The sequence below is a fragment of the Teichococcus aerofrigidensis genome, from assembly GCF_054073225.1.
In genome coordinates this window covers 1-54,148 of sequence record NZ_JBSXMU010000011.1, presented here as the reverse complement: position 1 = coordinate 54,148, position 54,148 = coordinate 1, and the positions used below count along the sequence as shown (strand labels likewise).

Sequence of the window (54,148 nt, the reverse complement as noted above, 5' to 3'; positions counted from 1 at the left end):
CCTGCTGATCCTGCTGACACTGCTCGCCCGGGGAGGGCGCAAGGCATGAACCGGCGCGTCCTCACCCTTGGCACCGGCGCCGTGGCCCTCGCGGCCTTCGGCTTCGGATACTGGCTGTACCCGCACGGCGAACTCGCTGGCCCGGCGGTAACCGGCCAGGACGACACCTACGTGCGGCCGCACTCGCCCGTCATCGGCAAGTCCGACGCGCGAGTGACCCTCGTCGAGTTCTTCGATCCGTCCTGCGAGGCCTGCCGCGCGTTCCACCCGATCCTCGGGCAGATCCTGGCCCGCCACCCGGAGGACGTCCGGCTGGTGCTGCGCTACGCGCCGTTCCACCAGGGGTCGGACGAGGCCGTCCGCATCCTCGAGGCGGCCCGGCTGCAGGGTCGCTTCGAGCAGGTGCTGGACGCCCTCTTCGCCCGGCAGCCGGAGTGGGCGGCCCACGGCGCGCCGAACCTCGCGGCCGCCTGGCGGATCGCGGGGGTTGCCGGGCTGGACATCGAGCGGGCCAGGAAGGACGGACGGCAGCCGCAGGTCGACCGCGTGCTGCAGGCCGACACGGCGGACCTGCAGTCCCTGCAGGTGCGGCAGACGCCGACCTTCTTCGTGAACACGCGGCCGCTGCTCTCCTTCGGTCCGCGCCAGCTCTACGAACTCATCCTGAGCGAGCTGGACGCCCCGCGCTGAAGGCCGCGCCCGGACGGCGCGACCTCATTCTTGGATGATGAGGTCGAGGATCACCTTGGCGTTCAGGCCGATGATGAGCGCCGCGCTGGCCCAGCCGAGCGCCAGTTGCCAGCGGGGCGCCGTCAGGGTTCCCAATCGCCCCTTGTCCCCGGCGAACAGCATCAGCGGCACCACGGCGAAGGGCAGCTGGAGCGACAGGATCACCTGGCTCAGGATCAGGAGCTGCGCCGTGCCGCTCGTGCCGTAGAACCAGGTGACCAGGACGGCCGGTATGATGGCCACCAGGCGGGTGATCAGGCGCCGCAGCACCGGCGGCAGGCGGAAGCGGAGGAAGCCCTCCATCACGATCTGGCCGGACAAGGTCGCCGTGACGGTGGCGTTGATGCCGCACAGCAGCAGCGCGACCGCGAACAGCGTTGCCGCCGCGCCGGTTCCGACCAGCGGCGAGAGCAACTGGTAGGCTTCCTGGATCTCGGCGACTTCCGTCCTCCCGGCGGTGTTGAACACCGCCGACGCGGTGATCAGGATGGCCGAGTTCACCAGCAGGGCCAGGCTCAGCGCCACGGTGCTGTCGATGCTGGAGAAGCGGATGGCCTCCCGCTTGCCATCCAGGTCCCTGCCGTAGTCCCGCGACTGCACCAGCGCCGTGTGCAGGTACAGGTTGTGCGGCATGACGGTGGCGCCGAGGATGCCCATGGCGATGTAGAGCTGCGTCTCGTTCATGACGATGGAGGCGGCCGGGATGTAGCCGCGCAGCACGGCGCCCCAGTCCGGATCCGCCAAGGCGATCTGGATGGCGAAGCAACCGAAGATCAGGGCGATGAAGCCGAAGATCAGGGCCTCCAGCCAGCGGATGCCCTTGTTCTGGAGCCACAGGATCAGGAAGGCGTCCAGGGCCGTCAGCATCACGCCGAAGAGCAGCGGAATGCCGAACAGCAGCTGCAGGGCGATGGCGGTGCCAATGAGTTCCGCGAGATCCGTCGCGCAGATCGCGAGTTCCGCCAGGAGCCAGAGCGGATAGGCGACGGGAGCCGGAAAACGCTCGCGGCACAGCTGCGCCAGGTCGCGGCCCGTCGCAATCCCGACGCGGGCGCAGAGCGCCTGCAGGAGGATCGCCATCAGGGACGAGAGCAGGGCGATGGAGAGCAGCGTGTACCCGAAGGCCGAGCCGCCAGCCAAGGCCGTCGCCCAGTTACCCGGATCCATGTAGCCGACCGCCACCAGGTAGCCGGGCCCGACGAAGGCCAGCAGCTTGCGGAGGAACCCTCCGGCGTTCGGCACCCGGACGGAGCGATGGACCTCGGGAAGGCTTTCAGGCCTGGAAGGAATCAGGGGAACCGTCATGGACGACGCCTGCCAAGTGGGTGCTCGCCTGCCACCGGCTCCCGCCAGAGGCCCAGAGTGAACCCAAGGCTACAATCATTAGTAGAGGCATCTCAAGCGCAATCCGCGCGGTCCCCGACGGCCGTGAGGGCATCCATCGGCAGGTTCGCACCGGCGCTTGGTCGCCCCGCGCTGAAATCCGGGACTCGCCCACTGGGCAGCCGGTGCTCGGTGCCGGGAGCTTTCTTTCCCTGCCTCAGGGGTCCCCGAGAAGCTGCCGTCCATGGCGGAAACGCCCCGCCAGTTCGAACTCGAGGGTCGCGTGCCCGATCTCGAAGCGGTCGCGTAGCTTCGCCTTGAGGCGCTCCTTGATGTCGGTCACCTCCCCCAAGGGCAGGTCCTCCACGGCGAGGTGCGCTTCCAGTGCCACCTTGCCCTCCTCCGGCTGCCAGACGTGGATGTGGTGAACGTCCCGCACGCCCGGCGCCGCCCTCAACTCGGCCAGAACGGCTTCGTAGTCGAAGTCCCGGGGAGCACTGTTCATCAGCACCGCAACCGCCTCCCGGATCTCGTGCCACGCGTGGATGAAGATGTAGACCGAGATCGCCGCGGTGATGGCCGGGTCGACCCACTGGACGCGCTCTCCCCAAACCATGATGGCCAGGGCGCCCACGATGAGACCCACGGTCGCCAGGGCATCCGCGATCATGTGCAGGTAGGTGCTCTTGACGTTCAGGCTGCCGATGTCCTTCCGCAGCACCCAGGCGGAGGCGGCGTCCTCCACCAGGGCGATGAGGCCCACGATCAGCATCGTCTTCCCGGCGACCTCCGCCGGATTCATGAAGCGGTCTGCCGCCTCGTAGAGCAGGTAAAAGCCGATGACGAAGAGCGTCGTCAGGTTGATGAGCGCGCCGACCGTCTCCGAGCGCCCGTACCCGAAGGTCCGCCTCCGATCCACGTCGCGCCGGGAGATGCGCCATGCGACGTAGGACACGAGCACGGAGCCTGCGTCCGAGAAGTTGTGGGCAGCGTCGGCGAGCATCGCCAGCGATCCGGAGATGACGCCCCCGACCACCTCGGCCGCCGTGATCCCGAGGTTCAAAGCCAGCGCGACGAGAAGACGCCTGCCGCGTCCAGGCGAATCCTTGGCTTCCGTGCCGCCGTGATGATGGTGGTGGGCCATGACCGGCTCCTGGGTTCAGGTTGCTTGCGGCGGAACTCGCCTTCGGGCATCCGGCACCCGGGTTCCACGCATCAGGGCTACACCCCGGGCTTCCAGGCCAGCAGCCGGAGCGCGTTGAGGGTGACCAACACCGTCGCGCCGGTGTCCGCCATGATGGCGGGCCAGAGGCCGGTCACGCCGATGAGCGTCGTCACGAGGAACACGGCCTTGAGGCCGACGGCGATGGCCACGTTGGTCTTCACGTTGGTCATGGTGGAACGCGACAGGCCGACGAGTTCGGCGATGCCGGAGACGCGGTCCTTCAGCACCGCCGCGTCGGCCGTCTCCAGCGCCACGTCGGTGCCGCCGCCCATGGCGACGCCGACCGAGGCGGCCGCCAGCGCCGGGGCGTCGTTGATGCCGTCCCCCACCATGACCACGGAACCGGCTTCGCGGAGCGCGCCGATCTCGCGCAGCTTGTCCTCGGGCAGCAGTTCGGCCTTCACATCCAGGCCAAGGCCACCTGCGATGGCGGCGCCGGTCCGGGCATTGTCGCCGGTCAGCATGACAGAGCGGATGCCCAGCTTCGACAGAGCGGCCACGCCCGCGGCGGCATCCGCACGCGGCTCGTCGCGCAAGGCCAGGACACCCGCCGCGGCGCCGTCCACGACCACCACGACGGCGGTCTTCCCCTCGGTCTCCAGCTTGGAAACCTGTTCGGCGAGAGCACCCATGTTGGCGCCCAGCTCCGCCGCGTGGCGCGGGCTGCCGATGCTGACCTTCCGCCCGCCCACCGTGGCGGTGACCGCCTTGCCGGGCACGGCTCCCTGGTCGGAAGCCTGGGGAGTCGCAATGCCACGCTCACTGGCCTCGGCCAGGACGGCCTTGGCCAGGGGATGCGAGGACCCCTGCTCCACGGCCGCGGCATAGGCCAGGAGATCCCAGGCCGATGTTCCTGCCACCGGAAGCACGTCGGTCACCTTCGGATGGCCCGCTGTCAGCGTGCCGGTCTTGTCGAAGGCCACTATCCGGGCCGCCCCGATCGCCTCCAGCGCCGCGCCGCCCTTGATCAGCAGGCCGCGCCGGGCACCGGCCGACAGGCCGGAGGCGAGGGCGGCGGGGACGGAGATGACGAGGGCGCAGGGGCAGGCGATCAGCAGCACCGCCAGGCCGCGATAAACGCTGGTCCACCAGTCCCAGCCGAGCAGGAAGGGCGGCAGGAGGATGACCAACGCGGACACCACCATCGCGCCCGGGGTCCAGTAGGTCGAGAACCGCTCGATGAAGCGCTGCGTCGGCGCGCGGGAGGCGGTGGCCTCCTCCACCATGCGGATGATGCGGGCGATGGTGTTGTCCGTGGCCGCGCGGCTCACCCGGATGCGGAGCGCGCCGTCGGCGTTGATGGAACCGGCCACAATCGCGTCCCCGGGGCCGCGCGTCACCGGCACGCTCTCGCCGGTGACCGGGCTCTCGTCCAGGGCGGACTGCCCTTCCTCGATGGTGCCGTCGCCGGGCACGCGGTCGCCGGGGCGGACCAGCACGAGATCACCGACCGACAGGCGGTCGGACGGCACCTGTTCGGTCGAACCGTCCGCGCGCAGGCGCAGGGCCGTGCGGGGCATGAGGTTCGCCAGCGCCTTGATGCCCGCCCGGGCGCGCCCGGCCGCCACGTTCTCCAGCAGCTCGCCCAGGGCGAAGAGCAGGACAACGACCGCCGCCTCCTCCGCCGCGCCGATGACGGCGGCGCCCGCGGCGGCGGTGACCATCAGGGTCTCGATGGAAAAGGGCGAACCCGCCCGCGCCAAGTTGAAGGCGCGCCGCCCGAACGGTACCAGGGCGACCAGCGTCGCGATCAGGAAGAGCGGATAGGTCAGGTTGCGGGGCAGCACCAGCGACAGCGCGTAGGCCCCAATGACGAGGGCGCCCAGCAGCCAGACCAGGCGCGCCTTGCCCGTCGCGTACCAGGGCTTGGTCGCGTCGGCGGGGTCCTCGTGGTCGGCATGCGAGTGGCCGAACGCGGCGCCATGGGCATGGCCATGGTCATGGGCGGCGTGTGGCTGGGCACCGGCAGGCTTGGCTTGGGCATGTCCGTGCCCGGCATGGCCGTGATCATGGTCATGATCGTGGCCATGGTCATGATGGCCATGGTCGTGCCCGCGGCAGTGGCCATGGTCGTGGTCAACTGCCGAGGCAGGCGGCGCGCCCGGGGCTTCCTGAGGCGCGAGGGCCTGGGCCTTGTAACCGAGTGCCCCGATCTGCTTCTCCACGGCCACGGCATCCGTCGTGCCCGGCGCGAGGCGCAGGGTCAGCCGCTCGGCCATCAGGTTCACCGAGACGTCGGACACCCCGGGAAGGCGGCCGACGGCCTTCTCCACCTTGGCGACACAGGAGGCGCAGTCCATGCCCTCCACCCGCCAGGACAGCGGCGGCGAGGCGGCCAGGGCCTCAAGGCGGGTGACCTTGTAGCCCAGGGCGCCGATCTGCTTCTCGACGGCCTCGGGCGTCGCGCCACCGGGCGCCAGCGTGGCGCCGAGCCGCTCGGCCATCAGGTTGACCTTGATGTTGGTGACGCCCGGGAGACGGCCGACAGCTTTCTCGACCTTGGCGACACAGGAAGCGCAATCCATGCCTTCCACCCGCCATGTCACCGGCTGTCCCGGGGTACCTCCGCCGCTGCGCGTGCCGTCCATCGAGCAATCTCCTGCTGATGGTCCCCTAGATACGACCTCCAGTCACTGGAGGTTCAAGGGGGTGAATCAGGTTCACGGGAAACTTCCGCTGGCGTGTGGCGGCGACAGCCATGGGAGGAGCTATCCATGCGCATGCCCAGCTTCGGACTTTCCCCACAGGTCTTCGGTCACACCACCATGGGCGCCCGCCAACTCGGTCTGGATGGTCGCGTGGGTGATGCCGAACCGCTCCGCGAGCATGGCTCCCAGCACGTCCTCCAGCCTCTCCTCCCTGGACAGCGCGGCGTCGACAACGATGTGCGCCGAAAGGGCCACCTTGCCGCTGGTGAGTGCCCAGATGTGGAGGTCATGAATGCCGCGGACCCCGGCCGTCTTACTGATGGCCTGCTCGACGGCGTCGATGTCGATGCCGCGCGGGACGCTCTCCAGCAGGACGTCGATGGCTTCCGACAGGAGGGTCCAGGTCCGCGGGAGCACCCAGAAGGCGATGGCGATGCCGAGCACGGGGTCCACCCAGGTCCAGCCGGTGGCCCAGATGACAGCGGCGCCGATGATGACCGCGACGGAGCCAAGGAGGTCGCTCCAGACCTCGAGGTAGGCGCCCTTGACGTTGAGGCTGCTCTCGCTGCCCCCCGCCAGCAGGCGCATGGAGATCCAGTTCACCAGCAGCCCGAAGGCGGCCACCGCGAGCATGCCGAGGCTGCCGATCTCCGCGGGCTCGCGGAAACGCTGGTAGGCCTCGTAGAGGATGTACAGGGCGACGAGGAACAGCAGGGAAGCGTTGAACGCGGCCGCCAGGATCTCGAAGCGATGGTAGCCCCAGGTGCGCCGCCGGTCGGCTGGGCGACGGCCAACCCGGATCGCGACGAGGGCCACTGCAAGGGCCAGCGCGTCGGTCAGCATGTGCGCCGCGTCGGAAAGGAGAGCCAGGCTGTTGAAGATGTAGGCGCCCGCCACCTCGGCGAGCAGGAACGCGCCCGTCAGTCCCAAAGCCTTGGCCAAGGCCGCCGAGTTGGCGTTGCCCGCACCGTGGTCGTGACCCTGTCCCATTCAAGCCTCCAGCAAGGACCCACCGTGGTCCATCCGGGCAGGTCGTTGGCACCTCCAGCCGCTGGAGGTTCAACCCTTAAAAGCCCTTCGGCTCCCTTCCACTCAGGCACGTGTCCGTGAAGTCAGGCAGCCGCCCCACCAAGCGAGCGGGGCGGCATTCAACGCTCAGTAGCGCGCCTGGCCGCTGCGCCCGGCCGGGTTCTTGACCTGCAGGGTCACGGCGGCGCCTCGCGCGGGGGCGCTCGGAGCTGTCCCGGCCAGGGTGTTGTCCGTCCCCGGCGCCAGCTGGACGACCTGGCGGGCCTGGCCGGAGCCGACGAGCGCGGACACCGTGTAGCCCGCCGACGGCACCGGCTTCCCGGCCTCGTCGTAGAGGTGGACCGTCAGGGTCCGGTCCGAGACGATGAGTTCGGCGTGCACGCCGACGACGTCCTGCATGCGGCCGCCATGGGCGCCCTGGTCACTGTGGCCATGCGCCTGTGCCAGCGCGCCGGTGGAGATGGAGGCGGCCGCCAGGGCCGCGAGAAGGATGGTCCGCACGTTTGATGTCCTCGTTGGTTGGTGGACTGTTGTCGCCGGGAGGGGCTGGGACGCCCCTCCCGCCGGATTCACTCGGCCGCGGCGTGCCGCGCCCCGGCGGGGACGGCGTCCTCCGCCACGGGCTTCTGGACACGGCCGAAGCGCACGTAGAGCGCGGGCAGCACCAGCAGGGTCAGCAGGGTCGCGCTGATCAGGCCGCCGATGACCACGGTGGCCAGCGGCTTCTGGACCTCGGCGCCCGCGCCGGTGGCGAGCGCCATGGGAACGAAGCCGAGCGACGCCACCAGCGCCGTCATGGCCACGGGCCGCAGGCGGGTCATGGCGCCCTGGTACACCGCGTCCCGCAGGGACAGGTGCCCCTGCTGCATGAGGCCCTTGATGGAGGTCGCCATCACCAGCCCGTTCAGCACCGCCACGCCGGAGAGGGCGATGAAGCCCACCGCCGCCGGGACGGAGAACGGCATGTCCCGCAGCCAGAGCGCCAGCAGGCCGCCCGACAGCGCCAGGGGCACGCCGCTGAAGACCAGGAGGGCGTCGCGGACCGAACCGAGCGCCGCGAAGAGCAGGATGATGATGAGCAGGAAGCAGGCGGGCACCACGACGCTCAGCCGGTCGCGGGCCTTGGCGAGGTTCTCGAACTGGCCGCCCCAGGTGATGGTGTAGCCGGGCGGCAGCTGGACCTGTTCGTTCACCTTCGCCTGCGCCTCGGCCACGATGGAGCCGATGTCGCGTCCGCGGGCGTTGGCCTGGATGACCACGCGGCGCCGCCCCTGCTCGCGGCTGATCTGGTTCGGCCCCTCGACCACGTTGAGGGTCGCCAGCTGCTGCAGCGGCACCGAGGCGGCGGGCCTGCCCGCCACCGGCGGCAGCGGCACCGGCAGGTTCCGCAGCGCCTCGAGGTTGTTGCGCAGACTTTCCCCCAGGCGGACGACGATGGCGAAGCGCCGGTCGCCTTCGTAGACCATGCCCGACTCCCGGCCGCCGACCGCCGCCGCCAGCACGGCCTGGACGTCGGCGACGCTGAGGCCCCTGCGTGCGACCTCCGCGCGGTTCACCGTGACCTCCAGGAAGGGAAGGCCCGTCGCCTGCTCCACCTTCACGTCCGCGGCGCCCTCGGTGCCGTTGAGGATCTGCGAGATCTGCCCGGCCACCTGCAGCATGGGGCCGTACTCGTCGCCGAAGACCTTCACGGCGAGGTCGCCGCGCACGCCCGCCAGCAGCTCGTTGAAGCGCATCTGGATGGGCTGGGTGAACTCGAGCGCGTTGCCCGGGATGCCCGCGACCGACTGCTCGATGCGGCGCACCAGCTCCGCCTTGGGCAGCGACGGGTCGGGCCACTGGTCGCGCGGCTTGAGGATGATGAAGGTGTCCGAGGCGTTGGGCGGCATCGGGTCGGAGGCCACCTCGGCCGTGCCGGTCTTGGAGTAGATGATCTGGACCTCGGGCAGGCGCGAGATGCGGCGCTCCAGAACGGACTGCATGGCCTGGGACTGCTGCAGCGAGGTGCTCGGGATGCGCAGGGCCTGCATGGCGAGGTTGCCCTCGTCCAGCTGCGGGATGAACTCCTGCCCCAGCCGCGAGAACAGGCTCAGCGACCCCACGAACAGCAGCGCGCCCACGGCGATCACCGGCAGCGGCGCCCGCAGCGCGCGCCCGAGCACGGGAGCATAGACGCGCTTGAGGCCCCGCACGATCGCGACGTCCTTCTCCTGCACCCGCCCGCTGATCCAGATGGCGATGAGGGCCGGGACCAGGGTCAGGGAGAGGACGAAGGCGAAGGCCAGGGCGATGATGACGGTCAGCGCCATCGGGATGAACATCTTGCCCTCGACGCCCGTGAAGGTGAGCAGCGGGGCGTAGACGAGGATGATGATGCCCTGGCCGTAGAGCGACGGCCGGATCATCTCCTTGGCGCTGTCGGCGACCGTCTCGAGGCGCTCGCCCAGGGTGAGCAGGCGTCCCTTCTCGTGCTGGCGCTCGGAGAGGTGGCGCAGGCTGTTCTCGGTGATGATGACGGCGCCGTCCACGATCAGGCCGAAGTCCAGGGCGCCGAGGGACATCAGGTTGGCCGAGATGCCGCCGCGCACCATGCCGAAGGAGGTCAGCAGCATGGTGATGGGGATGACCATCGCCGTGATGATGGCGGCCCGGATGTTTCCCAGCATCAGGAACAGGATGACGACGACGAGGAGCGCGCCCTCGCCGAGGTTCTTGGCGACGGTCTTGATGGTGGCGTCCACCAGGATGCCGCGGTCCAGCACGGCCGTGGCCTCGATGCCGACCGGCAGGGTCCGCTTCAGCTCGTCGACCTTGGCGTGGACGGCGGCGGCCACGGTGCGGCTGTTCTCGCCGATCAGCATCAGCGCGGTGCCGACCACCATCTCCTGGCCGTTGCCGCTGGCGCTGCCCGTCCGCGGGGCCTGGCCGATGGAGACCCGCGCGACGTCGCGGAGGAGGATCGGGGTGCCCTCGCGGGTGGTGACGACCACCTGCTCCAGTTCCGCCACCGTGGCGACACGCCCGCCCGAGCGGACCACCAGGCCCTCGCCGCCGCGCTCCACGTAGCCCGCGCCGGTCGAGACGTTGTTGCGCTCGATCGCGGACGCGAGGTCGCTGAAGCTCAGGCCAAGGGCGATGAGGCGCCCGGGGTCGGGCTGCACCACGTACTGCTTGGTGTAGCCGCCGATGGCGTCCACGCCCGCGATGCCGGGCACGTTGCGGATCTGGGGCCGGATGATCCAGTCCTGCACGGTCCGCAGGTAGGTCGCCCGGTCCGCCTCCGTGGCCAGGCGCTCGCGCTCCGGCGTCAGGTAGCTGCCGTCGGCCTGCCAGCCCGGCGTGCCGTTCGGCTTGACGTCGCCCGGCGTGCGGTCGGCGAAGCGCACCGTCCACATCGTCACCTCGCCGAGGCCGGTGGAGACCGGCCCGAGACGGGGTTCCACGCCCTCAGGCATCGCCTCTCCCGCCTCGATCAGGCGCTCCAGCACCTGCTGGCGGGCGAAGTAGATGTCGGTGCTCTCGGCGAACACCGCCGTGACCTGACTGAAGCCGTTGCGGGAGATGGAGCGCGTGCTCTCCAGCCCCGGGATGCCCGCCAGCGCGGTCTCGATCGGGAAGGTGACCTGCTTCTCGATCTCGTAGGGCGAGAGCGAGGGCGCGACGGTGTTGATCTGCGCCTGGTTGTTGGTGATGTCCGGCGTGGCGTCGATGGGCAGGCGCGCGAGGGACCACGCGCCGATGCAGGCCGCGATGACGGCCAGCAGCACCACCGTCCAGCGGTTGCGGACGGAGAAGTCGAGGATGGGTCCGATCATGTCAGGTGATGCTTCTCAGTGCGCATGACCGGCTTCGGACTTGCTGAGCTCGGCCCGGAGCGAGAAGGCGTTGCCGACCGCGATCTCCGTCCCGGCGTCCAGCCCGAAGACGACCTCGTAGCCGTTCGCGTCCTCGCGCCCGAGCGCCACCTCGCGCAGCTCGAAGCCCTCCTCGTTCCGGACGAAGACGACCTTGTTGCCCTCGACCTCCTGAACGGCCTCCCGGGGCACGAGCACGTCCACCGGCTGCTCGGCCGTCGAGAGGTGCGCCGTGACGAAGCCACCGGCCCGCCAGGCACCTTCGGCGTTGGGGATCTCCGCCACGGCACGGGCCGAGCGTGTCTCGGGGTCCAGGACCGGACTCAGGAAGACGATCTTCCCTTCCGCGCGCGCGTCCCCCTCGCCGGTGACGAGGACGGTCTGGCCCTGCCGGGCCATCGGGACGTCCCGCGGCGGGATGGTCATCTCGACCCAGAGGGTGGACAGGTCAGCGACCGAGAAGACCTCCGCGTCGGCGGCGACGGCGGCGCCGAGGACGGCGTTGCGGGCCGTCACCCGGCCCGCGATGGGCGCGCGGAGCTCCAGGCGCCGCAGGGTGGCGGCGGGCTGGCGGGCCAGTGCCGCGACCTCGGCCTCCGACAGGCCGAAAGCCGCGAGCCGGGCACGGCCAAGGTCGACCTTGATGCGGGCGTCCTCGGCCGCGGTGCGGGCCTGGAGGAACTCCTGCTCAGCGGAGATGCGCTGGCGCCAGAGGCGGGCCTCCCGCGCCAGGGTGGTCTCGGCGAGGGCGGCGACCCGGGTGGCCGCCAGGAACTCGCCCTTGGCGTCGGCCACCTCGCGGCTCTCGAGCACCGCCAGCACGTCGCCCTTGGCGACCTCGTCGCCCAGGGTCTTGCGCACCTCGGAGACGATGCCGCCGAGGCGGGCGGTCACCCGCGCCTGCCGGTCCTGGCTGGCGGACAGGACGCCGGGCACGGCCGCCCGGCTTACCAGCACGCCAGGTTGAACCGCGGCGACGCGGATCCCGGCCGCCTCGACCTGCTCGGCGGTCATCTCGATGTGACCTTCCTCGCCTTCGGCGTGCTCTCCGCCCTCGGCATGGCCGTGCCCGTCACCCTTCGGGGCTTCTGCGGGCGCCGGTGACGCCCCGACGGCGGGCGGCACGGGCAGGCCAACGAGGTTGCGGGTAGCTTCGGGGATGGAGGGGAAGACGGTGGCGACCGCGAGCCCGCCAAGGGCGGCCCCGGCCATCAGGGTCATGCGGAGCATCAACGCGCACTCCTGGTCTGGATGTTCATGGGCTGGGGCGGCGCGGCGGGCGCCTCGCCCCGCAGGCGCTGCACGGCCGCGCGGATGGTGTGGAAGTCGCGGTAGGCCTCGACCAACTGGGCGCGGGTGTCCGAGAGGGCGCGCTGCGCGTCCAGGACTTCCAGGAAGCCGAAGCGGCCCTCGCTGAACCCGCCCGACGCGAAGCGGGCCGCCTGCTCGGCGGACGGCAGGGCGGTGCGGCGGAGGCTCTGCACGGTGCGCCAGGCGAGCGCCAGGCGCTCCTCCGCGGCGACCAGTTGGGCGACGAGCGCGCTGCGCCCCCGCTCGGCCGCCGCCTCGGCCTGGGTCAGTTCGGCGTGGGCCCGGGCGATGCCGCCCTGGTTGCGGTCGAAGAAGGGAAGCGGGATGGAGGCGCCCGCGACGAAGGCGGTCTCGCCCGTGTCGCCGAACCGGCGCACGTCGGCGTTCACGGTGAGGTCGGGCACCGCGTTGGAGCGCTGCAGGTTCAGGTTGGACCGCTGCTGGGCGATGGCGGCGTCCAGCCGGGCCAGCTCGGGGTTCGCCGTCAGCCGGGCCAGGGGACCGGCCTGCGCAGGGCGCGTGGGGGCTGGCCCGATGTCCTCGAACCAGGGTTGGCGCGGCGCCAGTGCGACCCGCGGCACGCCGATGAGGACAGCCAGGTCAGCCAGGGCGATCTCGACCTCGCGCTGAGCCCGCTCGGCGGCGATGTCGGCGGTGACCCGCACGACTTCGGCCCGCTCGGCCTGCAGGAGCGGGTCACGGCCCGCCTCGACCCGGCCACGGGAGGCCCGCAGCGTCTCGGCGGCGAGGCGTGCGCGCCCGCGCTCAACCTCGGCCAGCCTGTTCGCGGCCTCCGCCGCCGCCAGGGCGGTGACGACCTCGCGCGCGACCTCCAGCCGAACCCCGTTGAAGTCGAGCTCGGCCACGGCCGTGTTCCGGGCCGCGTAGTCCATCCGGGCGCCGCGCTTGCCGCCCAGCTCGATGCGCTGGGACAGGCCGATCGTGGTCTCCAGCGTCGTGAAGCCCCGGTTCTCGTTGCGGCCGCCGAAACCGCCGAAGTTCTCGAAGGAACTGTTAAGCTCCGGGTTTGGGCGCAGCCGCGCCTGCAGGGCGTCCGCCTGCACGGCCTGCCGGGCGGCCCCGGCACCCCGGAGCGCGGGGGACACGTTGAGCGCGGCCTCGACCGCCTGCTGGGGCGAGGTGATGGTGAGCGGAGCTGCGGCCGGGTGAGCGTTTTGCGCGCGGGCCATGACCGGGGCGGCGGCGAGGACCGCCGCCAAGCAGAAGACCTTGATTGTCATCGAAGCACCTGAAAAGCGAGCCGTAAGCAGCCCACACAGGTGCTCCCTCAGGAGGCCGTGCGTGGCCGACAGGGACAGGCAGGCTTCAGGCGCGGGGTGGTTTGGTCAGCAGTTCCGACGGTCCGGGCACGAGGGCGTGCGCCGGGGCAAAGGAGCTTCTTGAGGAGGCTTCGTCGGCCGGTGGACACGTGGCGACGGCGGACGAGCGGAGCAGCGCGACATGGCCGCAGAACGGGCCGCTGCCGTGACCCGGCAGCGTGTCCGGCCAAGCCGGGGGCTCCTCGTCCACGCCTTCGGAGAACACGGCCTCGATGGCGGCCATCGGTCCACCCGCCGCGTCGTCTGCCGCGTGTGCGGGCATGACGGCGAGCAGGATTGCCAGCGCGCAGAAGATCGCGATGATCCCCGCGCGAAGCGCCGACACGACCGACGATGTGCCTTTGGTCCACATGCCAGGAGCCGGACTAGTCGATTTCATCGGGCCTGTCACGCAAACGAGCATGTCCGCTCCTGGCCCCGCATTGCCTGAAGCCCAAGCCCACGCTTGGCGGATGGGCTTCGCCCGAAGCGTGGGCCTTGGGCGGGGAGCGGAGACAGGGGGCATGCGGGCCGGAACTTCCTCCTCGGGACGCCCGCCATCTACCACGCGTCGCCGCCCGGGCTACCCGCCATCTGGCGCCGTCACAAAACGATGCGCCTCCGTCAGCGGGGCATGAAAAACCGCCGGTAGCCTTTCGTCAGCGGCACGGGCAGCGCTCCTGCCCGCCACCTGGAAAGGATCCCTATGATGCTGAAGTTCGCACTCGTGGCAGGCGCGTTGATGGTGGCCTCCACCGGCCTGTCGGCCCAGGAAGCCAGCCTTCGCTGCCCAGCGCCGGGCAGCAAGGTCGAACGGACCAACCTACCGACGATCACTTATCGGGGCGCCGACCCCGCGTCCCCCCTTATCTGCCTCGACCAGGCGCGCCAGCCGCGCTTCCTGGGCTACTGGAGCACGCAGTCGGCCTTCTTCAACGCCGGGGGCAAGCAGCTCCTGTCGACCTTCGCGGAATGGAAGGGCGGCCCGAGCCGCGTGGTCAACATCGACTACTTCGGCAGCGATCGCTACGGCAACAGCACCACCGTCAACGAGAAATGGCAGATCCTGGGCCAGGAGCAGGCCGACGTGCGCGCCGGGTCCTTCGACGCCATCAAGGTGCGCCGGGCCTACTCCGTCGTGGGGACAAGCTACACCTTTACGGAAACCCTCTGGATCGACCGGGCCAGCGGAATGCCTGTCAAGTCCGTCGTGGACCACTTGAACGCCACCATGAGTCCCGACGTGACCAGCTGGCAGGCCACCGAGGTGATCACCCGTTCGTCGGGCTCCTGACCACCGCATCTGAGGATGGGACGGGAGCTGCTCGACGCCACTAGGCGCGGGCAGCTCCTTCTTTGTGACCAACGGCAATAGACAGTAACTTGCTTCCGGCGGCAGCGCAGGTGATGGCTCCCGGAAACACCGCGAAGTAAAACCGGACCAAGCGCCAGAAGAATGAAGAACCCGGAGCCAAGTTATATCATAACGAACACCGACGATCCGCCCGTGTTGTCCGGCGAGGGCTTCAGCATCCTCCTCGTCGAGGACAATGGCGACCTCCGCGCCCTGCTGCTCCAGATGCTCCGGCGGAGCGGGTTCCGGGCCAACGGGGCGAGGAACGCCGTCGAGATGCGGGAGATCATGGAAGGCAGCCATGTCGACCTGCTCCTCCTCGACGTCATGCTCCCCGGCATCTCCGGCTTCGAGATCTGCCGGGAGATCAGGGCGAGGAGCGCGGTGCCCATCATCCTGCTGACCGCCCTCGGCGAGGCCCACGACCGGGTCATCGGGCTCGAACTGGGCGCGGACGACTACATCGTGAAGCCGCCGGACTCGCGGGAACTGGTGGCGAGGATCCGCGCCGTGCTCCGCAGGCGCCAGCGGATGAGCCCGGAGGAGCAGGACGCCAGGCGCGACCGGGCGGAGTTCCGGGGTTGGCTGCTGGACACCCGGCAGCGCGAGCTGACGGCCCCGGATGGCAGCAGGATCGAGCTCACCAGCGGCGAGTACGACCTGCTCCTCGCCTTCGTGGAGCGCCCCCAGCGCATCCTCTCGCGCGAGCAGCTGCTCGACATCGCGCGCGGCCGGGCGCTGGGCGGCCTCGAGCGGTCGGTCGACGCGCAGATCAGCAGGCTCCGCTCCAAGCTCGGCGGGCGCGGCGAGGAGATCATCAAGACGCTCCGGGGCGCCGGGTACATGCTCGCCGCCCCGGTGAGCTGGCGGTGACGGCGTCTCGACGCCCGCGGTGGCTGAACTCCTTCGCACTGCTGATCCTCGCGCCCGGCGCGCTGGCGCTCGTCGTGCTCCTCGGGGTCAGCCTCGCCCTGCACGGCTACATCCTCCGCGGGGCCGCCGAGCGCGGCGCGGCGGAGGTGGCGGTGTCCCGCATCTACTCGACGGTCCGGCAGATCGCCTCGCTCCCACCCGGCGAGCGGCCAGGCGCCGCCAGGCGCAACTCCACTCCCGACATGGAGGTGGAGTGGTCCGCCCGCACGGCCGTGCCCGACGGCAGCGACCTCGACGACGACCTCAGGGCCATCGTGTCCGGCCCGCCGGAGTGGCGGGCCGTCCGTGTCAGGCTGGATGCGTCCGGCACCTCCGGGAATGTCCAGGACGTCGCGATCAGCGTCCAACTGGCGGACAGCACGTGGGTGAACGCCCGGCTCCGCGCGGTCTCGCTGCTCAGCGCCGACGACATGGCCTTCCGCATCGCCATCATCCTGACGGCGGTGACGCTCCTGGCGCTTGCGGCCTTCGCCTCCCGTCTGGTTGCCAAGCCAATGGCCCTCCTGGCCACGCGTGCGCGGAACCTGCCTGCCGACGGTGTCCTCAAGCTGGACGGGCTGGCTTCGCCCACCGAGGTGCGGGAGGTCGCCGAGGCCCTGGAGGCCGCGACGTCCCGGACCAGGGAACTGCTGCAGCAGCGGTCGCTCGCCCTGGGCGCCCTCTCGCACGACCTGCTCTCGCCACTCGCCCGCATGCGCCTCAGGGCGGAGGACATCGCCGACGGCCATGCCAGAGGCCGGATGCTCCAGGACGTCCGCGAGATGGCCGAGATGGTGACGGACGTCTTGGCCTATCTGCGTGGCGGGGATGGCGGGGAAGCCGCGACGAGGATTTCGTTGGTCTCGCTGGTTCAGGTGGTGGTCGATGAGTGCGCCGAGGAGGGTGCCCTCCTCGAGGAGCGTGACTACCAGGACTCCGCTGTCCTCGCGCAACCGACGGCCCTGAAGCGTGCGATCCGCAACGTGCTCGGCAACGCCATCAAGTACGGGCGCTCCCCCTGGGTGGAGGTGCTCCGGCGCGGGGACGAGGCCGTCGTGGCCGTCGGCGACAGCGGCCCGGGCGTGGCGCCGGGCGATCTCGAGCGGGTCTTCGAGCCGTTCTTCCGGGCGGACGAGGCGCGGGCGGCGGGTGAAGGAAGCGGCCTTGGGCTGCCCACCGCCAAGGCCATCGCCGAGACCCATGGCGGCCGCCTGGAGATGCAGAGCGTCCAGGGCATCGGGACTGTCGTGAAGCTCACCCTCCCGAGCGTCCGGGGAGGCTGACGGCTAGCCTGGGGCGATCGTCCGCCATTGCTGCCAACCGACGCTGCAGCCGCCTTCCCGTAAGAATTCGATGCAGTCCGGTCAGGCCACCGCACGATTGGATCCGTACATCACCGGGGCCAGCGCACCAGGCGCTGTTTACGCAGGAACCGATGATGCCGAAGTCTCGACTGATGTGGGCGGTGACCCTTCCTTTCCTCATGGCAGGCTGCGCGGGCCTGGATGGGTCGCCCTCGTACCCGCGCGTCGTCGCGAGCGGCGAGAACACGATGATCGATTACGGTCCAGGTCCGAGGAACAACATCGTCGGTGGCGGCGCTGTCGCGTTGTCAGGCGGGGCGGGCGAGAACCTCACCATCACATACTTCGACCGCTCCAAGGCGCAGATGCCGCCAGCTGGCATGACCCCGGTCTTTGCCGGGCAGGGGGAGAACACGGAGATTGTGTGGGTTCCGATGCCGTCTAGCACTCTGGCCGCGCGGTGAGTTCGCGGTCATCCCGGTGCTCTGCCGAGCGCCGGGCATCGACATGGCTCGTGCTGCGGTGTTCTAGATACGGTAATCGGGTCGGCGTGGTAGCGGAGGCGCTACGGCCGGATGTTCTTCCATGTGACCGTCTGTGGTCATGAGCTGAGGGAGGCACCGAGATGACCCACTACGCCGGAATTGACGTCTCACTGGAGACGAGCAGCATTTGCATGGTGGACGCCCAGGGAGTGATCCGGCGCGAGTTCAAGGTGGAGTGATCTTCCCCTGATTTGATGGTTCTCCCGCATTTTGCGTGGATCAGGCAGCGATAAGGACGCGGCGACGGAGCAGCGCGAAGCTGGCGCGGCCATACATGGTGCGTTTTAGCATCTTCAGCCGACTGATCTGCCCTTCTGCTTGCGCGTTGCTCCACGACGTCGTCAGTGCCGCCTGGACCGCCGTCCTGTCCTGCGCCAAGCCGGCCGCGAAGGTTTCCAGCGCCGCAACACCGCAGCTCCGGGCCTCCAGGAGCCATCTGTCGAGTTCGCCGGCAGCATCCGCCGGCCGCTCGCTATTCAAACCGCAGGCGCGGATCAGCATCGTGAACCGCAACGCCATATCGGCGACCTGTGCTGCCTCGGCATCCTGCCGAATGCGGCCGAGGTCGGCCGTGGCGCGGGGCGGCCGCGTCGCGTTCGGCTGCACCAAGATCCAGGCCAGCTGCTTCGGAGAAGGGAGCGGTGCTTTGACGAGCTTGGCACTCGGCGCCCCGGTCAGCGGCAGCCATTTTCGGGCCGTGCGCGGCGCCGGCTTTGCGCGTCGTTCAGCGACGAAGCGGTGCACCTGCCGGTGGGTCCCCGCGAAGCCCTGGCCGCGGATCTCGCGCCAGAGCGCCATGGCATTCTCGCAGCCCTCGGCCATGCGATGCTCCAGATGAGCGAGGTAGGGGTCGAGGCGAGACGGATTGGGTCGGCGAATGGCCCGCTCCGGGAAGCTCTCGGCCTGGGTGTACTTCCGCACGGTTGCGCGCGCCAAACCTGTGGCACGGGCGATCGCCAGCAGGGTCTCGCCTGCGAGATGACGTTGGCGCACATCCTCATAGGACATCAGCCGGCGAGCGCGGCTGTCGAGGCTGGTGGCGATCTCGGCCGCGCTGCGGTGGTAGGCACGCAGGCGCTCTCCAGGCTGTCGTCCGTCACCATCGGGCAGAGCGGGCAGCTGCCTCAGCCGGCCATGAACGCGGCCGAGCCAGCGCTCGAGAGCCTGGCGCATGTTGAGGAGGAGATGCCATCGATCGGCGACCTGGAGCGCGGCCGGCGCACCGACGCTCACCGCTCGAGCGTACTCGGTCGAGCGGTCGCGGGCGACGATCTGGATGCCGGGATGTCGACGCAACCACGCGGCGACGGTTACCCCCGACCGGTCAGGCAACAGGTCGATCGGGCATCGTCGTTCGAGATCGACAAGGAGCGTGCCGTAGGTTCGACCCTTGCGGATGGCCCAGTCATCGATGCCCACGGCTCGCGGCGGATCCGATCTCGGCAGCGGGAGGCGATGCACGAGGCGCAGGATCGTATCAGGGCTGGCTTGCATTCCCAGATGGCCGGTCAGGCGAGCGCCAGCCTCGCCGCCCATTGTCAGCCCGATCCGGGTCTGAGCCTGCGCGAGGCGACGGGTCCGACGCGCTTGCGGCAGCATCAGCCGTGGGAGAAGCTCGGCAAATGTGCGACGGTGGCAGGTGGGATGATGGCAATAGAAGCGTCGGATACGCAGGCGCAGCGTCACGGGCTGGCCAAGGCTCGGCAGGTCGGCTGGACGGCGATCGTAGCGGCTGTGAATGGCAGAGCTGGATGTGCCACAGTCCGGACACCGACCATGGGCACGGCGCGCATGCGCGACGACGACGAGGCGACCGTTGGTCCGGATGACGCGTTCGATGGCGCAGCCAGGTAAGGATGAGCACAGGATCATCCGCCTCGTGAAGCAGTCTGCGCCGATCTTGTCACCGCGACCGTTCCACGCAAAGTGCGGGAGAGCCGATTTGATGGACAGGGATCAGGCGGCGGCGCGTTCCATCTGCTCGGGGGTCCTGTAGCCCAAGGCGGAGTGGATACGCTGCCGGTTGTAGTAGCTTTCGATGTAGGCGAACACGTCGCGCCGGGCCTCGTCCCGTGTGGCCCATCGACGCTGCTGGGCGAGTTCGACCTTGAGGGTGTGGAAGAAGCTTTCCATCGGCGCATTGTCGAGGCAATTGCCGCGGCGGCTCATGGACTGCCGCATCCCAGCTGCCTTCAGGAGCTGGCGATAATCTTCGGCAGCATACTGCGAGCCGCGATCCGAGTGCTGCAGCGGGCCAGGTGGCGGCCGCTGCCGCTGGATGGCCATGATAAGCGCGGCGCAGGCGAGTTCCGCACGCATGTGGTCGCGCATGGACCAGCCGACCACCTTGCGCGTCGCCAGGTCGAGAACGGCGGCGAGATAGAGCCAGCCCTCACCGGTGGGCAGATAGGTGATGTCGGCCAGCCAGACCCTGTTGGGACGGGTGACCGAGAACTGTCGGTTCAGCAGGTTCGGAGCGACCGGAAGGGCATGGCGGCTGTTGGTGGTCGTCGGCCGGCAGCGGCGGCCCGCGATCGCCCGGATCCCGGCCCCTCGCATCAGCCGCTCGACCCGGCCGCGGCTGACCAGGCGCCCCTCGGCACGCAAGGCAGCCTGCAGGCGCGGGCTGCCGTAGCGGCCATGATGGCTGGCGTGCAGGCGCCGGATGTCGGCCAGGATCTGCCGATTGGCCACGGTTCTGGCGCTCTCGGGGCGCGCCCGCCAGGCGTAGTAACCTGAGACGGACAGGCCGAGCACACGACAGGCGGTCCTGATTGGCCAGGTATCGGCATGGGCGGCGATGAAGTGGAACCTCATCTCGGGGTTTCCGAGAAGATGCCGATGGCTTTTTTTAAAATGTCACGCTCAAGGCGTGCGCGTTCCAGCTCGCGCCGCAGGCGCGCGATCTCGGCAGCCTGATCCGCTGGCGAAGATGCTGGGCCAGATGGCGAAGCAACAGAGCCGCTGCCTGCCGTGACGGGCTGCGGCCGCGGCGCCTCACCATTCTGCCGTCGCCGCCAGCTGCGCAGCATGGACGGCTGGATTCCCAGATTGCCGGCCACTTGCGTCAGCGGGCGGCCGCTTGAGCGCAACAGCGCGACCGCCTCCTGCTTGAACTCCGGCGTGAACTCCCGCCGCGTCTTGCTCATCGGACACCTTCCTCGCTCCCAGGGAGCTTACTCAGGGGTGTCCACCAATTCGAAGGAAATCACTACCGCGCCTCTCCCAGCGGCACGTAGAGCTTGCCGCCCTCTCGGAACTTCTGCGCCATAGCGGCCATGCCCTCCTTCTGCGCCTCGGCGCGGATGTCATGGGAGATGCGCATGGAGCAGAATTTGGGGCCGCACATGGAGCAGAAATGCGCAGTCTTGTGTGCCTCCTTTGGCAGCGTTTCGTCATGAAAGGACCGCGCCGTATCAGGGTCGAGGGAGAGGTTGAACTGGTCCTCCCAGCGGAACTCGAAGCGCGCGCGGGACAAGGCATCGTCGCGCAGCCTCGCGGCCGGATGGCCTTTGGCGAGGTCCGCCGCATGGGCCGCGATCCGGTAGGTGATGACGCCCGTCTTCACGTCGCTGCGGTCCGGCAAGCCGAGATGCTCCTTCGGCGTGACGTAGCAGAGCATGGCGCAGCCGAACCAGCCGATCATGGCTGCGCCTATGCCTGAGGTGATGTGGTCATAGCCGGGGGCGATGTCGGTCGTCAGCGGCCCGAGGGTGTAGAAGGGCGCCTCGCCGCAAGTGGCGAGTTGCTTGTCCATGTTGGCCTTGATCTTGTGCATGGGCACATGGCCCGGGCCCTCGATCATCACCTGGCAATCCTTCGCCCAGGCCAACTGGGTCAGCTCGCCCAGCGTCTCCAGCTCCGCGAACTGCGCAGCGTCGTTGGCATCGGCGATGGAGCCGGGGCGAAGCCCGTCGCCGAGTGAGAAGGAGACGTCATAGGCGCGGCAGATGTCGCAGATCTCGTCGAAATGCTCGTAAAGGAAGCTCTCGCGGTGATGGTGCAGGCACCACTTTGCCATGATGGAGCCACCGCGGGAGACAATGCCCGTCACGCGCCCCGCCGTCAGCGGAACATGGCGCAGCCGCACGCCGGCATGGATGGTGAAGTAGTCCACGCCCTGCTCGGCCTGCTCGATCAGCGTGTCGCGAAAGACCTCCCAGGTCAGGTCTTCGGCAATGCCGCCGACCTTCTCCAGCGCCTGGTAGAGCGGGACGGTGCCGATGGGGATCGGAGCGTTGCGCAGGATCCATTCGCGGATGTTGTGGATGTTGCGGCCGGTCGAAAGGTCCATGACGGTGTCCGCGCCCCAGCGGATCGCCCAGACCATCTTCTCCACCTCCTCCGCCATGGAGGAAGTGACGGCGGAATTGCCGATATTGGCGTTGATCTTCACCAGAAAGTTGCGACCGATGATCATCGGCTCCAGCTCCGGGTGGTTGATATTGGCGGGGATGATGGCGCGGCCGCGTGCCACTTCGTCCCGCACGAATTCCGGGGTGACGTGATCGGGGATGGCGGCGCCGAAATCCTCCCCGTCGCGCCCCAACGCGGCGCGAGCCTGGGTGCGGCCGAGATTCTCGCGGATGGCGACGTACTCCATTTCAGGCGTGATGATGCCCGCACGGGCATAGGCAAGCTGAGTGACCGCCTTGCCATCCTTCGCCCGCAGCGGGCGATGGCGGACGGGGAAAGTGGGGGTCAGACGGTCAGGGGAGACGAAGCCGTTATCCTCGGGCTTCACGTCCCGCCCGTCATAGACCTCAACGTCGCCGCGCGCCTCGGCCCAGGCCTGGCGGTGTCGGGGCAGGCCGCGCTCGATCACGATCTCGGTGGCAGGGTCGGTATACGGGCCCGAGGCATCATAGACCGTCACAGGCGGCTCGCCGGCACTGGGATGCAGGGCAATCTCGCGCATGGGAACGCGAAGTTCCGGATGCCGGATGCCTGGCTTGAAGACCTTGGTGGACGCCGGCAGCGAGCCGGTCGTGACGATTGGCGCACCGGGAACGGGTGGCCTGCTGGTGGTCTGGATCGACATGCGCCGAAGCTCCTGGCATCCGCTACGGAGATCCAGCGCTGACATGGAATGATGGAGGATGCCCGACCCACGCAGGAATGGCGGGGAAAGCCCCTTTTGGGGGAGCCATGGCAGCCGCACCGTCCCTACGCCAGCATGAACTGGATCAGGTTCAACGGGTCACTGCGCTGCCAATGGCGAGCAGTATCTCAGCCCCTTGTCGGGACCCCCCTGGTGACAAGAAACACTCGACCAGACGACACCGGATTGTCAATAGTCCCTAGCAGCAGAGTGCGCCGGTACCGATCCGCAGATACGCCCGATAGCTTTGGTTGTGGAGCGCCGAGCGCCTGCCGCGGTGCTCGGCGCCATGCCGACCCTGAACGAACATTCTCCCCAGCCCCAGAGAGGGGCCCACCCGAATGGTTCGGATGCGGCTGAACTACTAAGCGGCCGAGCCTTCTGCCCAAGAGGTCTGACCAATCAGAGCCGGCACTTCCGCGGCAGGAACCGGACGGCTGAGCAGGTAGCCTTGGGCATCGTTGCAACCCAGGTGACGCAGGGCCTTGAGTTGCCCGGCCGTTTCCACGCCCTCGGCGGTGACCGAAATGCCGAGACTTCGGCTCATGCTGACGACAGCACGGATGACCGCTTTCGATTCTCTCCGGTCCGGAAGGCCGGTGACGAAGGAGCGGTCGATCTTGATCTTGTCGATCGGGAAGCGGAGCAGGTAGGCCAGGGACGAGAAGCCCGTGCCAAAATCATCGAGGGCGATCCGCACGCCCAGTCGGCTCAGCTCGTGCAGGACCGCGAAGTTCGTGTGGTCGTCCTGTAACAAGACCGATTCCGTGATCTCCAGCTCGAGCCGCCCAGCGTCCAGGCGTGCTTCCTCCAGGGCGTTGGCCACCGCCTGTACGAGGCCAGGATTGCGGAACTGGACCGGCGAGAGATTGACCGCCACGCGGATCGCATCGGGCCAGCGGGCCGCCTCCTCACAAGCCGTGCGAAGGGCCCACTCACCCATCCGCATGATCAGTCCGGTTTCTTCGGCCACTGGGATGAACTCGGCGGGCGAGATCATTCCTCGGCCAGGATGCTGCCAGCGCAGCAGCGTCTCAAAGCACGTCACCTCCCCCGTCCGGATCCCAACCAGCGGCTGGAAGTGAAGTTCCAACTCGCCTCGATCAAGGGCTGTGCGGAGGCCGACCAGCGCAGCAAGCCGCCGCTGGACCTCGCCGCCGCGGAGGTCGCCATGCTTAAAGCGCAGTTTGAACAGGTCAAGCAGATGGCCTACTCGCCCGACGGCTTGCTTCTCCATCCGCGCCTACTCGACAGCTACCGGCGGCGGGCAACAATCGCGGCGGAGTTCTCCGGAAAAGAAGAGGAACGTGACCAGGATATCGCCGCCCACTACGGTGTTATCCTAGCTGCCATTGGGGCAGGCCGCGCCGAGTTGGTCCGGCTTCATCGAACTCGGCAGATCGATGATGAAACACTGCACGATCTTGAGCGCGACCTCGACCTTGAGGAAATGGTAGCAATTGCTGCGAAGAGCTAACCGCCGCTTATCGTGCACTCTTGAAGTTTGCTCCAGAAGCAGGGAAGGGGGATATGCCGCCGGTGCTCGCTTCTGCCTCCCTTGGTCGCTCTGTTCTCGATCAAGAGGGTCAGCTTCGGGAGGCGATTAGGGCTTGACGTTGGCGTCCCGAATGACGTCACGCCACTTCTTTGTCTCTTCGGTGACGAACTGCGCGAGATCGGCCGCAGGTCCCGCGGCTGGCTCGGCGCCCAGGTCACGCAGCCGCTTCTGCACATCAGGCTGCGCCCAGATTTCCCGCACTGCCGCATTCAACTGGCCGATCACGGGCTGCGGCGTTTGTGCTGGCGCGAAGAGCGCTGTCCAGCTCTGCACGTCAAATCCGGGCAGCCTTTCCGCGACAGTGGGCAGTTCAGGGGCAGCCGCCAGCCGCGTCTCGCTGGTCACCGCGATCGCACGCACCTGCCCACTCTGCACAAAGGGCAACATGGTCAGGGGCGCGTCAAAGGTCATCTGGATCTGGCCGGAGATAAGATCGTTCATCATAGGACCCGAGCCGCGGTAGGGCACGTGCTCCATGACCTCCGCCCCCGTGCGCAGCTTGAACATCTCGCCGGCCAGGTGCAGGGAGGTGCCGATGCCGGACGAGCCAAAACCCAGAAGGCCACGCCCCTGCTTCGCATAGGCCAGCAGTTCGTCCAGGCTCTGCACCGGAAGAGAGGGATTTACGGCGAGCACCAGCGGCTGGCGGATCAGCAGTGCGACGGGCGCGAAATCCTTCATGTGGTCATAGGGCACCTTCGGCTGCAGAACGGGAATGATCGCATGGGTCGCGATGGTCCCGACGGTCAGCGAATAGCCATCCGGCTCGGCGCGCGCTCCAGCCTCGGCGCCGATGATTCCACCAGCGCCGGTCCGGTTCTCCACCACAGCGCTCTGGCCAAGTGTCCGGGTCAGGCCCTCGGCGAGGATGCGTGCCACGACATCCGATTGCCCGCCAGCGGCGTAAGGCACGATCAGCCGAAGCGGCCGGTTTGGATAGGTAGCCTGCGCGGAGACATGCCGGGCGGTCATCGCACCGGCCAAGCCGATCATGGCGCTACGTCGGCTGAGCAACATGGATCACTCCTTCCCCTGAATGATGCTTCGGAACGGCGGGCCGTACGCCTTCGTGAGCAGAAGGAACGAGGACGCACCGGCATCGTCGGCGTTTCTTGCTCCCCGGCCCGCCAGACGAACGGAGCGAGGTTGATACTGAAAATTTGTATGATAACCTGTGCAATATGGTCAACCCCGGGCAGACCCACCGAATCCCGCACCTGGTCAGCACCGTCGCCGAGCGGCTGCGGCGCGAGATCCGCAACAAGCACGCCGTGGGCGGTAAGCTGGCAACTGAGGCCGCCCTCGCGGAGCGCTTCGGCATCAGCCGCACGGTGGTGCGGGAGGCAATCGCCACCCTGCGCAGCGAGGGGCTTCTGGAAACGCGCCAGGGGTCCGGGATCTATGTTGCCCGCACCAGCGCGGAACCGATCTTCCGGCTGACGCGCGCCGCGGCGCGTGAGCAGCATCTCCGATCCGTCTATGAGCTCCGCTTCGGGCTGGAGGTCGCCTCAGCCGGGCTGGCGGCCATCCACCGCACCACGACCGATTTGCGGGCCCTTGGCCGGGAACTGGAAGCCATGACACAGCCCGAGACCCGCCCCGCGGCGGACCTCCGCTTCCATGCCGGCATTGCCGCGGCGACGCGGAACGAGCACTACAAGGGCCTGATCTCGCTGTTGGCCAAGGAATTGTCAGGACTGATCCGGGATGCCAATAGCGGCGCGGGAGACTATCTCACCCCGCCGGCCGATGTGCTGCTGGCCGAGCATCATGATATCCATGACGCCATCGTCCGGGCTGACCCGGAGGCCGCGCGGGTCGCGATGATGATGCACCTCAGCAACTCGGCGAAGCGCTTTGGCATCGAGATCCGCGGCTTCGGCGGTCGGGAAAGTGGCATGGCTCCGGTACCATCCTCCGCAGCCGGGACATAGCGCACACCATGGCGCGTCGGCTTCCCCGTGTTCCAGACCAGGCAGGCAGCATGAGCAACTCCCATTCCGCTTCTGCAGTATTGGATGTGCCGAGCCCCGCGACTGTACAGCCACGCCGCACTCCCCGACGCCTGCGCCGGATCTTTGCGCTGGAGGATCTGGAGCCGGCTGCCAGGCGCCTGCTGCCCAAGCCTATCTTTGGCTATGTCGCGGGCGCTGCGGAAACTAATGCCTCGCTGACGGACAACCGTCGCGTTTTCGACGAGATCCAATTCCTGCCCCATATGCTGGTCAATGTCTCCAGCCGCACGCTCGGCTGCGAGGTGATGGGAGCACGCTATGCCCTGCCATTCGGCATTGCGCCAATGGGGGTTTCCGCCCTGACAGGATATCGTGGCGATCTGGCTCTTGCCCGCTCGGCGCAGCGCGCCGGCATCCCGATGATCATTAGCGCAGCCTCGCTGATCGCGCTCGAGGAAATCGCGCAGGCGGCGCCGGATGCTTGGTATCAGGCCTATCTGTCCGGCGACCGCACGGAAACCGCGGCACTGATCGAGCGCGTGGCCGCCGCCGGTATACAGACCTTCGTGATCACCGCCGACAGCGCTGTCGTGCCCAGCCGGGAGAACAATCTGCGCACCGGCTACCGCACGCCGATCCGGCCGGACTGGGCCCTGTTCTGGAACGGGATCACCCATCCGTCCTGGTCAATCGGTACCTTCCTCAGGACCTTCTTACAGCACGGCATACCTCATTTCGAGAATGCAGGGCCGGGGCGCGGGGCACCGCTGCTGTCACGTCAGGCGGTGCGCGACTTCTCGGGGCGCGAGTTCCTGGACTGGGATGTCGTGCGCTTCGTCCGGTCACGTTGGCAGGGCCGCCTCGTCATCAAAGGGCTCTTGCACCCGCAGGATGTCGCGCGCGCCCGGGAGATTGGCGCTGATGGCGTGATCCTTTCCAACCACGGCGGGCGGCAGCTCGATGGAGCATTGTCGCCGATGCGGGCCCTGCCGGCTGCCGTGGCACAGGCAGGCGATATGGTCATTATGATCGACAGTGGCTTCCGGCGCGGCACCGATATTCTCAAGGCACTAGGTCTTGGCGCCCGCTTCGTCTTCATTGGTCGCCCCTTCAATTATGCGGCCGCCCTCGCGGGTGAAGCAGGCGTCGACCATGCCATCGAACTGCTCCGGGCGCAGTTGCAGGCGAACCTCGGAATGCTGGGCCTGCTCAGTCCCAGTGACATGGCTCCGGACCTCCTGTTCCTGCAGAATTTCAAGGCCATCAGACACCGATGAGGATGAGTCGCTCACGCTAGCATTACAGTTGCGTTCTTCGTTTAATGTGAGCTTGCTGCGCGGCAGCTTGATGAGCTCTTCGCCAGAGTGACCAGGCCATGATGCTGGCAGGTTGAATGCGCCGCTGTGCAAGGCGCATGGCTATGCGGCGGATCTCCTGGATCGACCAGCGGACGAGGTCTGAGGTGTGCGGCGAGCCGTCGATGTTTTTTGGGGTGTCGGCTGGTTCGCGTGATGGCGGATCACCGCCAGCATGGCGAAGGCCAGCATCACCAGGGACACGTGGCGGTGCCATCCGTGCCAGGACCGGGTTTCATTGTGCGTCAGGCCGAGTTCGTTCTTGGCGGTCTCGAAGCTGTCCTCGATGGCCCAGCGGTGCCCTTCGACCGCGACAAGCATCTCGATCGGCGTTCCGGCCGGGCACCAGGTGGTGAAGTAGGCCATTTCACCATCAGCGATGTGGCGGCGGATCAGCAGACCGCGCGTCCAAAGCCCTTTCGCTCCTGGGCGGAACTCATCAGCTTCGAGGTCCGCCAGTTCCAGGTACGCCCAATCGTGCAGGCGCTCGCCCTTTGTGCCACGACCCGCCGACAGGCGATGCCAGGCTGCGGGATCGAGTGCTCTGGCGATGTTCTCGGCCGTCCCTGCGACCTCAGGCTTGTCGATCCAGGAATTGAAGGATGCTGTCGCGTTGACGCCGAGCACGTAGCCCTTGCCTACGCGACGCAGCACCATCTCGATATCGCCGACGCCATACACGCTATCGGCTGCGACCCAGCCAAAGGGCACACCTGCGCCGATAGCCCGCTCGATCATGCTGAGCGCCATGGCGGGCTTGGTGGCGAAGGTGGTTCCCGCAGGAACGTGGGCCGCGGCCATGCGCGCCGGATCATCGCTCCAACGCTTGGGCAGGTAGAGGGCACGGTCGATGAAGGCGTGGCCATGACGCGAGACGTAGGCCGCGAACACACCGATCTGGCAGTTGGTGATCTTGCCCGCCGAGCCGGTGTACTGCCGCCCTACGCCGCAGGATGCCTTGCCCTGCTTGAGAAAGCCCGTCTCATCAATGACCAGCACGGCATCCTTCGCCGCGAAATGCTCAACGACGTAATCCCGGACCATGTCGCGCAGCGCATCCGCCTCCCAGCGACCGCGTCCGAGAATGGCCTGCTGCCGCCATGGCCCGGGATCGCCCGCCGCCTCGGCTCGCATCCAGCCTGTCTTGCGACGCTCAGCGCTCAGCAGGCCATCCAGGAACAATCCGGCTGATGCCGCAACCCGCTCCTGAGTGAAAAGGGGTCTGATGCGGGCTTTGACTTCACGTAGCGATGATGCCCAGAGCTCCAGCGTCGTCTCGATCGATGCCCCTGACATCCATGACCTCCAAACCATGGTCACCCATAGGTTCAGGCATCATCCAAAAACGCAACTGTAATGTTAGTTCGAGGCGGCAAGACGGCTGGCCATTTCTCACGAGGAGCATGAAAGGGCGGTTGCGGCGGTGCTGCGCGGTGACGCGCGGGAGGCAGTAGAAGCCATGCGACGCCACATCGGGGCCAAGAGTCGGGTCCGGTTCCCGCTCGATCGCCTCAAGGATGAAGTCCGCATGGTCCTCAATCTTGGCCGTCCGACGATCGCCGCCTTGCGGCTTGGCGGCCGGCGTGCCGTGAACAAGCGCAAGTTGACGCCACCGGATCGCGCTCGCGGCGCTGACCCCGAACGGCTCGGCAGCCCGCCGACACGACACGCCGCCGTCGACAGCCGCGACGACACGATCTCGAAGATCACGCGATAAGGCTCGACCCATCCATGCCGGCCTCCTTCACCAGCACAGATCCTGAATCAGAAAAATCACCGCGTGGGAAACCGTGATCCCGCCGGAGCATCTCGGCCAACTCGACCAGTGTGATGTCGACCTTGGCGTCCACTGCCGCGAGGACGATGTCCTTGTAGGCTTCGGCCCGTTGCGACCGTCGGTCGCCACCCTGACGTTGCGCCTTATCCCGACCGCTCTCCCGCCAATCCTGCATCCAGCGGATCGCTATGCGCCGGATCTCTGGGATCCACCCTCTGCAATTAGCGCATTCCGCGACCCACAGCATTCCGGGGTCGGATCGCGGTCCTCTTGCCCCGGAGCGCCCACCCGCCTCTACGGCGTTGCGGATTGGGGAGCAAGCGTCGGCCGCAGCGTCCTCCTCGGTCGGCTCGTACCAGGACGCAGCCGACAGGACGGCAGCAGCCTCCTCGCTCCCAAGGTCCCGCGCATCAGCCTCCTCGGCCACGACCAGCTAGGCCAGCCGTGCGCGCTCCCAGCGCACGACCTGCGCCGCCTGCCGCCAAGCCCGCAGCCGCGGCTCAGAAATCCCCCATAGGCGGCCGGGCGTCTGGCGGAAAGGGCGGCGAACAATGCTCGGAAGCTGCTCCGAAGGCGCTGGGACGGCGGCGGTGGTGAAGGTCTGCATAGAGAGAGCTTGGACGGGTATTGTTTCGACGAAGCTATGATCTCTCTTCAAATGACTGATAAGGCAGATTCTTGTTCGCTAAACCAGAATGAATGGTTTTCTAAAATTGGTCGAGTGGAATTTTAGTCGCTCCAGATTCAGAATATAACGCTATATGGGATCCGGTTTTCCATAAAGAAAACAGATTATTGCGGTTCTTTGTGGACGCACTTCCTTCCGTCCTATGTGTTCCCTATAGGGTTCATATACGGGTAGATTACGCCACTTTTGTACTCTATAGGGGTCATATGGCAGACCACAGGGACCTGACCCTCCAGATTCATGCTGACGGCCGATGGAGTGACGCGGCCCGGCTGACCGTGACCGACCCTGACAAGGGGTGGCAAAGGGCGAGTAAGCTCGCCTACGACGATGCCTGGGTGTTCGAGGTAGACTCGGACTTCACGGGCAGCGTCCAGGGATGGAAAGCCTTGAGCGTACGGCTCCCCCCTTCCCTAGAACTACACCACTTCAAGACCTGGCCGCCTTTCCTGCTGGACCTGCTGCCTCAAGGCCATGCTCGCAAGGTGCTGGCTGAGGCGTTGAGGCTCAACCAGGATGCAGCCGCTTGCGACGCCCCTCTCCTACTGCGGGCCGCCGGTGACCCGATCGGCAACATCCGCATTAAGCAGGCCTGGGATGCTGAACGGAAACGAGTAAAGCAGGCTCCAACACACCCCGGCCTGCCGCTGGACGAGCTTTTCGAACGTGGCGATGCCTTCAACGAATTCGCCCGTGACTACGCGGCTGTGGCCTCCGGCTCCAGCGGCGTCCAGGGTGCCTGGCCCAAGCTGCTGATGACCCGCAACAAGGCGGGCCGTTGGCTGCCGGACCCGATGGTGCCTGACGACCAGGCCGCCGGCCACGCAATCATCAAGTGGGTCGGCGATAAGGACAAGGCGACCAGGCTCATCCTGGCGGCCGAGGCGCCGTACCTGGAACTCGCACGCGCCTTCGGAGTGCGATGCGCCCAGCCACTCGAACACCGGGGCGGCACACTGTTCATCCCGCGCTTCGATCGCGAAGTCGTGGGTGGCCGTGTGGTGCGTCTCGGCCAGGAGAGCATTGTCTCCGCCGCCGGTGTCGCAGCTTTCGGCTACCAGGCATCCCACGAGGAATACCTCGACGCCATCAAGGCGTATTGCGACGACCCGGCCGCCGAAGTGACGGAGTACGTACTCCGGGATGTCCTGAATCTGGGGTTGGGCAACCCGGACAACCACGGGCGGAACACGGCCCTCCAGAAAACTGCCGATGGTGGAGTGCGGCTGACGCCGCTCTACGATTTCTGCCCAATGCGCCTGGACTCCTCCGGCATCGCCCGCTCCACGACCTGGACGTGCATGCGGCCGTTCAACGGGCCCAGCCGCGACCTCAATCCCGACTGGGAAAAAGTCTGCCGTGTGGCGGCAGACGGTGTGCCAGGGCTGGATGCCGAGGACCTGATGGACACGCTGGCGGGCAAGGCGGACTGCCTGCGCCGGATGCCGGAGCTCGCCCGCGGGATAGGCGTGCCGGATGCGGTCATCGCGGGCGCCATGGGCTTCTGCGGTCAGCACGCCGACGCCCTGGAGGCCTTGAGCCGGAGGCGAACCCATGCCCCGCGTTAGACGGCCATCGACTGATGAGCGGATCGCCCTGCGTGTCGGGCTGAACGAGGACATCGCTGCCGGTGGTCTGGAGTGGAGCCAGGCCGTCAGGCGGATGCGGCAGGCCCTGGGCATGACCCAGGCCCGCTTCGCGCAGGCCTTCAAGCTGACACGGCGCTTGGTGGTGGACCTGGAGGCTGGGAGAGCAAATCCCACCGCGGAGACACTCGCGAAGATCGGTAAGCCCTTCGGATATCAGGTTGGCTTCGTGCTCAAGAAGGCTGCCGAGGAGCCTGCTGCGGAGGACGAGGAGGACTGACCTTCAGGCTATCTGAAACTGCTTTGCCAGACCTATTCAGGCGTCTCTACGGCCATGACGTACTCGGCCGGAACCGTCTTGGGGATAAGGATCTCGTAGGTGAAGGCTTGGTGCATCCGCCACAGGAGGAAAGAATCGCAAGATGATCGTCAGGCATCCTCACGGGCCAGGATTATCTGGGATGATTCGCCAGACCGGCTCATGCTAGAGGCGAAGTCACAGCGCATCTCGCGCGAGATCACACCCCACACGGTTGTCAGCATCTGGGAGTGGACGACATGATGTCACGAGCTGGCTATCCCTCCATTGAAGTGTTGGCTCATCTTGTTCGGGGCGACCGATACCTCTCCCTGCATGAGGTAGCGGCCATGATCGAGGTGTCTCCCTGGACGCTCCAGAACTGGCGCCGCCCGAACAACATCAAGGCCCCGGATGACTTGCCCTGGACCTATGCCAAGGAAGGCGTGTTCTATCTCGCCTCTGACGTGGAGCGGTATCTGGCGCGCCGCAGCGAGGCCAGGAATGGGGTGCTGCCGCCCCGGAGCGCCGCTGTGGCCGCGCGTGTCGCGAAGCAGCCCTACCTGAACGGTGGTCCGAAGCGGACGCCCAGGAAGGAGAAGGCGGTGGCGGTGGCGACGCCGCGCAATGCCGGGCAGCTCAACCTCGGCCTGGATGTCGCGGCATGAGCAGGCGGCGCAACGACAACCGGCCGGCGCCGCTGACACCGCCGGACCTGGACCTGCGGCACCTCTCGGCGGTGATGATCGACATCAACAGCCTGACCGAGGGCGAGATGCCGCTGCTGGACGATGCCGCGCGCATCGCCAACGTCATGGCGCAGGCCCGCGCCTGGCATCAGGTGCCGGCCGCTTCTCTGCCGAACGATGACCGGCAGCTCTGCTACCTGCTGGGCTATGGCCGTGACCTGAACCTCTGGCGCAAGATCCGCAGCCAGGGCGCTCTGGCTGGCTTCATCGAGTGCTCGGATGACCGGCTCTATCACGCTGCGCTGTCCCAACGTGCGCTGAAAGCGGGCACTCGGAAGACCATGGCGAAGGAGGCTGGAGTGGCTGCCGGGGTGGTCCACAGCGCGAAGAAACGCGCCAGGAAACAGACACCCCCCCAACAACACATTGAAATCGCTAAGAGCGATGATAACGGACCGATTACCGAACCGGTTAACGGTCCGATTAACGGTCTGATTACCGCGCCGGTTATCGGACCGGTTCCTGAAGAGAAGAGAACTGAAGAGAATAGAATAGAATCTGTCTCCTCTCCTCGGGACGCGCGCGCGTATGCACACGCACACGCACACACGCACGCACGCGAGGGGGAGGCTGGGGGGCTGGTGCTGGACGCCAATGCCCGGCCGGTGGGCCAGCCGCCACGGTCGGCCGCGCTGGCTGTCCTCTCGCGTACTCCACGCCGCGTCGATGCCTACGACGCGGAGTCCCGCGCGGTGAACAGCGCGTTCCGCACGGCCTTCGAGGAGGTCTATGGGGAGGCCCCGAAGCCCGACCCCAAGGCCTGGCCGCACACGGTGGGCCTGTGCGAGACGATGGCGGCGCTCGGCGTGGCCAGCGAGGACATGCCGGGGTGGGTCCAGCGCACCGCCAGGGAGGTGCTGGCGGCGAAGCTGGAGCGCGACCCTGGGGACCGTCCGGGGATCGCCTGGGCAGTGCATGGCATCAAGCGCCTGCTCGCGGAGGCGCTGGCGCCCCGTGTGGCCGAGGTCGTGCCCCTGCCGGTGGCGCGTGACGGGACGCCTCCCCGCAAGCGCACTGTCGGGGCGATGATGCGGGAATTCCGGGAGGGCGAGGGCAAGCACCTCGTGCAGGAGGGGTGGTGATGATCAGCCTGGGAGAGACGCTCGCTTCCATGGCGTCGCGCGACCATGCCATGACCGTCCCGGATCGGTCGCGCGACCTTCCACGACCTTCCACGCGACCGTCGCGGGATGCGGATCCCACGCCGCCGCCGCGCGGTGGTGGCGATGTGGCGGGCCCCCATGGTCATGCCGATCCCGCTGAGCGACGCGGCGGTGGCGGAGGCCGAGGAGCAGCTCGCCGCGCTGACCGAGCTGCTCCAGCCGGCGGATCGGGCGATGATCCGGGGCTTCCTCATGCGCATCTCGTTCCTGGCCAAGAACCGCCCGGATCCCGAGACGCTGGAGGAGGAGATCAGCGCGGCGATCGACTACCTCAGCGTGCTGCCGGTGATGTGCTTCAAGGCCGAGCTGGCGGCCGTGGTCCTGCGCGATGCCGGCGGCTGGTGGATGCGCGGGGCCGACCTGATGGACAGCCTGGCGCCCTATGCGCGGCCGCTGCGCGAGCGCCGGGATGAAATGGCCGGGGTGCTCCATGCCGTCCGCAATCCGCCGGCCCTTCCTGCCGCGATCCATGTGCCGAATTGCCTGGACGAGACCCGATCGCGCAGGCCGCGCGCGCCCGCGCCTCCGCCTCCCTCCCGGCCTGAAACCCCGATCTGAGACTGTCTCACCATCTCACCGTCACTGAGACAATGAGACGGTGAGACGCGCCTGGAAACCGGCCGTTTTTGAGATTGATTTGAGAATCCAGGGCCTCTCTCCCCCTGCCCTCCGCCGGCAGGTCCTGATGCTGTTCCAGCCCCCCGCTCTCCCGCGCTGATCCGTCGCCTCCGGGAAGGTTCAGAAGCTGCGATGATCACCCTCGCAGACCCAACGGGCCTTGAGGGCGGTTGCCAGCACTCGCAGCGGCGTGCCCGCAGGCAGGTTGCTCAGGTAGTACTTTCGCTCGCCACCCGCGCGCCATTTGCCCACCAGCCAGGCCTCATCACTCGGTAGGTGCCGGTTGTTGCCCCACATGGCGCCGTCGTCCACCCGGATGCGCGCCACGGCGAACCAGGCAATGAACGCGAGGGGCTGGACCTCTTGGTCCTGAAGCTGACGCACCACCGCATGCGCGACATTGGACAGCAGAAGCTCAACCTCTTGGGCGGTGAGGCGGGCCCGTCCCTGACGCCGATCACGCAGGTGGGCTCCGGCCAGATGCAGGACAAGCACAAGCTGCGCCTGCAGGAGATCATCCTGGCGATGAACGATCTTTTCGAGGGCGAGATCACCGAGGGGGATGCCGTGGCCTATGTGGACACGGTGCTCAAGGAAAAGATGCTGGAGTCGGAACTGCTCCGCAGCCAGGCGGCGGTCAACACCAAGGAGCAGTTCGGCAACTCGCCGAACCTTAGCGACAAGCTGATGAACGCTATCATGGACGCCATGGCCGCACATCAGACCATGAGCCGTCAGGTGCTCAACTCGGACAACATCCGCGGCCGTATCCTGGCAACCCTGCTCGGCCCGGGGCAGCTCTGGGAGGCGCTGCGAGCCAAGCAGGACCTTCCTGGTCGGGCGGCACCCTGAACCAAGAAGCATTCCTGCCTGGACTAAGCTTAGTCAACTCCTTATCTTGGTGGCCGGAGGCTCTCATGCAGACCGTCAACATCCACGCCGCCAAGACCCACCTTTCGCGTTTGGTGGACGCCGCCGCCGCCGGCGAGGAAATCCTCATCGCCCGCGCCGGCCGCCCGGTCGCCCGCTTGGTGCCGTTGCAGGACGCCCCTGACCGGCCGCGCCGCCGCCTGGGCCGGCTGGCCGGCCAGCTCACCGTGCCGGTCGACTTCGACGCGCCGCTGCCGGACGCCGTGCTCGACGCCTTCGAAGGGCGCTGATGCGCCTGCTGCTCGACACCCACCTGCTGCTCTGGGCGCTGGCCACGCCCGAGCGGCTGGACGCCGTCACGCGCGCGGCGCTGGAGGAGCCTGACAACGAGGTGTTGTTCAGCGCGGCCAGTCTTTGGGAGATCGCCATCAAGGCCGGGCTCGGTCGGGTGGACTTCGCCTTCGAGCCGCAGCAGATCCTCCAGGCGGCGCTGGACACCGGCTTCGTCGAGTTGCCCGTGCGCTCCGCCGCGGCAGTGCTGGTCGCGCGCTTGCCGCCACACCACCGGGATCCCTTCGACCGCCTGCTGGTGGCCCAGGCCATAGCGGAGCCGGTGCGCTTCTACACCGCCGATCCGCTGCTGCCGCCCTATTCCGAACTTATCATCCTTGTTCGCTAAGCTGTTCTCCAGCTGGCGGGGGCCGGCGCACCGCAACCTGCCGGAGGCAGGCTCCGTGTTGGGCGTCGACGTTGGCTATTCGCTGACCCAGGCCAGCAGTGCTGTCTGCCGGCTCGATTGGGACCGCCAGGAGATCCGCTGGACACTGCAGCGCTTCCGGGCGCAGCCTGAAGAGCGGCTCCATGTGCTGCGCAGCGTCGCTCGTCCTGGGCGCTTGGAGGCGGCGGCCCTGGATGGCCCCCTGCGGGCGGGCTTCGATGTCATTGGACGTTACCGTACGGCTGAGCGGATGCTGACGCGCCGGCTGCAGCCACGGATCGGCAAGCCCGGACAGGCCAGTGCGCCGGTGGGGCAGGCCCTCAACGCCGCGGCCAACAGCTGCGCCCGGATCATCCTGGCGCATGGTGATCTGGCGCCGACCCGTCATGCGGTCCCGATCGATGCCAAGGCGGTGGTGGAGGCCTTCCCCAACAGCTTCCTTGGCGTGATGCTGGAAGATCCCGCGGCTGTCCCGGCCCGGCGGCAGGACCGCTCGGACGTGTTCTTTCAGCACCTGGCCCGCACGGGCGGCTTGCAGCGCTTGCTGAACCATCTCCTGCCCGGACGCTCCCTCACCCAATTTCTGGCCGCCGTGACCAACCACGACGAACGGGCCGCGCTGGTCTGCGCTCTCACCGCGCTGGGCGTGGCGGCCCAGGAGTTCGTTGCCGTGGGCGATGCGGATGGCTGGATCATCCTGCCGCCGGCGCCGTTCCTGCAGGGCTGGGCGCTGGCCGATCTCCAGGCGAACGCGGCGGCAGAAGCGCCCGGCGCCCTGCACGTATCGGCGGGACCAAGGCCGGTATAGGTCTACCACTCCCAGGGAGAGCGGTTCTTCCAGCCGGCGCGCCGGCCGTGTCGCGGCCGCCATGCAGCATTGCAGGCGAACAACACGGTCCAGCCGCCGCCCCGGCGATGCGAGGCGCCAGACGCTGCGCGATAGCGGCGCTCCGCACGCGTGGTCCCCATTTCCAGAGGCCGGATATGGCAGATTTTGATGCCGTCCCACAGCAGCGGCAACTCGCCCCGCATCCAATCTTCAATGTTCAGCAGGGCGCAGTAGCCCTCCTCGCCAGCGGCTTTCAGCGGGTTGAGCGTGTGGTACGGGCAGCCCGAGCAGAAACTTCCCGAGGGCACTTCCGCCACGCTCTTGCCCTGCGGATTGGCTGGCCAGGCGTACCGGAGCTTCTTCCGAAAGTTCATCATGCCCTGTTATCCCTCAAGGCCTGCAGAACGCATCGCCCATGGCAAGTTTTCCGTCGCCGGTCCGCCTGTCCAACAGCGGGCCGCACCGTGGCGCGCGACATTGGCGTGGTGCATGGATCGAGCGGGTGATTTCCTTGGGATAGGGTGGGGTCTAGCCCCGCGTGGGAGAGCACTCCCTTGCCCTTCAAGGCGAACGCCGACCGGCGGCATCGAATTCCACAGCAGCACCGGGTCAGGAATTGGCCTGCGTACGAGGCGGGCCTGCGTGCCCGCGGCAGCCTGACGGTCTGGTTCTCGGAGGAGGCGATCGAAGGGCAGCAAGCTGAGCCCCGCACCACGCGAGGCTGAGTGCAACAGCCGGGACCGCGCCGACGAGGCGGGACCAGCATCTGCAAAGCATTGCCGAACGCGGCCGCATGGGATGGCAGAAGGCCTCCGGCTACAACTGGCGCGCGCTCGTCGAGCCCGACGTGTCACGTTGGAAACGTGTCATCGGTCCCGGCCTGCGCTCCCGAACTGATCGGCGTCAGGCAACCGAGGTATCCATCACGGCGGCGGCCCTGAACCGCATGTTGGACCTGGGTCGCCTGGATTACGTCCGCATCAGCTGACCACAGAGGCGCTCTGGCTCATCACCTCCTCACCGCTAACCCGTGCAACAAGGTGGACGCGACGGGCTACGCAGCGGCCTTGAACCCCGTTAGGGAGCGGCATAGGTTACATGTAACCCATGCCGGAGGCTGCCATGCCTGTCCCTCTTCGCAAGCGTGTCCAGAAGCACCGGGAGGCCCTGCGGGCCGCCGGGCTGCGACCAGTGCAAATCTGGGTGCCCGACACCCGCCAGCCAGGCTTTGCGGAGGAGTGCCGCCGACAGTCGCGCCTCGTTGCGGCGGCGGATGCGGCCGATTCCGAACTCGACAGGTTTCTCGATGCAGCGCTGACCGATATGGACGACGAAGGGTGAGACGAGGGGATCTGGTGACGGTCGCCCTCACCGGTGACTTCGGCAAGCCGCGCCCTGCACTGGTGGTCCAGGCGGATCAGTTCGACCAGATCGGCACGGTGACGGTGCTGCTGGTGTCGGGGACACTGGTGGATGCTCCGCTGATCCGGCCCACAGTGCAGCCGAGCGCAAAAAATGGCCTGCGCAAGCCTTCGCAGATCATGGTGGACAAGACCATGAGCGTGAAGCGCGACAAGCTCAGCGCGCCGTTCGGCCGACTGGAGGACGACGCCCTGTTGTCAGTGACCCGCTCACTTGCCGTGTTCCTCGGCATCGCATGAAGGCAAGGCACGGACAGGTTATCCCTCAGTGCCCGTTTGAGAATGCTGGTGGTGAGGTGTTTGGGCGTTCCCACGTGCCCAGATGGGCTGGATGTGGACCAAGGAACATCGCGCACGGCAGGCAGCGCTTGAGCGGTCGCGTGGAAGGTCGTGGAAGGTCGTGGAAGGTCGCGCGACCGATCCGGGACGGTCATGGCATGGTCGCGCGACGCGATGGAAGCAAGCGCCTCTCCCAGGCTGATCATCACCACCCCTCCTGCACCAGGAGCTTGCCCGCGCCCTCCTGGAACTCCCGCACCATGGCCCCGACAGAGCGCGGCTTGCGGCTGAGCTTTCCATCGCGCGCCACCGGCAGGGGAACGACCTCGGCGGCACGGGGGGGCCCAGCGCCGCCGCGAGCAGGCGCTTGATGCCATGCACCGCCCACCTGACGCGCCACGGCTGCTGCCATTTCCGCAAAGCGCGCGAGCTGATTGTCCATATCCAGACAATGCTTTTTCATCAAATCAATGGCTTATAATTTCGACAGAGCAACGGAACCTCACGTAGGACGTGGCCGGCGAAGCAGGAAGGCAAAGGGGCCGCGATCCCACCGAACGAGCCTCGCCGTCCCATCGGCGTGAAGGTGCGGATCCAGTGTTGCCCGCTGTGATGAGGTTGGCGAGCGCGCAGGCCCCTTCAATGCCGATACGCGCTACTTTGGCGGAGATGAACACGACTACGGGTGTCCGACGGAGAGACTTCCGCAGCGCCATCCCTGGCCAGTTCCAGGGCAGCCACAAAGGTGCTGGCGAACGTAGCACGGGCGTTCAGCAGCTGGTGCGTATCCCCCGCTGGGAGCGGCGGCAGGAACAGGGCCAGATCGCCGCCCTCTGGACGCTGTCCCAAAACAGTGCGGATGTGGTCCAGGGCATCCGGGACGCGCCAAAGGTTCGGAATCGAGGGCCGGTAGGCTAGTGGTGCCTTATCCCCCTGTTGTTCTCGTCCTTCCAGCATGACAAGGGTCGCCTCAAGGAAGGCGACGTAGAGCTCCGCCTGCGGCTTCGGCGCCGGCCGCTCCTGATTGCCGCGTGTGAAGACGTCCTGTCCAAGTTGCGGCCGAGCGGCGAGCCAGGCGGCGGCCGCCTTCATCGCCGCAAGTTCTTCCAGCTGCCCGAGCCGTTGATCGGCTTCCGTCGCAGCCTCTTCGGCGGCTTGCGGGCTGGCCGGAGCAAGTAGCTGTGCCCGGAGCCGCAGGAGTTCACTCGCCATCACCAGCCAGTCGGCCCGGCGTTCCAGCCGGGTGACGCCACTCTCCAGCACGGCCACCAGCTGGTCGGTCAGAGGGACGATCGACAGCCGGCCGAGGTCGAGCTGGTGCCGGCGCACCATCTCCAGCAGGAAATCGAGCGGGCCCTCGAAGCCTTGCACACTGAGGTGAGGCGTATCGGCCGGCCGGGGGCGCCCGCCGGGCCCTTCGTTTTCCTGCCAACCATCCTCAACCTCGGCTGCGGCGGCGGCGTCAGCCACGCTGCGCCCTGGCCGCTCGGGTCGACTTGTCTCGGTTGTCTTTCCTGTCCCGATTGCCCTGCTTGTGCTGGATGGGTGCGATAAGTTCGCTCGTGGGCTCATCGCCCTCACCGTCCGCGTAGTCCGGCTGGAGGGTGAAGCTCAGAGCTGGCCAGTACCTTCGGAGCCGGCGCAGCGCCTGCCACGGCGACCAGTCCGCCGACCAGAATTCCACCCGCAGTTCCGCCATCCGCCGCTTCCGGCCGTCGAGGGTGGACTCCAGCTCCCGCACATGCCGCAGCGGACGGGTGGTGCCCCAATGCGTCCACAGCCAAGTGCGGCTCTGCGGGTCGTTGGGCCCGAGGCGCAGAATGCCGGATGGGACCGGCAGCAGGCGGTGCAGGTCGAAGGGGTGGCTTCGATCTGTGCCAATGCGGGCGATCGCCCGCTGGTGGTTGGCATGAGCGGCATCCCGCAGCCGCCGAGCCAGGATTCGCGCGCCCTGCACACTGATTGCCCGCTTGCCCTCGGCTGGCGCCGCGAGCGACAGAAACCAGTCCTCCTCCATGCCGTCGAGATCCAGCACCCAGGGGATCACCCCCGCCCCGGCGGCTGCCGCCCGGAACCGACCTGTCCCTTCCGTTGGTCCGCTCACCACCAGCACATTGCGCAGCCAGTCGGTGTGTGCCGGCGCCGGGAGTGCCGTCGGGGCCGGTGCATTCGGGGCGGCCGGAGAAAGACGGGAGACCACTGCCCTGCCCTACAGGTCGAGCAGTCGGGCCGGACTGTCCTGGGTGATCTTGGCCCGGCGGCGATAGCCCTGGGTGGTGGCGATGCTCTTCTGGCGGGTGTGGTGCATCACCTGCTCGTCCAGCGCGCCCTTGAGGTAGGCCTCCGTGATGAAGCCGGCCCGCAGCCCATGCGGGGACAGACGCTCGGTCTCATCCACGGTGAGCCCGGCGAGCTCGGCCCGCTTGCGCAGGATCCGCCACACGCTCTTGGTGTCGAGTCGTCCCTCGAGCACGCCGCGCCCGCTGAGGCCGCGGAACACCGCTCCGTACTCGATCCGCGCCCGCCGCAGCCACTCCTCCACCGCCCGCACCGGGCAGGTCAGGGGATTGAGTCCCCGCGGGATGCCGACGGTGGCCCCCTCCCCTTCCTGGTCTCGCTTCGAGCGCAGGATCCGGATGGTCATGCCTTCCGTCGTGAAGCGCAGCGCCTCGCGGTCGAGCGCGACCAGCTCGGAGCGTCGCAGCGCTCCTGCGAAGCCGGTCAGCAGGAGTGCCTTGTCCCGCAGGCCCGCCATGTCGGTGCCGCAGCTGGCGAGCAGCCGCTTCACCTCAGCCGAGGTCAGCGCGGCGGCGGGCCGGGCCGGCTTGCCGTGGCTGGCGAGGATGCCGCGCAGTGTCATGCGGATGGCGGGATGCCCGGGCTCGACCGGATGACCGGTGCGCCGGTGCATCTCCGCGATGGCGGCGAGCCGGCGGCGCAGCCCCGAACGGCCGAGCTGCCCGGCGAGGCTCGCCAGATACCCGGCAATCACCAACGGCTCGGCCGGCAGCGGCGACACGCCACCCGCCTCGCACCAGGCCGAGAACAGGCTCCAGTCGGTCGCGTAGGCGCGACGCGTGTTCTCGGACAGCGCCTTGCCGGCATAACCGGACGCCTTGGCGACGGCTTCGCCGACCGGGCCGGAGAGCAGCGCCAGCACGGCAGCCGGGCTCTGGCCCACTGCGGCGCGAAGCAAGGGGGTGGCCAGGACAGGGCGAGTGGGCGGCAAGATCTCGCCCTTCCCTTCGGGCACGGCAGCCCCCGCAGAAGCACGAGGGGACGTCATGGGAGGGCCAGGCAAGTGGACGCTGAGCCAAACGGGCCGGGCCGCTCAGCCGCTTCTGCTAGGGGTAGCGCTGCCGCGCGTGGACAACACTCACGATCTCCACCGCGTGTTATGCGACGCGATAGATGATGATGTAGTTCGGGTGCGCTACCAGTTCGCGGGTCCCCGGAACACGCCCCGGCCGGAACAGGTAGGGGTGTTCGGCCAGTGGCAACACCGCCTCCTCGACCACGCCTTTGAGGCGTCGGGCCGCCGCCGGATTCCGCTTCGTGATGTAGAGAATGATAGTGAGCAGGTCGTCCCTGGCGCTGGCTTGCCAGACAATCGGCAGTACGCGGCGGCCTAGCGCTGCGACGGCTGTTCGGCCTCGGCGAGGATGGCCTCGACCTCGGCCATAACCGCGTCATGCGGGAGGTGCGGCCGTGGGTCCGCAAGGCTCGCCGCCACCTTCGTGCGGAGCCAGTGCTCATAGGCCTCGGCTTCCTCGGTCGAGGAGAACTCGGACTCGATGGGCGACAACGCGGACATCCGCTCTCTATAGCACAGCCGGGCACATTGGTTTCGAGAACTCTCGCCCGATCTGTTGGGCCCGGACGCCCTAGACTGGGGTGCGATCGTCCCCCAATCCGGCGTGCGACATCGTGCGACAGCCGGGCCGAAGCTCCGCGCCGAAGTAACAGGGTCTCCGCTTCGTTTCGCAGTCGCCGCATGCCGAGACTGTGCCACCCCGCGTCAAATAGGGCAACCAGCGCTTTCTTATTAGAAAGCCCGATAAGACAATATTATCGGGCTCTACGCCGGTGACCTGCCTCCGTAGAAGTGAGCCGCCGATCATGTGAGATCGGTGGTGCAGTTCGGAGGGTTGGGATGGCTCGGAAGCAGCACAAGCCGGAGGAGATCGTGGCCAAGCTCCGGCAGGTTGAGGTCTTGGTGGGCCAGGGCAAGACGGTGGCCGAGGGTGCTCGGGCAATCGGGGTCACGCAGGCCCCGTACTATCGCTGGCGTGCGGAGTATGGCGGCCTGAAGCTGGACCAGGTGCGTCGGCTCAAGCAGCTCGAGCAGGAGAACAGCCGGTTGCGGCGAGCGGTGTCGGATCTGACGCTGGAAAAGCTGATCCTCAAGGAAGCCGCGTCGGGAAACTTCTGAGCGCTGCGCGTCGCCGGGCTGCTGTGAACCACGTCACGGCGGTGCTGGATGTGCCTCAGCGGCTGGCCTGCCGGGTGCTGGGCCAGAACCGCTCGACGCAGCGCAAGCGGCGTCGGACGGTCGACGACGAGGCAGCGCTGACCCAGGCCGTAATTGCGTTGGCCAAGCAGTATGGCCGCTACGGTTACTGGCGGATCACCGCCCTGCTGCACGCTGAGGGCTGGGCCTGCAACCACAAGCGGGTGGAGCGGATCTGGCGAGCCGAGGGGCTGAAGGTGCCGCCGCGGCAGCCGAAACGCGGACGGCTTTGGCTGAATGACGGATCCTGCGTGCGGCTGCGCCCAGAGCGACCCAACCACGTATGGGCTTACGACTTCGTAGAGGACCGCACCCGGGACGGGCGCAAGCTGCGGATGCTGAACGTGGTGGACGAGTTCACCCGCGAATGCCTGGCGATCCGGGTGGCGCGCAAGCTGAACTCCCTCGATGTTATCGACGTGCTGACGGACCTGTTCATCATGCGCGGGATCCCTGAGCACATCCGCTCGGACAACGGACCGGAGTTCGTGGCCACCGCGGTGAAGGGCTGGATCACCGGGGTGGGTGCCGGGACGGCTTATATCGAGCCGGGCAGCCCGTGGGAGAACGGGTATGTTGAGTCATTCAACGGCAAGCTCCGGGACGAGCTGCTCAACGCCGAGGTGTTCAACAGCTTGGCTGAAGCCCGCGTGCTGATCGAGCAGTGGCGCAAGCACTACAACACGGTACGCCTGCACTCCGCGCTACGCTACCGGCCACCCGCGCCGGAGGTGACACTGACGTTACCAGCCATGCTGCCGGGGGCGCCAAGTCCTGCCGGTTCAGCCCCACCCAGGCCGCCCGTACACTGACATTTTGCTCGGATCACCTAATGGGGGCTGGTCATGAGCTCCTGATGAAGGCGTTCTGCAGTGCAGGCCAGGCTGGGGACTATGGTGAGCGCGACTCGTATGCTCGCCCGCCCCTCTATAACGCGGATATCCACAGCGGAGTGGGGGCTTTAGTGAGCCCGGCGGGGACTATGGTGAGGCGGAACGCCGGAAATCCAGCGATTTTCAGAGTTATTCCGGGGACTCTGGCGAGCAAACTAATAATAGAATCTCTAATAGCTTCCTAGTAGTGGCTCGCCAAAGTCCCCATCGACGTCAGCGGCATTCCAGGGCAATTTGAATGCATTGGGGGCGTATGTGATGGGCAAGGTTCATCGGCTGCTGAAAGAGCATGGCAGGCAAGGCGCGATCGATATGGATGCCGCGCCACGGGACGTCATCGAGACTGCAGCCAAATACCTTAGCGACGAAGACAACGCATTAGCCTTCGCTTACTCGGGCTGGGCGCAGTGCGCGCTACCGCATCGCCGGGTTGCTCCTGGCGAGGTCTGGGAGGTCGCTTCGGAGCGGATGCGCCTAGTGGTCGAGCCCGGCCGTCGCCCTTCAGGTATCGACGGCTCCGGCCCCCTCGAGCATGTCGGTGTGCCCTTCGGCTCCTATGCCAGGCTGATCCTGCTCTACCTGCAAACCGAGGCCCTGAAGACCAAGAGCCCCGAGGTCGAACTCGGCCGCAGCTGGCGCGACTGGATGACCCGGATCGGAGTTCCGTGGGGCGGCAAGAGCGGTCGGGGGGTGCGGGAACAGGCCGAGCTTTTGAGCCGATGCCGGCTAACGTTCCACTTGGTCGGGCAGGGCCAGGCTGGCCTGGTCAATCAGCAGATTGTCGATCGCGCCCTGTTCCTCGACACGCCCGACAACGATCGCCAGGGCCGCCTGACGCTGGAGACTGCTCGCCTCAGCGCACCCTTCTATGAGCAGCTCCAGCGCCATCCGATCCCCCTGGAAGAAGGCGCGATCAAAGCCCTGTCGAACAACTCGGCCGCGTTGGATTGCTATGTATGGCTAGCCTATCGCCTCCACAGCCTGGAGCGCCCCCGCCTCGTCACCTGGGCGGCTCTGAAGGCCCAGCATGGGCAGGGCTTCAGCAAGCTCTACCACTTCAAGGCCAAGTTCCCAGCAGTCCTGTCAATGGCGACAGCGGTCTACCCTGATGCCGAGGTCGAGGTGACGGAAGAAGGCCTGATCCTGAAGCCGTCCCGGCCACCCGTGGCCCCTCGCCTCGTTCCGGTCCGGTAAGGCCTCACCAAAGTCCCCATTTCACGCTGGGTTCAGAACCCCTTGGATGTCAGGTACGCGTGAAGCGCAGCTTCAACGACATCCTGCTGCGGCTCCCGCGACACATACATGTAGGTCCGCAGTCTCTCCGCGATCGAGAGCGGAACCCTGGCGCCGATTTGGCGGCGTGGTTCCTCAGCAGGCGGCGGAGCAGGCTGGGGGATCACCGTGCCGGTTTGCTGAACGGCAGGCGGAGGAGCTACCGGCACTGTGGGCTTGGTCAGCGGATCGATGGATGGCTCCCGAGCGGGTTGCTCATCATGTCGCGAAGACTGATCGCGTGGAATCTCGAAAGTGGACAGCCTTGTCGGCGACTTGCTCATCAGCGCGGCTTCCTCGCACGGGCGCCAACCACTCTAGTGGTCGGCTTCGCTGTTAACTTGTTAGCTGGCTCACCTGTTAGCAAACCTGCTTTCTTCGCAATATAGGTCCAGAGTGCAGCAACATCTTGTGCTGGCGCCCCGCGTGGATCTGCCTCGGTGACGGTGAGGCCGTCCAGGGCCGACGCGGCGTAGGCATCGCTTCTGTGCAGGGTCGCGGGAACCACGGTGCCATGCTGGCTGAGCGCGATGGCCGCATCTCCGGTCAAGCGCGCCCGCTTCGTAGCGGAATTGATAGCGAACACCATCGGCTTTCCCTGCCCCGCGATCAGGTCGACGGTCTCGCCAACCGCATCCAGGTCGTCCGGCGACGGACGGACGGGAACGACCACTAGGTCGGCCGCTCCCACGGCGAGGCGCACAATGCGATCCGCAGAAGGCGGGGTATCGATCACCAGCAATCCGTAGCCTTGCTTGGCGAGGGCAGGGACTGCGCTCTTAAGCTGCTCCGCCGCGGCAAGAGCCGCTGCCGATCTTTCCTCGTGCGTGGCGACCGGCATGCCGTCGGGTGCGAGCTGGATCAGTTCCAGTCCGTCCTCTGGTCGGCGTTGCCACCAGCGGCTTATGCCAGACATCGGATCGAGGTCGACGATGGCGACCCGTTCAATCCCGCTGCGCAGAGCTGACACCGCTAGGTGCCGGGACAACACGGTTTTTCCCGAGCCTCCCTTGCGGCTCCCAACCGTAATGACCTTCACCCCAGTCTCCACGTCATCCAGTGCGATGCCTCGCTTACAAGCGATCGAAACAGCCGTCAACTCGGTAGATTTGCTAACAAGTTAGCTAGTTAACAAGACAACAATTCGTTCCTTGTTGGCCTTCACCTGTAGAATCAGCTTAGGTGGAGTGAGAGAGTTGACCTTCTGGGGCACGCCTTGAAGGAATTTGGCTACGGTCAGGACTCATAACCAGTAGCTGGCGATGGCGGCGAGTTGGACGGCTGGCCTGCTGCCGGTTTGGTGGACACCTGGATAAGGTTTTCACCCGATCGGAGGTTCTGGAATGGGACGAAGGACATTCAGCCGCGAGTTCAAGCTCGAGGCGGTAAAGTTGGTCAGGGATCGCGGAGTGGGGGTGGCTCAGACCTGCCGCGAGCTCGAGATTGCGGAGAGCGTGCTGCGCCGCTGGATGCGGGAGACCGAGGCTGACCCGCGACACGCCTTTCCTGGGCATGGCCAAGTAAAGCCTGAGCAGCAGGAGATCGACCGTCTCCGGCGGGAGGTCACCAAGCTCAAGGCGGAGCGTGACATCCTAAAAAAGGCCGCGGCCTACTTCGCGAGGGATGCGACATGAAGTTCGCCTTCATCGCGAAGCACAAGGGTATCTGGCCGCTGTCCTGGCTGTGCTCGGCGCTGGGTGTATCGCGCTCCGGCTTTCATGCTTGGCTGACCCGGAAGCCGAGCCAGCGCAGCCGCGACGACGAGCGGATTGGCACGATGGCACGCGCCAGCTTCCTGGCGAGTGACCGGACCTATGGCGCCCGCCGGGTCTGGCATGATGTGCTGGCGGACGGCGTCGATTGCGGTCTGCACAAGATCGAGCGGCTGATGCGCAAGGGTGGGCTGCGAGCCAGGCCCCGACGACGCCGCCTGCCGCTGGACAGGGGCGAGCGGGCGGTAGGCGTCGTCCCCGCCAACATCCTCGACCGCCAGTTCAATGCAGGGGCTCCTAACCAGAAATGGGTGGCCGACTTCACCTATGTCTGGACCGCTGAGGGCTGGCTCTATGTCGCCGTCGTCATTGACCTCTTCTCACGCCGCGTCGTCGGCTGGTCGATGAGCGCCACGATGGCGGCGCAGCTCGTCACCGATGCATTGGTCATGGCGATCTAGCGGCGCGGCAGGCCAAGAGCCCTGCTGCACCATTCGGACAGGGGCAGCCAGTACAGCAGCGAGGGGTTCCAGCGGCTGATGGCCGACCACGGCGTCACCTGCTCGATGAGCAGGTCGGGCAATGTGTGGGACAACGCCGCGATGGAGAGCTTCTTCTCATCGCTGAAGACCGAGCGCCTTGCCCGCAAGATCTACCGTAGCCGCGACGCCGCCCGAGCAGAGGTGTTCGACTACATCGAGCGGTTCCACAATCCGACGCGACGCCACTCGGCCATCGGCTATCTCAGCCCTGTAGCGTTCGAACGCTTGGCCAGTTCAGGCTAAACTCGGTGTCCATCGAACAGGCAGCAGGCCACGCCTCCAACCTCTCGCGTCAGCCGGAGAAGGTGATGGCGCTCGACTTCCTCGCGCGCGCCAGCCAGGTGCGGCGGGGTACCGTGCGCCGCTTCCAGCATCGCTGATGCCGTCGGAGCTGAACCAGCGGAATGGCGGACCGCCGACCGGCCTGCACCAGACGCTAGAGCGCAGGCGGGAGGCCGAAGCGCTGAAGCCCGCCCTGCAGGCGATCGAGCAGGTGGCGACACGCCAGCGCGGCGCGGTGCAGCGGCTCGGGGAATTTGGTGAGCGGGTCACGCAGGCGGTGAGGCAGGCGGCGGAGCGGCTGCGCCTGCAGCGCGAGGTGACGGTGGAGCGCGGGCAGGGATCGTCTATCTCCCTGTAATTTCGAAGATTACGGCTTTTTGTTCTCGTCTTGTTCCCGTGTGGTGCTATGATAGGAGACCAGCGAAAGGAGCACAGCATGCAGCGTGCGGAGGTGGAAACCGAGTTCGCCGACGAGCTGCACCGCGCCGGTTTTACACTCAATGAGCCCGCCATCATGGATGGCCAATGGCACCGGGGACAGGTGGATGGCGACCGTGGCGCGGAGAAATCCGGGCGCTATGTCGGCTACACAGACGGCCACCCGGCGGGCTTCCTTCAGAATTTCCGCACCGGCTATGCCGAGCCATGGAAATCCTCTCAGCCGATGCGGGAGCTGACCGAGGCGGACCGTCAACGGATTGCGGCAGCACGCACGGCCCGCGAGGCGGAGCGGAAGGCGACGGAAGAACGCATCGGCAAACAGGCGTTTGCCATGTGGATGCGCGGGACCGAGGCTAGGGATAACTCCTACCTCAGCCGTAAAGGCGTGCTTGCGCACGGCATGCGTCAGGACAATCGCGGCAAGCTGCTGGTGCCGGTGAAGGACGAGCAGGGCTGGATCCGCAATCTGCAGATCATCGACCCGGACGGCCGCAAGCTGTTTCTGCCAGATGGCCGCACTCATGGCCTCTTCACGCTGCTCGGTGCGCGGGAGATCCACCCGGCCCGCCCGCTGCTGGTCGCGGAGGGCTTCGCCACGGCGGCGGCGATGCGGGAGATGCTAGGCCAGCCGGTGGCCATCGCGTTCAACAGCGGCAACCTGCTGCCGGTCGCGCAGGCGCTGCAGCGCGCCTATCCCGGCGTGCGCCAGGTCTTCGCCGCGGACAACGACCATCACCTGCCGAGGCGGGAAAAGCTCCTGCCCAATGTCGGCAAGGAGAAGGCAACCGAGGCGGCGAATGCGGTGGGCGGGCTGGTGCTGCTGCCGGAGTTTGCCCCCCATCAGGACGGCACCGACTGGCTGGACTTTGCTGATGCCCATGGCCGCGAAGTGACGCGCCAGCTGATCAGGGACGCCTTGCGGCAGGAGGACATGGTGTGTGAGCCGCTGGTGCGCCAGCCCTGGGCGCGGCGGTATGGCGCACGCCCGGCAGTGCAGGCTCAGCGCGGCTGAGCGGTGGATCCGCTCTGGTACCGCCACCATGGCGGCGTGCTGCAGCGCCTGCGCGACCGGCAGCAGGTTGCCGCTGTTGAACGCGATGGCCACCGGCTGGCCGAGCCGGAGCGGCGGCACTCCTTGCCTAGGAGTCTACAAGTCTACAAGGTGATCGAGCGCCTCCGCTGCTTGCGCTGGGGGGGGGCCGAGCTTCGCCGACGTGATCAGGCGTTGAGCCGTCGGCATTCATTTCCGGCCGGTGCGACCCTATGTTAAGGTGCAACGGCTCATGGGGCCTGAAAGGACGAGCGGGTATGGCTGCGCCGAAATCGAGCGGCAACACGACGAAGACAGCTTCCTCCGGGCGCGTCATCTCGCTGAGCGGCTCCGCCCGCGCGAGTTCCACCTCCGTCGCGACTCTCCGTGCCAGCCGGGCGGCTAAGGTCGCCAGCGCGCTGAAGACCGCCAACCGGCAGACCGGCCTGTTCACCAAGAAAAAGTAGATGCCGTCCAATGACCGGGAGGTGTTCGAGCACTTCCTAAAGCACTCTGGGGCCTCCCCCGAGGTGGCTCACCTTGCCTACGCAGCATACGCCTCCGCCCGATACGACTGGGTCACGCTCTTCGAGGAGCGCAACGAGCGGCTTCCGACGCCGGCCGAGGTGGACGAGTGGATCGCCAACCAGCCGATGAGCCGGTTCGAGGAGTTCCGCGCCGGTGCGGAAGACACGTTCGACCTCGCGGCCACGGCCTACATGCAGGACGAGATCGAGAAGGCTCGTGACGAGGGCGTGCGCAGCGCCCTGCTGGCCGAGGTGCAGCGGCTGAATTTGGAGCTGACGGCCACGGTGACCGCGGCGACCTCCACGAAGACGGCCTTCCGCGTCGGTATCTTCAGCGGCTTGGCCGCAACGGTGATCTTCACTCTGCTCGTGCTGTTCGGAGCGTGGGTGTTCGACAAGGACCCGTCACCGATCGCGGTGACGAAGGGGATCATCGGCCAGCCGTCGCCGCCCGCATCCGCACCATCACCGCCTACCGGACCGACCCAGTGAGCTAGTGCGACCGCGTCCGGCCTGCTCCCCCGCCGACCAGCTGCTGCCAAAAATTGCCCTGCGCCGGTTTCGGTGGGGCGGGCTCCTTCAGCGGCTCCAGCGGATGCAGGTCTGGATACCAGCGGACTTTCAGCATCGTCGGCGACTTGTCGATCCGGGGCCGGGACGGTGTGTTCCAGCTACCGCCCTTGGAGACATGGTCATCCCGCTGCCATCTCGCATAGCGCAGCGAGAAGCCGATTTCTTCCTCGAGCGTGTAGGTGATGATGCGGGAGCGACCCCTGCGTTCCGCTTCCTCGGCCGCCCCATTGCCCATGCCATCGAGCAGGCCGAGAAGCCATTCCGACCATAGCACAGGAGTCAGTATGACATCAGCCCGCTTCGTGGTTGTACCGTTGCGACTGCATCCTGTTTATGCAAGATTCGCGGTCTGTTCCAGGGCTCGGCATGGCTGACGCTTCGCACATTGAATGGACTGACGCGACGTGGAATCCGGTCACTGGCTGCACCAAGATCAGCCCGGGCTGCGATAACTGCTACGCGGCCCGGTTCTCGGAGCGGTTCCGCGGCGTGCCCGGCCATCCGTTCGAGACCGGCTTCGACCTGACCCTGCGGCCCCAGCGGCTACAGCAGCCCCTCCAGTGGAAGCGGTCGCGGCGGATCTTCGTCAACTCCATGAGCGACCTGTTCCACAAGGACGTGCCGGTGTCCTTCATCGAGCAGGTCTTCGACACAATGGAACAGGCGCACTGGCACCAGTTCCAGATGTTGACCAAGCGCAGCAGCCTGATGCGCAGTTTTCTGCGCAAGCGCTATGCGGCCCGTCCAGTACCCAGCCATATCTGGCTCGGCGTGTCGGTCGAGGACCGCGCCCGCATGTCCCGCGTCCGTCACCTGCAGGAAGCTCCGGCCGCCGTGCGCTTCCTGTCGATCGAGCCCCTGATCGGCCCAATCGGCCAGCTGGACCTAAGCGGCATTCATTGGGTCATCGTCGGCGGGGAAAGCGGCCCGCGCTCGCGGCCCATGGACCCGCAATGGGTGCGCGATATCCGCGATCAATGCGTCGCGGCAGAGGTGCCGTTCTTCTTCAAGCAATGGGGCGGCTTCCGCCCCACCCAAGGCGGCAGGACGCTGGACGGCCGTGAATGGGACGAGTTCCCGCAATCTAGGCCCTGGAACATGGCTGCTGCCGCTGAATGAGTGATCCTGCGCCTGGCGCTACGGTCGGTCCGTGGGCGCGCGAGAAACTGGATGCGCTCGGAGCGTATCTCAACTTCTACACCACTGCCCTGAAGAACCAGGCGTGGATCAAGAGCACGACCTTCGTCGATGCCTTCGCCGGGGCAGGGCATGCCAAGATCCGGCGCACCGCCGCGTCCGCCGCCGTCGCCGACCTGTTTGCCCAGGCGGAGGCCGCGCCGATCGACGCCGCAGCGGAAGAATACATCCGGGGCTCTCCCCGCGTGGCTCTCGATATCACCACCCCATTCAGCCAGTACGTCTTCATCGAGCGCGATCCGGGCCGTGCCGCCATGCTGGAGCAGCTTCACGGTGAGTACGGCTCCCGGCACCGGATCGACGTGCGTCAGGGTGCGGCCGACGCGGAGCTGGATGCGCTACTGAAGGGCCATCTTGGCCGAAGCGGCCATCTGGCCGTCGTCTTCCTCGATCCGTTCGGTATGCAGCTCTCTTGGGATATGATCGAGCGCCTCGCTAAGACGAAGCGCATCGAGGTGATGATCAACTTCACCCTCGGCATGGCGATCCAGCGCGTGCTGCCGCGTTCTGCCGCGCTGCAGCCGGGCTGGCGTGAGGCTCTAGATCGCTTCTTCGGCTCGCCGGACTGGTATGCGCAGGTCTATGACGAAAAGGCCGACCTGTTCGGCACTCGCCTCGAAAAGCGCAGCGATGCGGGGCAGCGCCTGCTCGACTGGTACCGCGCGCGCCTGAAGGAGGTGTTCGGGCATGTTTCCCCGGCGCGTCTCATCAAGAACACTAAGGGCGGCCACCTCTACTATCTCATCTGGGCCGGTCCGAAGGCGCTGGGCCTGAAGGGTGCCGACCACATCCTGCGACAGGGCGAAAAGCTGGAGCGGGCAGGAGTGAACGGTGCCGCTACTCCGCCGCCGCGGCAGGCGAAGAAGCGCGCTTCGCCTTCGGACGAGAAATCTTGACCGAGCCATCGTCCACGGCGACCTGATAGGTCACGCGCGGAACCGCCGGCGGATGGCGCGCCAGCCCTTTGGAGCACGGATCCTCGAACCAGCGGAGCCGCTTCAGCAGGAAGGGCGGCACCACCTCCGTAAGCGTGCTCTGTTGACTGCGGCGTGCTTCGCTTGACGGGGAGCGTTATCTCGCAGATCCGGCGCGCCCGGGAATGGTGCGCCGCTGACGACGGCGGGCAATTGGTATCCCTCCGGTAATGGCCGCGGGTGACGCTCAGGCGGCAGCGGTCGCAGGGGTTTGGGCGCGCTGCCACTTCCAAGGCAGGAGCTCGTCGAGCCTGGAGGCGGGGTGATCGGCAATACGGGCGAGCACATCGGCGAGCCAGGCACGCGGGTCAACGTTGTTCAGCTTCGCGGTGGTGATCAGCGCGTAGATCATCGCGGCCCGCTCGCCGCCACGGTCGCTGCCCGCGAACAGCCATGCCTTTCTGCCAAGGGCCACGCCGCGGAGGGCGCGCTCGGCCGCGTTATTTGTGAGGCAGATCCGGCCATCGCTGAGAAACTGGGTGAACGCGGCCCAGCGCTTGAGGGCATAGTCCAATGCCTTGGCCAGGTCGTTGTGGCGCGACAGCCTGCCCCTGGTCTCCAGCATCCAGGCCTGCAGGCTGACAACGAGCGGGGCCACGACGCTCTGCCGGTGGGTGAGCCGATCGGCCGCCGGGCACCCGTTCACCGCTCGCTCGGCCTCGAACACCCGGTCGATGCGGCGCACGGCCTCAGCAGCCAAAGGTGCGCGAACCACCTCCGCCAACTCGAACACCTTGCGCCGAAAATGCGCCCAGCACGCCGCCTCCGTGATCGGTCCAGGCTTGCGGCTGGCCAGGTAGAGCTCGCCGAACCCGGCATAGGCATCGGCTTGCAGGATCCCAGTATAGGAGGCCAGGTGCCGCTTGGGGTGCTCCGCGGTGCGGTCGCGCGAGAAGTAGAACACCGCGGCAGGTGGCGCGGGCCCGGCAAAGGGCTGGTCGTCCCGCACATAGGTCCAGAGGCGGGCGGTGACCGTCTTGCCGCGGGCGAGCAGCGGCACCGTGGTGTCGTCCCCGTGCAGGCGCTCCGCCGCCAGAACATGCGCCTCGATGAGCGCGTGGAGCGGCGAGAGAGTGGCCGCCGCGGTACCGACCCAGTCCGCCAGGGTGGAGACGCTCAGTTCCACCCCCTCACGGGCATAGCTCTCGCTCTGCCGGTTCAGGGGCAGGTGCTGGCCGAACTTCGCCTCCAGGATCATGGCCAGCAGGTTCGGTCCGGCCCTGCCGCGGGCGATCGGGTGGAACGGCGCAGGTGGCTGGGTGATCACCTCGCACCGACGGCAGGAGAACTTCTCCCGCACCGTCTGGATGACCTTCCACGAGCGCGGGATGACCTCCAGGGTCTCGGTGACATCCTCACCGAGTTTGGACAGCTTGCCGCCGCAGCAGGAGCAGGCGGAGGGAGATGGCAGCACCACCCGCTCGCGCGGCAGATGGGCAGGCAGAGGGCCGCGGGACGGCCTGCGCGGTGGTGCTCCAGGCCGGATTTCTGCCTGATTCTCCGCCCGCGCCGCGTCCTCGGCCGCCGTGGCGACCAGCTCGCCGAGTTCCAACTCCAGCTGATCCAGCAGCTTGCGGCCGCGCTCGGAGGAGGCGCCGAACTTGTCGTGCCGCAGCTTGGCGTGTCCGCCGTCAGCACCAATGGCACAGATTTGAGGTTGTGATTTAAGGAGGATCT

Annotated in this window: 57 protein-coding genes, 3 pseudogenes and 1 riboswitch (1 of these 61 cut by a window edge); of the genes and pseudogenes, 33 read left to right on the top strand and 27 right to left on the bottom strand. The window is 67.3% G+C overall.

Annotated features, from left to right (window positions below):
• Window positions 1-49, top strand: partial view of a disulfide bond formation protein B gene (locus ACVMLK_RS04785; protein ID WP_099096362.1) — the 3' end only. The gene continues 410 nt to the left of window position 1, outside the view; the window shows 49 of its 459 coding nt (coding positions 411-459); its start codon lies off the left edge, out of view; its stop codon occupies window positions 47-49.
• Complete coding sequence (locus ACVMLK_RS04780) at window positions 46-690, top strand: DsbA family protein (protein ID WP_198368143.1); 645 nt, start codon at window positions 46-48, stop codon at window positions 688-690. The genes ACVMLK_RS04785 and ACVMLK_RS04780 overlap by 4 nt, the downstream gene beginning before the upstream one ends.
• A 24-nt stretch (window positions 691-714) precedes the next feature.
• On the opposite strand, the gene ACVMLK_RS04775 is transcribed toward ACVMLK_RS04780, so the two are convergent.
• The 9 genes from ACVMLK_RS04775 to ACVMLK_RS04735 all read right to left on the bottom strand — a co-directional run bounded on the left by ACVMLK_RS04775 (window position 715) and on the right by ACVMLK_RS04735 (window position 13,862).
• Window positions 715-2,034: an Nramp family divalent metal transporter gene (locus tag ACVMLK_RS04775; RefSeq protein ID WP_099096364.1), complete on the bottom strand. Its 1,320-nt coding sequence runs from the start codon at window positions 2,032-2,034 to the stop codon at window positions 715-717.
• A 235-nt stretch (window positions 2,035-2,269) separates the two neighbouring features.
• Window positions 2,270-3,196, bottom strand: a complete 927-nt coding sequence (locus tag ACVMLK_RS04770) for a cation diffusion facilitator family transporter (protein WP_099096365.1) — start codon at window positions 3,194-3,196, stop codon at window positions 2,270-2,272.
• 77 nt (window positions 3,197-3,273) lie between these two features.
• On the bottom strand, window positions 3,274-5,865 hold the full coding sequence (locus ACVMLK_RS04765; protein WP_198368144.1) for a heavy metal translocating P-type ATPase: 2,592 nt from the start codon (window positions 5,863-5,865) through the stop codon (window positions 3,274-3,276).
• Between the two features lie 120 nt (window positions 5,866-5,985).
• Window positions 5,986-6,915, bottom strand: coding sequence for a cation diffusion facilitator family transporter (locus tag ACVMLK_RS04760; protein WP_198368145.1), 930 nt, complete (start codon window positions 6,913-6,915; stop codon window positions 5,986-5,988).
• Window positions 6,916-7,080: 165 nt separating this feature from the next.
• Window positions 7,081-7,455 carry a hypothetical protein gene (locus tag ACVMLK_RS04755; RefSeq protein WP_198368146.1) on the bottom strand — a complete coding sequence of 125 codons (375 nt, stop codon included), beginning with the start codon at window positions 7,453-7,455 and terminating at the stop codon, window positions 7,081-7,083.
• A 68-nt stretch (window positions 7,456-7,523) separates the two neighbouring features.
• Window positions 7,524-10,769: an efflux RND transporter permease subunit gene (locus ACVMLK_RS04750; RefSeq protein ID WP_198368147.1), complete on the bottom strand. Its 3,246-nt coding sequence runs from the start codon at window positions 10,767-10,769 to the stop codon at window positions 7,524-7,526.
• A 15-nt stretch (window positions 10,770-10,784) separates the two neighbouring features.
• On the bottom strand, window positions 10,785-12,038 hold the full coding sequence (locus ACVMLK_RS04745; protein WP_198368148.1) for an efflux RND transporter periplasmic adaptor subunit: 1,254 nt from the start codon (window positions 12,036-12,038) through the stop codon (window positions 10,785-10,787).
• A complete protein-coding gene (locus ACVMLK_RS04740; protein ID WP_198368149.1) occupies window positions 12,038-13,360 on the bottom strand; it encodes a TolC family protein in 1,323 nt (440 codons plus the stop codon). The genes ACVMLK_RS04745 and ACVMLK_RS04740 overlap by 1 nt, the downstream gene beginning before the upstream one ends.
• A gap of 85 nt (window positions 13,361-13,445) precedes the next feature.
• The gene (locus ACVMLK_RS04735; protein ID WP_198368150.1) at window positions 13,446-13,862 is read right to left on the bottom strand and encodes a hypothetical protein; all 417 of its coding nucleotides are present in this window, start codon (window positions 13,860-13,862) and stop codon (window positions 13,446-13,448) included.
• 285 nt (window positions 13,863-14,147) lie between these two features.
• On the opposite strand from ACVMLK_RS04735, the gene ACVMLK_RS04730 reads away from it, so the two are divergent.
• From ACVMLK_RS04730 to ACVMLK_RS04715, 4 genes are all read left to right on the top strand, one after another.
• Window positions 14,148-14,732 (top strand): hypothetical protein, encoded by a 585-nt coding sequence (locus ACVMLK_RS04730; protein ID WP_198368151.1) that lies wholly within the window; start codon window positions 14,148-14,150, stop codon window positions 14,730-14,732.
• Between the two features lie 162 nt (window positions 14,733-14,894).
• Window positions 14,895-15,665, top strand: a complete 771-nt coding sequence (locus ACVMLK_RS04725; RefSeq protein ID WP_198368152.1) for a response regulator transcription factor — start codon at window positions 14,895-14,897, stop codon at window positions 15,663-15,665.
• Entirely contained in the window at window positions 15,662-16,987 is a 1,326-nt protein-coding gene (locus tag ACVMLK_RS04720; RefSeq protein WP_198368153.1) for a sensor histidine kinase, read from the top strand. The genes ACVMLK_RS04725 and ACVMLK_RS04720 overlap by 4 nt, the downstream gene beginning before the upstream one ends.
• Window positions 16,988-17,142: 155 nt before the next feature.
• Window positions 17,143-17,472 (top strand): hypothetical protein, encoded by a 330-nt coding sequence (locus tag ACVMLK_RS04715; RefSeq protein ID WP_198368154.1) that lies wholly within the window; start codon window positions 17,143-17,145, stop codon window positions 17,470-17,472.
• 300 nt (window positions 17,473-17,772) lie between these two features.
• Here the strand turns inward: ACVMLK_RS04715 and ACVMLK_RS04710 are convergent, their stop codons facing one another.
• The 4 genes from ACVMLK_RS04710 to ACVMLK_RS04695 form a co-directional block, all read right to left on the bottom strand.
• Complete coding sequence (locus ACVMLK_RS04710) at window positions 17,773-19,425, bottom strand: ISL3 family transposase (protein WP_198368177.1); 1,653 nt, start codon at window positions 19,423-19,425, stop codon at window positions 17,773-17,775.
• 84 nt (window positions 19,426-19,509) lie between these two features.
• Window positions 19,510-20,702 (bottom strand): IS3 family transposase gene (locus ACVMLK_RS04705; RefSeq protein ID WP_457485766.1). Its coding sequence is split into 2 segments (ribosomal slippage): window positions 19,510-20,408 and window positions 20,408-20,702, totalling 1,194 coding nucleotides; the frame shifts between segments, so codons are not numbered across the junction.
• A gap of 62 nt (window positions 20,703-20,764) precedes the next feature.
• A complete protein-coding gene (gene thiC / locus ACVMLK_RS04700) occupies window positions 20,765-22,594 on the bottom strand; it encodes a phosphomethylpyrimidine synthase ThiC (RefSeq protein WP_457485765.1) in 1,830 nt (609 codons plus the stop codon).
• 104 nt (window positions 22,595-22,698) lie between these two features.
• Window positions 22,699-22,816, bottom strand: a riboswitch (TPP riboswitch).
• 202 nt (window positions 22,817-23,018) lie between these two features.
• Entirely contained in the window at window positions 23,019-23,747 is a 729-nt protein-coding gene (locus ACVMLK_RS04695; protein WP_457485764.1) for a putative bifunctional diguanylate cyclase/phosphodiesterase, read from the bottom strand.
• Between ACVMLK_RS04695 and ACVMLK_RS04690 the strand changes: the two genes are divergently transcribed.
• Window positions 23,667-24,131, top strand: coding sequence for a hypothetical protein (locus ACVMLK_RS04690; protein WP_457485768.1), 465 nt, complete (start codon window positions 23,667-23,669; stop codon window positions 24,129-24,131). The genes ACVMLK_RS04695 and ACVMLK_RS04690 overlap by 81 nt on opposite strands.
• Before the next feature lie 126 nt (window positions 24,132-24,257).
• On the opposite strand, the gene ACVMLK_RS04685 is transcribed toward ACVMLK_RS04690, so the two are convergent.
• On the bottom strand, window positions 24,258-25,229 hold the full coding sequence (locus ACVMLK_RS04685; protein WP_457485763.1) for a Bug family tripartite tricarboxylate transporter substrate binding protein: 972 nt from the start codon (window positions 25,227-25,229) through the stop codon (window positions 24,258-24,260).
• Between the two features lie 95 nt (window positions 25,230-25,324).
• On the opposite strand from ACVMLK_RS04685, the gene ACVMLK_RS04680 reads away from it, so the two are divergent.
• Entirely contained in the window at window positions 25,325-26,146 is an 822-nt protein-coding gene (locus ACVMLK_RS04680) for a FadR/GntR family transcriptional regulator (protein ID WP_457485762.1), read from the top strand.
• Between the two features lie 50 nt (window positions 26,147-26,196).
• A complete protein-coding gene (locus ACVMLK_RS04675) occupies window positions 26,197-27,444 on the top strand; it encodes an alpha-hydroxy acid oxidase (protein WP_457485761.1) in 1,248 nt (415 codons plus the stop codon).
• A 141-nt stretch (window positions 27,445-27,585) separates the two neighbouring features.
• On the opposite strand, the gene ACVMLK_RS04670 is transcribed toward ACVMLK_RS04675, so the two are convergent.
• Entirely contained in the window at window positions 27,586-28,836 is a 1,251-nt protein-coding gene (locus ACVMLK_RS04670) for an IS701 family transposase (RefSeq protein WP_198368330.1), read from the bottom strand.
• 145 nt (window positions 28,837-28,981) lie between these two features.
• On the opposite strand from ACVMLK_RS04670, the gene ACVMLK_RS04665 reads away from it, so the two are divergent.
• A complete protein-coding gene (locus tag ACVMLK_RS04665; RefSeq protein ID WP_198368327.1) occupies window positions 28,982-29,239 on the top strand; it encodes a hypothetical protein in 258 nt (85 codons plus the stop codon).
• On the opposite strand, the gene ACVMLK_RS04660 is transcribed toward ACVMLK_RS04665, so the two are convergent.
• Window positions 29,229-29,726 carry a hypothetical protein gene (locus tag ACVMLK_RS04660; protein WP_457485760.1) on the bottom strand — a complete coding sequence of 166 codons (498 nt, stop codon included), beginning with the start codon at window positions 29,724-29,726 and terminating at the stop codon, window positions 29,229-29,231. The two genes, ACVMLK_RS04665 and ACVMLK_RS04660, sit on opposite strands and share 11 nt — an antisense overlap.
• Before the next feature lie 539 nt (window positions 29,727-30,265).
• On the opposite strand from ACVMLK_RS04660, the gene ACVMLK_RS04655 reads away from it, so the two are divergent.
• From ACVMLK_RS04655 to ACVMLK_RS04635, 5 genes are all read left to right on the top strand, one after another.
• Window positions 30,266-31,555 (top strand): type II toxin-antitoxin system HipA family toxin, encoded by a 1,290-nt coding sequence (locus tag ACVMLK_RS04655; protein WP_457485759.1) that lies wholly within the window; start codon window positions 30,266-30,268, stop codon window positions 31,553-31,555.
• The gene (locus tag ACVMLK_RS04650; RefSeq protein WP_198368324.1) at window positions 31,542-31,853 is read left to right on the top strand and encodes a helix-turn-helix transcriptional regulator; all 312 of its coding nucleotides are present in this window, start codon (window positions 31,542-31,544) and stop codon (window positions 31,851-31,853) included. Before ACVMLK_RS04655 ends, ACVMLK_RS04650 begins: the two co-directional genes overlap by 14 nt.
• A gap of 269 nt (window positions 31,854-32,122) precedes the next feature.
• On the top strand, window positions 32,123-32,539 hold the full coding sequence (locus ACVMLK_RS04645; protein ID WP_457485758.1) for a helix-turn-helix transcriptional regulator: 417 nt from the start codon (window positions 32,123-32,125) through the stop codon (window positions 32,537-32,539).
• Window positions 32,536-33,702, top strand: a complete 1,167-nt coding sequence (locus ACVMLK_RS04640; protein WP_457485757.1) for a hypothetical protein — start codon at window positions 32,536-32,538, stop codon at window positions 33,700-33,702. The genes ACVMLK_RS04645 and ACVMLK_RS04640 overlap by 4 nt, the downstream gene beginning before the upstream one ends.
• Window positions 33,703-33,810: 108 nt before the next feature.
• A complete protein-coding gene (locus ACVMLK_RS04635) occupies window positions 33,811-34,341 on the top strand; it encodes a hypothetical protein (RefSeq protein WP_198368321.1) in 531 nt (176 codons plus the stop codon).
• A 189-nt stretch (window positions 34,342-34,530) separates the two neighbouring features.
• Here ACVMLK_RS04635 and ACVMLK_RS04630 read toward each other — a convergent pair.
• Window positions 34,531-34,749, bottom strand: a pseudogene (locus ACVMLK_RS04630) (IS701 family transposase); the annotation flags it as partial.
• Window positions 34,750-34,764: 15 nt separating this feature from the next.
• On the opposite strand from ACVMLK_RS04630, the gene ACVMLK_RS04625 reads away from it, so the two are divergent.
• The 4 genes from ACVMLK_RS04625 to ACVMLK_RS04610 all read left to right on the top strand — a co-directional run bounded on the left by ACVMLK_RS04625 (window position 34,765) and on the right by ACVMLK_RS04610 (window position 36,797).
• Window positions 34,765-35,253 (top strand): hypothetical protein, encoded by a 489-nt coding sequence (locus tag ACVMLK_RS04625; RefSeq protein ID WP_457485756.1) that lies wholly within the window; start codon window positions 34,765-34,767, stop codon window positions 35,251-35,253.
• A 65-nt stretch (window positions 35,254-35,318) separates the two neighbouring features.
• On the top strand, window positions 35,319-35,561 hold the full coding sequence (locus tag ACVMLK_RS04620) for a type II toxin-antitoxin system Phd/YefM family antitoxin (RefSeq protein ID WP_198368318.1): 243 nt from the start codon (window positions 35,319-35,321) through the stop codon (window positions 35,559-35,561).
• Complete coding sequence (locus ACVMLK_RS04615; protein ID WP_198368317.1) at window positions 35,561-35,950, top strand: type II toxin-antitoxin system VapC family toxin; 390 nt, start codon at window positions 35,561-35,563, stop codon at window positions 35,948-35,950. The genes ACVMLK_RS04620 and ACVMLK_RS04615 overlap by 1 nt, the downstream gene beginning before the upstream one ends.
• Complete coding sequence (locus tag ACVMLK_RS04610) at window positions 35,940-36,797, top strand: hypothetical protein (protein WP_457485755.1); 858 nt, start codon at window positions 35,940-35,942, stop codon at window positions 36,795-36,797. Before ACVMLK_RS04615 ends, ACVMLK_RS04610 begins: the two co-directional genes overlap by 11 nt.
• A gap of 2 nt (window positions 36,798-36,799) precedes the next feature.
• Here the strand turns inward: ACVMLK_RS04610 and ACVMLK_RS04605 are convergent, their stop codons facing one another.
• Window positions 36,800-37,195, bottom strand: a complete 396-nt coding sequence (locus ACVMLK_RS04605) for a hypothetical protein (protein WP_457485754.1) — start codon at window positions 37,193-37,195, stop codon at window positions 36,800-36,802.
• Between the two features lie 177 nt (window positions 37,196-37,372).
• Between ACVMLK_RS04605 and ACVMLK_RS04600 the strand changes: the two are divergent.
• From ACVMLK_RS04600 to ACVMLK_RS04585, 4 genes and pseudogenes are all read left to right on the top strand, one after another.
• Window positions 37,373-37,540: pseudogene (locus ACVMLK_RS04600) on the top strand (IS5/IS1182 family transposase); the annotation flags it as partial.
• 71 nt (window positions 37,541-37,611) lie between these two features.
• Window positions 37,612-37,806, top strand: a complete 195-nt coding sequence (locus tag ACVMLK_RS04595; RefSeq protein WP_457485753.1) for a hypothetical protein — start codon at window positions 37,612-37,614, stop codon at window positions 37,804-37,806.
• Window positions 37,807-37,940: 134 nt separating this feature from the next.
• On the top strand, window positions 37,941-38,159 hold the full coding sequence (locus ACVMLK_RS04590) for an antitoxin MazE family protein (protein ID WP_198368314.1): 219 nt from the start codon (window positions 37,941-37,943) through the stop codon (window positions 38,157-38,159).
• Window positions 38,156-38,479: a type II toxin-antitoxin system PemK/MazF family toxin gene (locus ACVMLK_RS04585; RefSeq protein WP_198368313.1), complete on the top strand. Its 324-nt coding sequence runs from the start codon at window positions 38,156-38,158 to the stop codon at window positions 38,477-38,479. Before ACVMLK_RS04590 ends, ACVMLK_RS04585 begins: the two co-directional genes overlap by 4 nt.
• Window positions 38,480-39,157: 678 nt before the next feature.
• On the opposite strand, the gene ACVMLK_RS04580 is transcribed toward ACVMLK_RS04585, so the two are convergent.
• The 5 genes from ACVMLK_RS04580 to relB form a co-directional block, all read right to left on the bottom strand.
• The gene (locus tag ACVMLK_RS04580) at window positions 39,158-39,988 is read right to left on the bottom strand and encodes a segregation/condensation protein A (RefSeq protein WP_457485752.1); all 831 of its coding nucleotides are present in this window, start codon (window positions 39,986-39,988) and stop codon (window positions 39,158-39,160) included.
• The gene (locus tag ACVMLK_RS04575) at window positions 39,981-40,553 is read right to left on the bottom strand and encodes a hypothetical protein (protein WP_457485751.1); all 573 of its coding nucleotides are present in this window, start codon (window positions 40,551-40,553) and stop codon (window positions 39,981-39,983) included. Before ACVMLK_RS04575 ends, ACVMLK_RS04580 begins: the two co-directional genes overlap by 8 nt.
• Window positions 40,554-40,727: 174 nt before the next feature.
• On the bottom strand, window positions 40,728-41,714 hold the full coding sequence (locus tag ACVMLK_RS04570) for a site-specific integrase (RefSeq protein WP_457485750.1): 987 nt from the start codon (window positions 41,712-41,714) through the stop codon (window positions 40,728-40,730).
• 199 nt (window positions 41,715-41,913) lie between these two features.
• On the bottom strand, window positions 41,914-42,129 hold the full coding sequence (locus ACVMLK_RS04565) for a type II toxin-antitoxin system RelE/ParE family toxin (protein ID WP_370592101.1): 216 nt from the start codon (window positions 42,127-42,129) through the stop codon (window positions 41,914-41,916).
• A gap of 17 nt (window positions 42,130-42,146) precedes the next feature.
• The gene (gene relB / locus ACVMLK_RS04560; RefSeq protein WP_457485749.1) at window positions 42,147-42,332 is read right to left on the bottom strand and encodes a type II toxin-antitoxin system RelB family antitoxin; all 186 of its coding nucleotides are present in this window, start codon (window positions 42,330-42,332) and stop codon (window positions 42,147-42,149) included.
• A gap of 339 nt (window positions 42,333-42,671) precedes the next feature.
• Between relB and ACVMLK_RS04555 the strand changes: the two genes are divergently transcribed.
• Together ACVMLK_RS04555 and ACVMLK_RS04550 are read left to right on the top strand one after the other, a co-directional pair.
• A protein-coding gene (locus ACVMLK_RS04555) for an IS3 family transposase (RefSeq protein WP_457485748.1) occupies window positions 42,672-43,840 on the top strand; the annotation gives its coding sequence in 2 pieces (ribosomal slippage) (window positions 42,672-42,936 and window positions 42,936-43,840; 1,170 coding nt in all).
• 339 nt (window positions 43,841-44,179) lie between these two features.
• Window positions 44,180-45,115 carry a replication protein RepA gene (locus ACVMLK_RS04550; protein WP_198368390.1) on the top strand — a complete coding sequence of 312 codons (936 nt, stop codon included), beginning with the start codon at window positions 44,180-44,182 and terminating at the stop codon, window positions 45,113-45,115.
• A 32-nt stretch (window positions 45,116-45,147) separates the two neighbouring features.
• Here ACVMLK_RS04550 and ACVMLK_RS04545 read toward each other — a convergent pair whose 3' ends face one another.
• A complete protein-coding gene (locus ACVMLK_RS04545) occupies window positions 45,148-45,477 on the bottom strand; it encodes a hypothetical protein (protein ID WP_198368391.1) in 330 nt (109 codons plus the stop codon).
• A complete protein-coding gene (locus ACVMLK_RS04540; RefSeq protein ID WP_457485747.1) occupies window positions 45,477-46,232 on the bottom strand; it encodes a division plane positioning ATPase MipZ in 756 nt (251 codons plus the stop codon). The genes ACVMLK_RS04545 and ACVMLK_RS04540 overlap by 1 nt, the downstream gene beginning before the upstream one ends.
• Before the next feature lie 304 nt (window positions 46,233-46,536).
• Between ACVMLK_RS04540 and ACVMLK_RS04535 the strand changes: the two are divergent.
• From ACVMLK_RS04535 to ACVMLK_RS04510, 6 genes and pseudogenes are all read left to right on the top strand, one after another.
• Window positions 46,537-47,690 (top strand): annotated as a pseudogene (locus tag ACVMLK_RS04535) (IS3 family transposase).
• 5 nt (window positions 47,691-47,695) lie between these two features.
• The gene (locus ACVMLK_RS04530; protein WP_255528812.1) at window positions 47,696-47,827 is read left to right on the top strand and encodes a hypothetical protein; all 132 of its coding nucleotides are present in this window, start codon (window positions 47,696-47,698) and stop codon (window positions 47,825-47,827) included.
• Window positions 47,827-48,087, top strand: a complete 261-nt coding sequence (locus ACVMLK_RS04525; RefSeq protein WP_198368216.1) for a hypothetical protein — start codon at window positions 47,827-47,829, stop codon at window positions 48,085-48,087. Before ACVMLK_RS04530 ends, ACVMLK_RS04525 begins: the two co-directional genes overlap by 1 nt.
• Window positions 48,088-48,165: 78 nt before the next feature.
• Complete coding sequence (locus ACVMLK_RS04520) at window positions 48,166-49,182, top strand: toprim domain-containing protein (RefSeq protein WP_198368215.1); 1,017 nt, start codon at window positions 48,166-48,168, stop codon at window positions 49,180-49,182.
• 296 nt (window positions 49,183-49,478) lie between these two features.
• Window positions 49,479-49,667 carry a hypothetical protein gene (locus ACVMLK_RS04515; protein WP_198368214.1) on the top strand — a complete coding sequence of 63 codons (189 nt, stop codon included), beginning with the start codon at window positions 49,479-49,481 and terminating at the stop codon, window positions 49,665-49,667.
• Window positions 49,668-50,219 carry a hypothetical protein gene (locus tag ACVMLK_RS04510; RefSeq protein WP_198368213.1) on the top strand — a complete coding sequence of 184 codons (552 nt, stop codon included), beginning with the start codon at window positions 49,668-49,670 and terminating at the stop codon, window positions 50,217-50,219.
• A gap of 1 nt (window position 50,220) precedes the next feature.
• On the opposite strand, the gene ACVMLK_RS04505 is transcribed toward ACVMLK_RS04510, so the two are convergent.
• Window positions 50,221-50,535: an XF1762 family protein gene (locus ACVMLK_RS04505; RefSeq protein WP_457485746.1), complete on the bottom strand. Its 315-nt coding sequence runs from the start codon at window positions 50,533-50,535 to the stop codon at window positions 50,221-50,223.
• Window positions 50,536-50,666: 131 nt separating this feature from the next.
• Here ACVMLK_RS04505 and ACVMLK_RS04500 point away from each other — a divergent pair, with 131 nt between their 5' ends.
• Window positions 50,667-51,419 (top strand): DUF5131 family protein, encoded by a 753-nt coding sequence (locus ACVMLK_RS04500; RefSeq protein WP_198368211.1) that lies wholly within the window; start codon window positions 50,667-50,669, stop codon window positions 51,417-51,419.
• Entirely contained in the window at window positions 51,416-52,393 is a 978-nt protein-coding gene (tcmP, locus tag ACVMLK_RS04495; protein WP_198368210.1) for a three-Cys-motif partner protein TcmP, read from the top strand. Before ACVMLK_RS04500 ends, tcmP begins: the two co-directional genes overlap by 4 nt.
• 265 nt (window positions 52,394-52,658) lie before the next feature.
• Here the strand turns inward: tcmP and tnpC are convergent.
• Window positions 52,659-54,148 (bottom strand): IS66 family transposase (gene tnpC / locus ACVMLK_RS04490; protein ID WP_457485745.1); only part of this gene is annotated, 1,490 nt, incomplete at its 5' end.

Coding starts and splice junctions, on each gene's coding strand:
- ACVMLK_RS04605 (WP_457485754.1), bottom strand. CDS start 37,195: ATGATGAACTTTCGGAAGAAGCTCCGGTACGCCTGGCCAGCCAATCCG.
- ACVMLK_RS04615 (WP_198368317.1), top strand. CDS start 35,561: ATGCGCCTGCTGCTCGACACCCACCTGCTGCTCTGGGCGCTGGCCACG.
- ACVMLK_RS04780 (WP_198368143.1), top strand. CDS start 46: ATGAACCGGCGCGTCCTCACCCTTGGCACCGGCGCCGTGGCCCTCGCG.
- thiC (WP_457485765.1), bottom strand. CDS start 22,594: ATGTCGATCCAGACCACCAGCAGGCCACCCGTTCCCGGTGCGCCAATC.
- ACVMLK_RS04545 (WP_198368391.1), bottom strand. CDS start 45,477: ATGAGCAAGTCGCCGACAAGGCTGTCCACTTTCGAGATTCCACGCGAT.
- ACVMLK_RS04590 (WP_198368314.1), top strand. CDS start 37,941: ATGCCTGTCCCTCTTCGCAAGCGTGTCCAGAAGCACCGGGAGGCCCTG.
- ACVMLK_RS04620 (WP_198368318.1), top strand. CDS start 35,319: ATGCAGACCGTCAACATCCACGCCGCCAAGACCCACCTTTCGCGTTTG.
- ACVMLK_RS04525 (WP_198368216.1), top strand. CDS start 47,827: ATGCCGTCGGAGCTGAACCAGCGGAATGGCGGACCGCCGACCGGCCTG.
- ACVMLK_RS04520 (WP_198368215.1), top strand. CDS start 48,166: ATGCAGCGTGCGGAGGTGGAAACCGAGTTCGCCGACGAGCTGCACCGC.
- ACVMLK_RS04685 (WP_457485763.1), bottom strand. CDS start 25,229: ATGTTGCTCAGCCGACGTAGCGCCATGATCGGCTTGGCCGGTGCGATG.
- ACVMLK_RS04690 (WP_457485768.1), top strand. CDS start 23,667: ATGCTGCCAGCGCAGCAGCGTCTCAAAGCACGTCACCTCCCCCGTCCG.
- ACVMLK_RS04640 (WP_457485757.1), top strand. CDS start 32,536: ATGAGCAGGCGGCGCAACGACAACCGGCCGGCGCCGCTGACACCGCCG.
- ACVMLK_RS04635 (WP_198368321.1), top strand. CDS start 33,811: ATGCGGATCCCACGCCGCCGCCGCGCGGTGGTGGCGATGTGGCGGGCC.
- ACVMLK_RS04735 (WP_198368150.1), bottom strand. CDS start 13,862: ATGCTCGTTTGCGTGACAGGCCCGATGAAATCGACTAGTCCGGCTCCT.
- ACVMLK_RS04510 (WP_198368213.1), top strand. CDS start 49,668: ATGCCGTCCAATGACCGGGAGGTGTTCGAGCACTTCCTAAAGCACTCT.
- ACVMLK_RS04770 (WP_099096365.1), bottom strand. CDS start 3,196: ATGGCCCACCACCATCATCACGGCGGCACGGAAGCCAAGGATTCGCCT.
- ACVMLK_RS04765 (WP_198368144.1), bottom strand. CDS start 5,865: ATGGACGGCACGCGCAGCGGCGGAGGTACCCCGGGACAGCCGGTGACA.
- ACVMLK_RS04725 (WP_198368152.1), top strand. CDS start 14,895: ATGAAGAACCCGGAGCCAAGTTATATCATAACGAACACCGACGATCCG.
- ACVMLK_RS04650 (WP_198368324.1), top strand. CDS start 31,542: ATGCCCCGCGTTAGACGGCCATCGACTGATGAGCGGATCGCCCTGCGT.
- relB (WP_457485749.1), bottom strand. CDS start 42,332: ATGTCCGCGTTGTCGCCCATCGAGTCCGAGTTCTCCTCGACCGAGGAA.
- ACVMLK_RS04740 (WP_198368149.1), bottom strand. CDS start 13,360: ATGACAATCAAGGTCTTCTGCTTGGCGGCGGTCCTCGCCGCCGCCCCG.
- ACVMLK_RS04515 (WP_198368214.1), top strand. CDS start 49,479: ATGGCTGCGCCGAAATCGAGCGGCAACACGACGAAGACAGCTTCCTCC.
- ACVMLK_RS04745 (WP_198368148.1), bottom strand. CDS start 12,038: ATGCTCCGCATGACCCTGATGGCCGGGGCCGCCCTTGGCGGGCTCGCG.
- ACVMLK_RS04675 (WP_457485761.1), top strand. CDS start 26,197: ATGAGCAACTCCCATTCCGCTTCTGCAGTATTGGATGTGCCGAGCCCC.
- ACVMLK_RS04550 (WP_198368390.1), top strand. CDS start 44,180: ATGGGCAAGGTTCATCGGCTGCTGAAAGAGCATGGCAGGCAAGGCGCG.
- ACVMLK_RS04715 (WP_198368154.1), top strand. CDS start 17,143: ATGCCGAAGTCTCGACTGATGTGGGCGGTGACCCTTCCTTTCCTCATG.
- ACVMLK_RS04595 (WP_457485753.1), top strand. CDS start 37,612: ATGGGATGGCAGAAGGCCTCCGGCTACAACTGGCGCGCGCTCGTCGAG.
- ACVMLK_RS04665 (WP_198368327.1), top strand. CDS start 28,982: ATGCGACGCCACATCGGGGCCAAGAGTCGGGTCCGGTTCCCGCTCGAT.
- ACVMLK_RS04670 (WP_198368330.1), bottom strand. CDS start 28,836: ATGGTTTGGAGGTCATGGATGTCAGGGGCATCGATCGAGACGACGCTG.
- tcmP (WP_198368210.1), top strand. CDS start 51,416: ATGAGTGATCCTGCGCCTGGCGCTACGGTCGGTCCGTGGGCGCGCGAG.
- ACVMLK_RS04750 (WP_198368147.1), bottom strand. CDS start 10,769: ATGATCGGACCCATCCTCGACTTCTCCGTCCGCAACCGCTGGACGGTG.
- ACVMLK_RS04500 (WP_198368211.1), top strand. CDS start 50,667: ATGGCTGACGCTTCGCACATTGAATGGACTGACGCGACGTGGAATCCG.
- ACVMLK_RS04760 (WP_198368145.1), bottom strand. CDS start 6,915: ATGGGACAGGGTCACGACCACGGTGCGGGCAACGCCAACTCGGCGGCC.
- ACVMLK_RS04505 (WP_457485746.1), bottom strand. CDS start 50,535: ATGGGCAATGGGGCGGCCGAGGAAGCGGAACGCAGGGGTCGCTCCCGC.
- ACVMLK_RS04730 (WP_198368151.1), top strand. CDS start 14,148: ATGCTGAAGTTCGCACTCGTGGCAGGCGCGTTGATGGTGGCCTCCACC.
- ACVMLK_RS04710 (WP_198368177.1), bottom strand. CDS start 19,425: ATGATCCTGTGCTCATCCTTACCTGGCTGCGCCATCGAACGCGTCATC.
- ACVMLK_RS04775 (WP_099096364.1), bottom strand. CDS start 2,034: ATGACGGTTCCCCTGATTCCTTCCAGGCCTGAAAGCCTTCCCGAGGTC.